At 59.9% G+C, this 57,142-nt stretch carries 50 protein-coding genes (2 of these 50 running past the window's edge); 26 read left to right on the forward strand and 24 right to left on the reverse strand.

The genetic code is table 11. The features are described from left to right. Positions 1 to 1,647, reverse strand: the 5' portion of a protein-coding gene (gene mnmG / locus B9Z50_RS15175; RefSeq protein ID WP_108365593.1) for a tRNA uridine-5-carboxymethylaminomethyl(34) synthesis enzyme MnmG. It extends 324 nt beyond the left edge of the window; 1,647 of the gene's 1,971 nt are visible here — the first part of the coding sequence; it begins with the start codon at positions 1,645 to 1,647; its stop codon lies off the left edge, out of view. Positions 1,648 to 1,890: 243 nt separating this feature from the next. Between mnmG and B9Z50_RS15180 the strand changes: the two genes are divergently transcribed. Beyond that, positions 1,891 to 3,201, forward strand: coding sequence for a Glu/Leu/Phe/Val dehydrogenase (locus B9Z50_RS15180; protein WP_108365594.1), 1,311 nt, complete (start codon positions 1,891 to 1,893; stop codon positions 3,199 to 3,201). 32 nt (positions 3,202 to 3,233) lie between these two features. Here B9Z50_RS15180 and B9Z50_RS15185 read toward each other — a convergent pair whose 3' ends face one another. Next, positions 3,234 to 4,076 carry a helix-turn-helix transcriptional regulator gene (locus B9Z50_RS15185; protein ID WP_108365595.1) on the reverse strand — a complete coding sequence of 281 codons (843 nt, stop codon included), beginning with the start codon at positions 4,074 to 4,076 and terminating at the stop codon, positions 3,234 to 3,236. A gap of 115 nt (positions 4,077 to 4,191) precedes the next feature. On the opposite strand from B9Z50_RS15185, the gene B9Z50_RS15190 reads away from it, so the two are divergent. The 5 genes from B9Z50_RS15190 to B9Z50_RS15210 are packed head-to-tail and all read left to right on the forward strand — an operon-like array spanning position 4,192 to position 10,323. Further along, entirely contained in the window at positions 4,192 to 5,781 is a 1,590-nt protein-coding gene (locus B9Z50_RS15190; RefSeq protein WP_108365596.1) for an ABC transporter substrate-binding protein, read from the forward strand. A gap of 56 nt (positions 5,782 to 5,837) precedes the next feature. Then, on the forward strand, positions 5,838 to 6,806 hold the full coding sequence (locus tag B9Z50_RS15195; RefSeq protein WP_108365597.1) for an ABC transporter permease: 969 nt from the start codon (positions 5,838 to 5,840) through the stop codon (positions 6,804 to 6,806). Between the two features lie 7 nt (positions 6,807 to 6,813). Then, on the forward strand, positions 6,814 to 7,641 hold the full coding sequence (locus B9Z50_RS15200; protein WP_108365598.1) for an ABC transporter permease: 828 nt from the start codon (positions 6,814 to 6,816) through the stop codon (positions 7,639 to 7,641). Beyond that, positions 7,638 to 9,287: an ABC transporter ATP-binding protein gene (locus tag B9Z50_RS15205; protein ID WP_233249900.1), complete on the forward strand. Its 1,650-nt coding sequence runs from the start codon at positions 7,638 to 7,640 to the stop codon at positions 9,285 to 9,287. The genes B9Z50_RS15200 and B9Z50_RS15205 overlap by 4 nt, the downstream gene beginning before the upstream one ends. Before the next feature lie 10 nt (positions 9,288 to 9,297). Then, on the forward strand, positions 9,298 to 10,323 hold the full coding sequence (locus tag B9Z50_RS15210) for an asparaginase (RefSeq protein WP_108365693.1): 1,026 nt from the start codon (positions 9,298 to 9,300) through the stop codon (positions 10,321 to 10,323). Between the two features lie 4 nt (positions 10,324 to 10,327). On the opposite strand, the gene B9Z50_RS15215 is transcribed toward B9Z50_RS15210, so the two are convergent. Continuing rightward, complete coding sequence (locus B9Z50_RS15215) at positions 10,328 to 10,804, reverse strand: Lrp/AsnC family transcriptional regulator (protein ID WP_108365599.1); 477 nt, start codon at positions 10,802 to 10,804, stop codon at positions 10,328 to 10,330. Positions 10,805 to 10,923: 119 nt separating this feature from the next. On the opposite strand from B9Z50_RS15215, the gene B9Z50_RS15220 reads away from it, so the two are divergent. Next, positions 10,924 to 14,460 (forward strand): indolepyruvate ferredoxin oxidoreductase family protein, encoded by a 3,537-nt coding sequence (locus tag B9Z50_RS15220; RefSeq protein ID WP_108365600.1) that lies wholly within the window; start codon positions 10,924 to 10,926, stop codon positions 14,458 to 14,460. A gap of 60 nt (positions 14,461 to 14,520) precedes the next feature. Here the strand turns inward: B9Z50_RS15220 and minE are convergent, their stop codons facing one another. The 8 genes from minE to B9Z50_RS15260 all read right to left on the reverse strand — a co-directional run bounded on the left by minE (position 14,521) and on the right by B9Z50_RS15260 (position 18,918). Next, complete coding sequence (minE, locus tag B9Z50_RS15225; RefSeq protein WP_108365601.1) at positions 14,521 to 14,781, reverse strand: cell division topological specificity factor MinE; 261 nt, start codon at positions 14,779 to 14,781, stop codon at positions 14,521 to 14,523. A 3-nt stretch (positions 14,782 to 14,784) separates the two neighbouring features. Further along, positions 14,785 to 15,600 (reverse strand): septum site-determining protein MinD, encoded by an 816-nt coding sequence (gene minD / locus B9Z50_RS15230; RefSeq protein ID WP_108365602.1) that lies wholly within the window; start codon positions 15,598 to 15,600, stop codon positions 14,785 to 14,787. A gap of 36 nt (positions 15,601 to 15,636) precedes the next feature. Then, positions 15,637 to 16,401, reverse strand: coding sequence for a septum site-determining protein MinC (gene minC / locus B9Z50_RS15235; RefSeq protein ID WP_108365603.1), 765 nt, complete (start codon positions 16,399 to 16,401; stop codon positions 15,637 to 15,639). A 286-nt stretch (positions 16,402 to 16,687) separates the two neighbouring features. Further along, positions 16,688 to 16,897, reverse strand: a complete 210-nt coding sequence (locus B9Z50_RS15240; protein WP_108365604.1) for a DUF2788 domain-containing protein — start codon at positions 16,895 to 16,897, stop codon at positions 16,688 to 16,690. Further along, positions 16,897 to 17,778 (reverse strand): DUF2189 domain-containing protein, encoded by an 882-nt coding sequence (locus tag B9Z50_RS15245; protein WP_108365694.1) that lies wholly within the window; start codon positions 17,776 to 17,778, stop codon positions 16,897 to 16,899. The genes B9Z50_RS15240 and B9Z50_RS15245 overlap by 1 nt, the downstream gene beginning before the upstream one ends. A 125-nt stretch (positions 17,779 to 17,903) precedes the next feature. Next, entirely contained in the window at positions 17,904 to 18,413 is a 510-nt protein-coding gene (locus tag B9Z50_RS15250; RefSeq protein ID WP_108365605.1) for a Spy/CpxP family protein refolding chaperone, read from the reverse strand. Between the two features lie 86 nt (positions 18,414 to 18,499). After that, entirely contained in the window at positions 18,500 to 18,694 is a 195-nt protein-coding gene (locus B9Z50_RS15255; RefSeq protein WP_108365606.1) for a DUF2892 domain-containing protein, read from the reverse strand. A gap of 26 nt (positions 18,695 to 18,720) precedes the next feature. Further along, entirely contained in the window at positions 18,721 to 18,918 is a 198-nt protein-coding gene (locus B9Z50_RS15260; RefSeq protein WP_108365607.1) for a heavy-metal-associated domain-containing protein, read from the reverse strand. A gap of 76 nt (positions 18,919 to 18,994) precedes the next feature. Between B9Z50_RS15260 and B9Z50_RS15265 the strand changes: the two genes are divergently transcribed. Continuing rightward, positions 18,995 to 21,202, forward strand: coding sequence for a cation-translocating P-type ATPase (locus tag B9Z50_RS15265; RefSeq protein ID WP_108365608.1), 2,208 nt, complete (start codon positions 18,995 to 18,997; stop codon positions 21,200 to 21,202). 13 nt (positions 21,203 to 21,215) lie between these two features. Here B9Z50_RS15265 and B9Z50_RS15270 read toward each other — a convergent pair whose 3' ends face one another. Both B9Z50_RS15270 and B9Z50_RS15275 read right to left on the reverse strand, forming a co-directional pair. Beyond that, positions 21,216 to 22,340: an alkene reductase gene (locus B9Z50_RS15270; RefSeq protein ID WP_108365609.1), complete on the reverse strand. Its 1,125-nt coding sequence runs from the start codon at positions 22,338 to 22,340 to the stop codon at positions 21,216 to 21,218. Positions 22,341 to 22,347: 7 nt separating this feature from the next. Further along, positions 22,348 to 23,133 (reverse strand): class II aldolase/adducin family protein, encoded by a 786-nt coding sequence (locus B9Z50_RS15275; RefSeq protein ID WP_108365610.1) that lies wholly within the window; start codon positions 23,131 to 23,133, stop codon positions 22,348 to 22,350. Positions 23,134 to 23,273: 140 nt separating this feature from the next. Here B9Z50_RS15275 and B9Z50_RS15280 point away from each other — a divergent pair, with 140 nt between their 5' ends. Together B9Z50_RS15280 and B9Z50_RS15285 are read left to right on the forward strand one after the other, a co-directional pair. Then, the gene (locus B9Z50_RS15280; RefSeq protein ID WP_108365611.1) at positions 23,274 to 23,555 is read left to right on the forward strand and encodes a BrnT family toxin; all 282 of its coding nucleotides are present in this window, start codon (positions 23,274 to 23,276) and stop codon (positions 23,553 to 23,555) included. Between the two features lie 2 nt (positions 23,556 to 23,557). Then, positions 23,558 to 23,791, forward strand: coding sequence for a BrnA antitoxin family protein (locus tag B9Z50_RS15285; protein ID WP_108365612.1), 234 nt, complete (start codon positions 23,558 to 23,560; stop codon positions 23,789 to 23,791). Positions 23,792 to 23,794: 3 nt separating this feature from the next. On the opposite strand, the gene B9Z50_RS15290 is transcribed toward B9Z50_RS15285, so the two are convergent. After that, positions 23,795 to 24,067: a YkgJ family cysteine cluster protein gene (locus B9Z50_RS15290; protein WP_108365613.1), complete on the reverse strand. Its 273-nt coding sequence runs from the start codon at positions 24,065 to 24,067 to the stop codon at positions 23,795 to 23,797. Positions 24,068 to 24,086: 19 nt separating this feature from the next. Beyond that, positions 24,087 to 25,331, reverse strand: coding sequence for a murein transglycosylase A (locus B9Z50_RS15295; protein ID WP_108365614.1), 1,245 nt, complete (start codon positions 25,329 to 25,331; stop codon positions 24,087 to 24,089). On the opposite strand from B9Z50_RS15295, the gene B9Z50_RS17505 reads away from it, so the two are divergent. Next, positions 25,264 to 25,479, forward strand: a complete 216-nt coding sequence (locus B9Z50_RS17505; RefSeq protein ID WP_146183228.1) for a hypothetical protein — start codon at positions 25,264 to 25,266, stop codon at positions 25,477 to 25,479. The genes B9Z50_RS15295 and B9Z50_RS17505 overlap by 68 nt on opposite strands. 5 nt (positions 25,480 to 25,484) lie before the next feature. Here the strand turns inward: B9Z50_RS17505 and B9Z50_RS15300 are convergent, their stop codons facing one another. The 4 genes from B9Z50_RS15300 to B9Z50_RS15315 are packed head-to-tail and all read right to left on the reverse strand — an operon-like array spanning position 25,485 to position 33,063. Continuing rightward, positions 25,485 to 26,102 carry a C40 family peptidase gene (locus tag B9Z50_RS15300; protein ID WP_108365615.1) on the reverse strand — a complete coding sequence of 206 codons (618 nt, stop codon included), beginning with the start codon at positions 26,100 to 26,102 and terminating at the stop codon, positions 25,485 to 25,487. Then, positions 26,099 to 26,752 (reverse strand): response regulator transcription factor, encoded by a 654-nt coding sequence (locus B9Z50_RS15305; protein WP_108365616.1) that lies wholly within the window; start codon positions 26,750 to 26,752, stop codon positions 26,099 to 26,101. Before B9Z50_RS15305 ends, B9Z50_RS15300 begins: the two co-directional genes overlap by 4 nt. Then, positions 26,749 to 28,839, reverse strand: a complete 2,091-nt coding sequence (locus B9Z50_RS15310) for a sensor histidine kinase (protein ID WP_108365617.1) — start codon at positions 28,837 to 28,839, stop codon at positions 26,749 to 26,751. Before B9Z50_RS15310 ends, B9Z50_RS15305 begins: the two co-directional genes overlap by 4 nt. Positions 28,840 to 28,887: 48 nt before the next feature. Next, positions 28,888 to 33,063: a YhdP family protein gene (locus tag B9Z50_RS15315; protein WP_233249901.1), complete on the reverse strand. Its 4,176-nt coding sequence runs from the start codon at positions 33,061 to 33,063 to the stop codon at positions 28,888 to 28,890. Between the two features lie 31 nt (positions 33,064 to 33,094). Between B9Z50_RS15315 and glnE the strand changes: the two genes are divergently transcribed. Then, complete coding sequence (gene glnE / locus B9Z50_RS15320) at positions 33,095 to 35,875, forward strand: bifunctional [glutamate--ammonia ligase]-adenylyl-L-tyrosine phosphorylase/[glutamate--ammonia-ligase] adenylyltransferase (protein WP_233249902.1); 2,781 nt, start codon at positions 33,095 to 33,097, stop codon at positions 35,873 to 35,875. On the opposite strand, the gene B9Z50_RS15325 is transcribed toward glnE, so the two are convergent. Further along, entirely contained in the window at positions 35,872 to 38,475 is a 2,604-nt protein-coding gene (locus tag B9Z50_RS15325) for a TonB-dependent receptor (protein ID WP_108365619.1), read from the reverse strand. The genes glnE and B9Z50_RS15325 overlap by 4 nt on opposite strands. A 208-nt stretch (positions 38,476 to 38,683) precedes the next feature. Here B9Z50_RS15325 and B9Z50_RS15330 point away from each other — a divergent pair, with 208 nt between their 5' ends. The 3 genes from B9Z50_RS15330 to B9Z50_RS15340 are packed head-to-tail and all read left to right on the forward strand — an operon-like array spanning position 38,684 to position 43,614. Then, on the forward strand, positions 38,684 to 39,799 hold the full coding sequence (locus B9Z50_RS15330) for an efflux RND transporter periplasmic adaptor subunit (protein ID WP_233249903.1): 1,116 nt from the start codon (positions 38,684 to 38,686) through the stop codon (positions 39,797 to 39,799). Positions 39,800 to 39,808: 9 nt separating this feature from the next. Beyond that, positions 39,809 to 42,916 carry an efflux RND transporter permease subunit gene (locus B9Z50_RS15335; RefSeq protein WP_370463085.1) on the forward strand — a complete coding sequence of 1,036 codons (3,108 nt, stop codon included), beginning with the start codon at positions 39,809 to 39,811 and terminating at the stop codon, positions 42,914 to 42,916. Beyond that, positions 42,913 to 43,614: an SDR family oxidoreductase gene (locus tag B9Z50_RS15340; RefSeq protein ID WP_108365621.1), complete on the forward strand. Its 702-nt coding sequence runs from the start codon at positions 42,913 to 42,915 to the stop codon at positions 43,612 to 43,614. Before B9Z50_RS15335 ends, B9Z50_RS15340 begins: the two co-directional genes overlap by 4 nt. Positions 43,615 to 43,638: 24 nt before the next feature. Here the strand turns inward: B9Z50_RS15340 and B9Z50_RS15345 are convergent, their stop codons facing one another. Continuing rightward, positions 43,639 to 44,646, reverse strand: coding sequence for a sodium-dependent bicarbonate transport family permease (locus tag B9Z50_RS15345; protein WP_108365622.1), 1,008 nt, complete (start codon positions 44,644 to 44,646; stop codon positions 43,639 to 43,641). 84 nt (positions 44,647 to 44,730) lie between these two features. On the opposite strand from B9Z50_RS15345, the gene B9Z50_RS15350 reads away from it, so the two are divergent. Further along, entirely contained in the window at positions 44,731 to 45,627 is an 897-nt protein-coding gene (locus B9Z50_RS15350) for a LysR family transcriptional regulator (protein WP_108365623.1), read from the forward strand. A 10-nt stretch (positions 45,628 to 45,637) separates the two neighbouring features. Here the strand turns inward: B9Z50_RS15350 and B9Z50_RS15355 are convergent, their stop codons facing one another. Continuing rightward, a complete protein-coding gene (locus B9Z50_RS15355) occupies positions 45,638 to 47,176 on the reverse strand; it encodes a cryptochrome/photolyase family protein (protein WP_108365624.1) in 1,539 nt (512 codons plus the stop codon). A 2-nt stretch (positions 47,177 to 47,178) separates the two neighbouring features. Then, positions 47,179 to 47,283, reverse strand: a complete 105-nt coding sequence (locus tag B9Z50_RS18180; RefSeq protein ID WP_370463086.1) for a DUF2256 domain-containing protein — start codon at positions 47,281 to 47,283, stop codon at positions 47,179 to 47,181. Positions 47,284 to 47,445: 162 nt separating this feature from the next. Between B9Z50_RS18180 and B9Z50_RS15365 the strand changes: the two genes are divergently transcribed. The 9 genes from B9Z50_RS15365 to B9Z50_RS15405 all read left to right on the forward strand — a co-directional run bounded on the left by B9Z50_RS15365 (position 47,446) and on the right by B9Z50_RS15405 (position 55,522). After that, positions 47,446 to 48,051 carry a glutathione peroxidase gene (locus B9Z50_RS15365; RefSeq protein WP_108365699.1) on the forward strand — a complete coding sequence of 202 codons (606 nt, stop codon included), beginning with the start codon at positions 47,446 to 47,448 and terminating at the stop codon, positions 48,049 to 48,051. Between the two features lie 20 nt (positions 48,052 to 48,071). Further along, on the forward strand, positions 48,072 to 49,391 hold the full coding sequence (locus tag B9Z50_RS15370; protein ID WP_108365698.1) for an NAD(P)/FAD-dependent oxidoreductase: 1,320 nt from the start codon (positions 48,072 to 48,074) through the stop codon (positions 49,389 to 49,391). Beyond that, positions 49,388 to 50,305 carry a DUF1365 domain-containing protein gene (locus B9Z50_RS15375; protein WP_108365625.1) on the forward strand — a complete coding sequence of 306 codons (918 nt, stop codon included), beginning with the start codon at positions 49,388 to 49,390 and terminating at the stop codon, positions 50,303 to 50,305. The genes B9Z50_RS15370 and B9Z50_RS15375 overlap by 4 nt, the downstream gene beginning before the upstream one ends. A 17-nt stretch (positions 50,306 to 50,322) precedes the next feature. After that, the gene (locus B9Z50_RS15380) at positions 50,323 to 51,576 is read left to right on the forward strand and encodes a cyclopropane-fatty-acyl-phospholipid synthase family protein (RefSeq protein WP_108365626.1); all 1,254 of its coding nucleotides are present in this window, start codon (positions 50,323 to 50,325) and stop codon (positions 51,574 to 51,576) included. A gap of 5 nt (positions 51,577 to 51,581) precedes the next feature. Continuing rightward, on the forward strand, positions 51,582 to 52,196 hold the full coding sequence (locus tag B9Z50_RS15385) for a chalcone isomerase family protein (protein WP_108365700.1): 615 nt from the start codon (positions 51,582 to 51,584) through the stop codon (positions 52,194 to 52,196). Then, positions 52,193 to 53,545, forward strand: coding sequence for an MFS transporter (locus tag B9Z50_RS15390; protein ID WP_108365627.1), 1,353 nt, complete (start codon positions 52,193 to 52,195; stop codon positions 53,543 to 53,545). The genes B9Z50_RS15385 and B9Z50_RS15390 overlap by 4 nt, the downstream gene beginning before the upstream one ends. Positions 53,546 to 53,577: 32 nt before the next feature. Further along, complete coding sequence (locus B9Z50_RS15395; RefSeq protein WP_108365628.1) at positions 53,578 to 54,174, forward strand: DUF3833 domain-containing protein; 597 nt, start codon at positions 53,578 to 53,580, stop codon at positions 54,172 to 54,174. Between the two features lie 122 nt (positions 54,175 to 54,296). Continuing rightward, positions 54,297 to 55,067, forward strand: coding sequence for an SDR family oxidoreductase (locus tag B9Z50_RS15400; protein WP_108365701.1), 771 nt, complete (start codon positions 54,297 to 54,299; stop codon positions 55,065 to 55,067). A gap of 20 nt (positions 55,068 to 55,087) precedes the next feature. Next, complete coding sequence (locus B9Z50_RS15405) at positions 55,088 to 55,522, forward strand: nuclear transport factor 2 family protein (protein ID WP_108365629.1); 435 nt, start codon at positions 55,088 to 55,090, stop codon at positions 55,520 to 55,522. Between the two features lie 38 nt (positions 55,523 to 55,560). Here the strand turns inward: B9Z50_RS15405 and B9Z50_RS15410 are convergent, their stop codons facing one another. After that, the gene (locus B9Z50_RS15410) at positions 55,561 to 56,175 is read right to left on the reverse strand and encodes a glutathione S-transferase N-terminal domain-containing protein (protein WP_108365630.1); all 615 of its coding nucleotides are present in this window, start codon (positions 56,173 to 56,175) and stop codon (positions 55,561 to 55,563) included. A 158-nt stretch (positions 56,176 to 56,333) separates the two neighbouring features. On the opposite strand from B9Z50_RS15410, the gene purB reads away from it, so the two are divergent. Then, positions 56,334 to 57,142 carry the 5' portion of an adenylosuccinate lyase gene (gene purB, locus B9Z50_RS15415; RefSeq protein WP_108365702.1) on the forward strand. Its footprint extends 592 nt past the window's final position, so 809 of the gene's 1,401 nt are visible here — the first part of the coding sequence; its start codon is at positions 56,334 to 56,336; its stop codon lies beyond the right edge, outside the window.

Here is a 57,142-nt window from a genome sequence, read left to right on the forward strand (position 1 = left end):
CGTTTCACGTGAAACATCTGCACTGGCCATGCGCCCGCCGTCCAACGACATCAGCGCTGGGTAGCTCACATTCGGTCTACGCAACAGGTCGAACAGGTTGTGCTCGTGCTCAATGGTCTTGCCCAGCACACGCTCAGATTCGGCCGCTGGCAAGTTGCGCGGGTTCACCCAGGTGGACTTTAGGCGCTCTGTTTCACGTGAAACAGCATCACGCTTTCGACTGAACGCGTCCCAACGGGCATCATCCACCAGGCCCATCTGTCGGCCCACTTCGGTCAGGCGCGCATCGGCATTGTCTTCGCGCAGCTGCAGGCGGAACTCCGCCCGGCTGGTGAACATGCGGTAGGGCTCGGTCACGCCCTGGGTCACCAGGTCGTCCACCAACACGCCCAGATAAGCTTGGTCGCGTGCGGGCGTCCAGGCTGCTTCACCACGGCATTGCAAAGCGGCATTGATGCCCGCAAACAAACCCTGGGCCGCAGCTTCTTCGTAACCGGTGGTGCCGTTGATCTGGCCCGCAAAGAACAAGCCGTTAATCTGCCGAGTCTCAAAACTGTTTTTCAGAGAGCGGGGGTCAAAGTAATCGTATTCAATCGCGTAACCGGGCCGCAGGATGTGACAGTTTTCCAGGCCCTTCATCGAGCGCACCAAGTCGTACTGGATGTCAAATGGCAAGCTGGTCGAGATGCCGTTGGGGTAATACTCGTTGGTCGTCAGGCCCTCAGGCTCCAGAAAAATCTGGTGACTGTCTTTGTCGGCAAAGCGATTGATCTTGTCTTCCACGCTTGGGCAATAGCGCGGGCCCACGCCTTCGATCTTGCCGGTGAACATGGGGCTGCGGTCAAAGCCCGATCGAATGATCTCGTGTGTGCGCTCATTGGTGTGGGTGATCCAGCACGGCACTTGCTGTGGGTGCATCTCGGCCTTGCCCATGAAACTGAACACTGGCACCCCGCCTTCGGGGTTCATGCCGCCGGGCACGCCGTCACCGGGCTGCTCCGAGCACTTGGAAAAATCGATGGTGCGGCCATCCAAGCGCGGCGGTGTGCCGGTCTTGAGGCGCCCCTGCGGCAGCTTCAGTTCCTTCAGGCGCGCCGACAGGCTCACCGCTGGCGGATCGCCTGCCCTGCCTGCTGCGTAGTTCTGCAAGCCCACGTGGATCTTGCCATCCAAAAAAGTGCCCGCCGTCAGCACCACGGTGCGCGAACGGAAACGGATACCCACTTGCGTCACGGCGCCGACCACCCGGTCGCCTTCAACCATCAAATCATCCACGGCCTGCTGAAACAGCCACAGGTTGGGCTGGTTCTCGAGTATGCGGCGGATAGCGGCTTTGTACAAAATGCGGTCGGCCTGGGCGCGGGTGGCGCGTACAGCCGGGCCTTTGGAACTGTTGAGAATGCGAAACTGGATGCCGCCCTCATCGGTCGCCAGCGCCATGGCACCGCCCAAAGCATCAACCTCTTTGACCAAGTGCCCCTTGCCAATGCCACCGATGCTGGGGTTGCAGCTCATCTGGCCCAGAGTCTCGATGTTGTGGCTGAGCAAAAGCGTTTTGCAGCCCATGCGAGCCGCCGCCAACGCGGCTTCGGTTCCGGCATGGCCACCACCGACCACAATCACATCGAATTCTTGAGGGTAAAGCATGAAAAGTACGCCTTGAGTGAAGGCCAAAAATGGGCACCGCCTGCGCCGGGGACCGCCCTGCCACGGGGTCGGTTGAAGCTGCTTATTTTACAGGCAGGTGCTTGATTTCGGGCACCCCCTGCATCCGATTGGTTATGCGCAAAACGCATAAGCTGACAGCCAAGCGGCCTTGGACAGCGCCACATGCCCAACCTACGATGGGCACCACTGACAACCCGTCAGTATCAAGAAAGGTCGCATCACATGTCCAAACCCTCCGCAGGCAACGCCGCCACAAGCGCCCATGCACTGCCCTCTTACTTAAACCCCGAGCACCTGGGTCCCTGGGGAATTTACTTGCAACAAATCGACCGCGTCACGCCCTATCTGGGAAGCTTGTCGCGCTGGGTCGAAACCCTCAAACGCCCCAAACGCGCCCTGATCGTGGACGTGCCGATCGAGCTGGACAACGGCACCATGGCCCACTTTGAAGGCTACCGCGTGCAACACAACACCAGCCGAGGCCCAGGCAAAGGCGGTGTGCGATTTCACCAAGACGTGACCCTGTCCGAAGTCATGGCCCTGTCGGCTTGGATGTCAGTCAAAAACGCCGCCGTCAACCTTCCATTTGGCGGCGCCAAGGGCGGCATTCGGGTCGACCCCAAAACCCTGTCTCGCGGCGAACTGGAGCGCCTGACCCGCCGTTACACCAGCGAGATCGGCATCATCATCGGACCCACCAAAGACATCCCCGCGCCAGACGTGAACACCAACGAGCAAATCATGGCCTGGATGATGGACACTTACTCCATGAACGAAGGTGCCACCGCCTCTGGCGTGGTGACCGGCAAACCCATTGCCTTAGGTGGTTCACTGGGCCGCCGCGAAGCCACTGGGCGCGGCGTTTACACCGTGGGCCAAGAGGCCGCGCAGCACATCGGAATGGACATCACCAAGGCGAAAATCGCCGTGCAAGGTTTTGGCAATGTGGGCGGCATCGCTGCCAAATTGTTTGCCCAAGCCGGGGCCACCGTGGTGGCCGTGCAAGACCATGGCGGCACGGTGTATAAAACAGCCGGTTTAGATGTACCTGCCCTATTGAGCCACGTCAGAGAGAACGGCAGTGTGCAAGGTTTTGAAAATGCCGAGGTCCTTCCCGATGCGCAGTTCTGGGGCGTCGAATGTGACATCCTGATTCCAGCCGCTTTAGAGCAACAAATCTGTGCTGCCAACGCCCACCAGATCCGGGCCCGCATGGTGATCGAAGGCGCCAACGGCCCGACCACGCCAGAAGCTGACGACATCCTGCACGAGCGCGGCATTCTGGTGGTGCCCGACGTGATCGCCAACGCCGGAGGCGTCACCGTCAGTTACTTTGAATGGGTGCAGGATTTCTCCAGCTTCTTCTGGAGCGAAGACGAGATCAACGCCCGCTTGATGCGAATCATGCGCGAAGCCTTTGCCGCCATTTGGCAAGTCGGAGACGAACACCAGGTCAGCCTGCGCACCGCCACCTTCATCGTGGCTTGCACACGCATCTTGCATGCACGCGAGTTACGGGGTTTGTACCCCTGAAATCAACCGAAAACGTGAACTCGCGCCAAGCTTTATAAGGGTGAGGCTTGAAGTTGTCCGACCACATCGGCTTCACCTGGTTGGCAAAGGTACCTGGAAATAATAGCCGGTACAGCCGGATCTTCGGGGGCAAACAAACCACAGTCAGCGATGGCTCGGCGCAGGTTGACTGTGTTACCCGCATATTCCAATGCAATACGTGAAGCAGAAGGTCGGTGTGCGTCATTGCCTGACACACCGACCGTCAATCCCGTCAAGTAGGTGATCCGGTTTCGATAACTGGGATAAAGAATGGTGTGGGTCAATTCGCTGCCTGTCAGCGTTTCTTGGTCAATCAGATGGAGCCGATCGCCCACAACGCCAACCATGCCCGAGTACTTGTACAACTCGGCCTGTCCTTTGCTACCTGGGACTTTCAAACGCTCTATTCTTTTATACAAAGTGAACTCCTGCCACTCGTAAATATGGATCAGAGACTTGAGCACTGAACCAGGCCTGGATGCAGACAGGTAGTACACATGAAAGTAACCCAGGTTTTTGCTCAGCTCTGCTCGTTGGCGCTGGACCAGTTGCAACAGGGGTGGCAACAAGGGCGGCAACTTGACCAAGCCCTCGTCGCGTTCTTTCTTCAGCCTGAGTAAATTGCGAAATTGATGGACGGGCATCAGCAATTCGAATTCATCAACACCGAACAAATCACAGAGCTTGCGCAAGTTGTGCCGGGATGGGTATGACTCGCTCGACAGATAACGCATGAATTGCTGACGGTTGATGCCCACCTTGCGTGCAACCTCCGAAACAGAGGGGTAATAGCTGCATGCCAACTTGAGGTTGTTCACAAAATTAGCTGCCGTGAACGCCGCTGCATCTGTCACTTTGTGTCTCCTTTAGTGCGACAAGTTGCGACATATGTTAAGCGGGTTGCATCGCGACATCAACAGGGTTTGTCACTAGACTGAATTTCACCTCAACACCCTGAAGGCTCTCATCATGATCCGAACCTCGTTGGTCTCGATTGCAGCGGTCGCCGCTTTGTCCGTATTCACAGTGCCTCAAGCATGGGCACAAAAACCAGGCGGCACACTCGTGCAAATTACCCAGCCAGAACCCCCCAATCTGGCCCCCTACATTTCCACCGCAGGGCCCATCAGCCAGGTGACCGCCAAGGTATTTGATGGCTTACTGGAATACGGTTTTGACCTGAAGCCACGCCCGAGCTTGGCAGAGAGCTGGACAGAGTCAGCAGATGGCAAAACCATCACCTTCAAGCTGCGCAAGGACGTTACCTTCCATGATGGCAAACCTTTTACTGCTGCCGACGTTCAATTCACCGTGATGGAAGTTTTGAAAAAGAACCACCCACGCGGCATGGCCACATTCCGTGATGTCACTGCCGTCGAAACACCCGATCCACACACTGCAGTTTTCAAACTGAGCGTAGCAGCCCCTTACATCATGAAAGCATTGGCCAGCTCGGAAAGCCCGATCTTGCCCAAGCACGTTTATGAGCGCGGTGACATCAAGACCCACGCCAACGCCAACAACCCCGTCGGCTCAGGCCCCTTCAAGTTTGTTGAATGGCGCCGTGGTGAATTTGTCCGACTGGACAAAAACGCCAACTACTGGCGCAAGGGTTTGCCACATCTGGACAGGATCGTTGTTCGCTTCATTGCTGACGCTTCCACCCGTACCGCCGCTTTGGAGCGCGGTGAAGCACACGTCGCCGGTCTGGGCGCAGTGCCTTACAACGATGTGAAGCGGCTGGCCGCCCTGCCGTCCATTGAAGTCACCACCACGGGTACCGAAATGATTTCGCCCATGGTCGAGATGATCATCAACACCAAACAGGCACCGTTTGACAATCCCAAAGTTCGTCAGGCCGTTGCCTACGCCATTGACCGCCAATTCGCCATCGACAACGTCTGGTTCGGCTTTGGCAAACCCGCCATGGGCCCCATCAGCAGCAACTTTGAAAAAGCGGGCTTGTTTGGTAAGGGAATTGACTTTACCGTCAGCGACCGCATCGCCCGTGCCAACAAATTGCTGGACGAGGCCGGTTTGACCCGCAAGGCCAACGGCATCCGTCTGGAGATCACCCACGACATCACGCCTTACGGTGAAGAGTGGCAACGCTTTGGTGAAGCTGTTCAACAACAACTGGCCCAAGTCGGCATCAAAGCCAATTTGCGCTACGAAGACCTGCCCAAGTGGCTCAAGCGTGTCTATACAGATTACGACTTCACACTCACGTCAAACTTCTTGTTCAACTTGGCGGACCCTGTTTTGGGCGTACACCGTGGCCTGCACTCGGATCGCATCCGTCCCGGCACCGTTTTTGTGAACGGCTCGCGCTGGAGTTCTCCTGAAACCGACCAGTTGATGGACCGTGCCAGCGTCAACACAGATCCTGGTATCCGTGGCCGCCAGTATGGCGATCTGGTCAAACGCGTGTCTGAAGCCAGCCCTGTGGTCTACGTTCTTGAACTGCGCTACCCCGCTGTGATCAACAAGCAATTCAAGCGTGTGATTGATTCACCACTGGGCATCTACGGCAACTTTGCGACGGCACATCGCGAGTAATCTGGCAAAAAAAAGGGGGCCCAGCCCCCTTTTTTAAAGCCGACAAAAGGCAAATCGTGAGTCAATTCATCATTCGGCGATTGTTTCAGACCATCCCAGTCGTATTGGTCGTGGTCATTTTGAACTTCTTATTGCTGCAACTGGCCCCTGGCGACCTGGCCACCGTACTGGCCGGAGAAGCGGGTGGTGCGCCCGCGGAATACATCGAAGCCATGCGTAAGCGTTTTGGCCAAGATCAACCCGTGTGGGCTCAGCTGCTGACCTATATGGGCAACATCCTTCAGTTTGACTTGGGGTATTCGTTTCGCCAAAACGCCCCGGTGGCCACCTTGGTGTTCGAGCGCTTAGGACCCACTTTGTTGTTGATGGGCACCACCTTGGTGGTTTCCCTGTCGTTGGGTACGTTGTTGGGCTTGCTGGCCGCCATGTGGGTCAAAACCTGGAAGGACCATCTGATTTCTATCGGTGCAGTTCTGGTCTACGCGATGCCACTGTTCTGGCTGGGCTTGATGCTGGTGCTCGTTTTCTCGGTGAAACTGAATTGGTTCCCCACATCGGGCATGGAAAACATCACTGCCTTCAACGAAGGATGGGCCCGAGTTGTGGACATTGCACACCATCTGGTGCTGCCCACATTGACTTTGTCCCTGTTTTACCTGGCCCTGTATGCACGCCTCATGCGAGCCTCCATGCTGGAGCAAAGAGGCCTGGACTACGTCACCACCGCACGCGCCAAAGGTCTGGATGAAAAACAAATCACATTCAGGCATGTGGTTCGCAATGCTTTGCTGCCCGTGCTGACCATGGCGGGAGTTCAATTCGGCGCCTTGCTCGGCGGCTCAGTGGTCGTCGAGGCCATCTTCGCCTGGCCAGGGCTGGGGCAATTAGCCTACCAGTCCCTTTTCGCTCGTGATTACAACTTGCTGCTCGGCATATTTTTCATGTCTGCCTGCTTGGTCGTGATCATCAACCTCGTGGTGGACCTGCTTTACGTTTGGCTGGACCCTCGCATTCGAATGACATGACAACCGTATGAAGTCCTTCAAATACCGCTTTTTGAGCAATCCCCGCGTCGCAATGGGCCTGGCGTGGCTTGGCTTGGTGCTGATCGCCGCAATCTTTGCCTCACAAATATCTCCAGGTGACCCTTTTCAGATCGTTGGCAAACCTTTCTCGGGATCAGGCCCGGAGCATTGGCTCGGCACAGACAGTCTGGGCCGTGATGTGCTGGCGGGCATGATCCATGGCGCCAGGACCACGTTGATGATCGCGGTCTTTGCCACCTTGGCTGCCGTGGCATTCGGAACGGCCATCGGCGCGATGGCGGGTTATTTTGGTGGTTGGGTGGATGACGTGCTGATGCGTGCTACCGAAATTTTCCAAACCATCCCGTCTTTCCTGTTTGCGATTGTGCTGATTGCGATCTTGTCGCCATCGGCATTCAACCTGGTGGTGGCCATCGCCACCGTGAGTTGGCCACCCATTGCACGGGTCGTGAGGGGTGAAGTGCTATCGGTGAAAGCCCGCGAATACGTGCAGGCCGCCGTGGTGGCGGGGCAATCCGACAGCGCCATCTTGCTGAAACAGGTTTTGCCCAACACCCTCTCACCCTTGATCGTCACGGGCTCTTTGATGGTCGCTACAGCCATTCTGGTGGAGAGTGCATTGTCGTTTCTGGGCTTGGGCGCTCCCAACCAGATGAGCTGGGGTTTCATGGTCGGTGCTGCACGTTCGTTTTTGCGCGATGCATGGTGGTTGGTCACCTTGCCCGGTCTGACCATCATGCTGACAGTTCTGGCCATCAATTTAGTGGGTGAAGGGTTGAACGATGCATTGAACCCCAGATTGGCGGACCTATGAACACAAGCACCTCCATGTCACCCGTACTCGACATCCAAAACCTGCGGATCAATTTGCCGCCATGGTCTGACAGGCCCCATGCCGTTAACAACGTGTCTCTCAGTGTGTCAATGGGTGAAATCCTGTGCATCGTGGGCGAGTCAGGATCTGGCAAATCCATGCTGGGCAAAGCCCTGATGGGTCTGCTACCCAAGCCCCATGTGCATGTCTCCGGTGGTCAAGTCTATTTTGAAGGCCGCGACATCACCAACCTCGATGAAACCGAGTGGCGCAGCTTGCGCGGTCATCGCATCGCCATGATCTTTCAGGAGCCCATGACGGCCTTGAGCCCTCTGATGCGCATTGGCCAACAAATTGAAGAGGTCATGTTGGTACACACCGATATGACGGCCCAACAACGTCAAGCACGGACCATGGCATTGCTCAACGATGTGCATTTGCCCGATCCCGATCGTGTATTTGCCAGTTACCCGCACCAATTGTCGGGTGGCCAACGGCAACGTGTGGTCATTGCAATGGCGCTGGCCCTTGAGCCCAAGTTGATCATTGCCGATGAACCGACCACGGCCCTCGACGTCACCACCCAAGCCCAAATTCTTCACCTGATCAAGGATCTTCAAAAAAAGCACGGCACCGCCGTTCTTTTCATCACGCACGACTTCGGCGTTGTCGCTGAAATCGCAGACCGGGTGGCGGTCATGCAAGGTGGTGAGTTGGTCGAAGTGGGTGATGCCTCACAAATTTTGAATGCGCCCGCAACCGCCTACAGTCGGCAGTTGATTGACGCCGTCCCCAGCTTGACGCCCCGTGTTGTTCAAGCACGTGCGGACTTAACACCCGCCCTGCTGAGGGTGACTTCCGTCAGCAAAACCTATGCGGGCAAACGAAGCTGGTTTTCACGCGGCACAAATGGCGTGTTGGCCGTCAACAACGTTTCATTGAGCGTGCCTACCCAAGGCAGTCTGGCCATTGTGGGTGAGTCGGGTTCCGGCAAGTCAACTTTGGCGCGTTGCATTATTGGCTTGGAGCACAACGAGTCAGGTGATGTTGAACTTGAGAATCAGACCATCAACGGCCTGTCACGCAGTGCGCTACGCCCGATTCGACAAAAGATCCAAATGATTTTTCAGGATCCTTTTTCGTCCCTCAATCCCCGACAAAAAGTTGGAGACATCATCTCCTTGGGCCCCATGATTCAGGGGGTTGACCGCGATGTGGCTTGGGAACAAGCCCGGGAATTGTTGCGCAGGGTCGGTCTTCGGGCTGAAGCAGCCGATCGCTATCCACACGAGTTTTCAGGGGGACAACGTCAGCGCATCGGCATTGCCCGAGCGCTGGCCGTCAAGCCCAAGCTGATCGTGGCGGACGAACCTGTATCTGCGCTGGATGTTTCGGTGCAAAAACAAGTGCTCGAGTTGCTGGACGAACTGCGTGAAGAAATGGGACTTTCATTGCTGTTCATCACGCATGACCTGCGTGTGGCCGCCACGGTTTGCGAAAACATCCTCATCATGAGCAAAGGAAAGGTCGTTGAGCAAGGCACCACACAAGAGGTGTTTGCAAGACCGGCTCACCCGTACACACAAAGCCTGTTGGCCGCCATTCCAGGACAAGCGTGGAGCCGATCTGTGTCGAAGAATGCCTAAGGTAAGCCCCATGAATGTGTTGCCTCTCACCCACCCCGGAAAGCGACGTCCAAGGCTGACATTGTTGGCGCTGGGCGGTACCATCGCTGGCAAAGCAAACCAAAGCACGGTCTATGCTGGATATCAAGCCGCCGTCGCCGACATTTCCGAAGTTTTGTCCAGTGTTCCGGAGCTGTCGGGCGTCGCTGACATACAGACGCGTCAACTGTTCCAGGTGGCTAGCCAGGACATGGCCAGCCAACACTTACTGGCATTGGGTAAGGAAATCAATGTTTTGTTGAGTCGACCAGACTGTGATGGTGTGGTCATCACTCAAGGAACGAACACCCTTGAAGAAACATCCTTTTTTCTCAACCTGGTTGTGCGAAGTCACAAACCTGTTGTCGTGACGGGTGCCATGCGGCCATCGACATCGCTGAGTGCGGATGGACCGATGAATCTTTATCGGGCAAGCGTTGTCGCTGCTTCACCACAGGCCAGAGGACGTGGTGTTATGGTGGTGATGAATGACCAGATTCTGGGTGCCAGAGACGTGCACAAAACGGACACGATGACCGTTGACAGCTTCAAAGCCCCCCTGTTTGGTGTGATGGGCCTGGTGGCGGACAACGTCTGTCATTTCTACCGTTCGGGCATTCGGTGCCATACCCTCGACAGTGAGTTTGATATCTCGGAAACTCAAGAGCTGCCGAAAGTGGACATCGTTTATGGTTACCAAGATGATGACCGTGCGCTGCTAGACGCTTGTGTTGAATCAGGGTCAAAAGGCGTTGTTCTGGCAGGCGCTGGGACTGCGGCGATCAGCGCACGGCTGGTGCCCGCTGTCAAAGATGCCATTGCTTCGGGTGTTGCCGTGGTCAGAGTCTCTCGTTCCTCCTTAGGTCTTGTTGGTCATAACGTGGAGTTTGATGACGATGTCTACGGAACATCATCTGGTGACACTCTAAACCCGGCCAAAGCTCGAATTTTGCTGATGCTGGCATTGACTCGATTTTCGAGCAGGGCAAGCATCCAAGCTTGTTTTGACCGTTATTGATTGATCACTTAACGACTGACAACAACGGCAAAGCCCCCGCCGCCTTGACCTCACCCAGCGAGAAGCTGGTGTGCAGGTCTTTCACATTGGGCAAGTTGATCAGCACATCGCGGGCAAACTGGCTGAAGGTGTTCAGGTCTTTGCTGACCACTTGCAGCTCAAAGGTACCGGTGCCGCTGATGTAATGGCAAGACACCACCTCGGGGATTTTGAGGATCGCCTCTTCCAGTTGGCGCGTGATGTCGCCTCGGTTGCGCTCGGCGTCCAGCCGCACAAAAGCCAGCACGTCCAGACCCACCTTCTGGCGATCGATTTCGGCGCGGTAGCCTTTGATGACGCCAGATTCTTCCAGCGCTCGCACCCGCCGCCAACACGGCGCGGCCGACAAACCCACGCGCTGCGCCAACTCCGCATTGGTCAGGCGGCCATTGGTTTGCAATTCGTTCAATATCGCCCAGTCAAATTTGTCCAGTGTTTCCAAAATAGGCCTCTTTTAGCAAGATTCTTTCAAATCATAGGGCAAATCCTGTCGCCGAAAGCAAGCACTTGTCTGCGGGGCCGCTCTACACTGTGATATCCCTTTCAGTCGCAGGACAGACCATGAACGCCCCCTTGCCCGATTCGATTCGCCAGGCCCTTGAGACCGTCACACTCGACGACAAATACAGCCTCGATGTCGGCCGCGCTTTCATGAGCGGCGTACAAGCCCTGGTCAAGTTGCCCATGCTGCAACGCCAACGCGACGCGCTGCAGGGCAAAAACACCGCGGGCTTCATCAGCGGTTACCGGGGCTCGCCCTTGGGCAGTTATGACCAGTCGCTGTGGAAGGCCAAGGATCACCTCAAGGCCCAACACATCGTGTTCCAGCCCGGCGTGAACGAAGAGCTGGCCGCTACCGCCTTGTGGGGCACACAGCAACTGGGCTTTGCACCGCCCGGCACCAACAAGTTCGATGGGGTATTCGGCATCTGGTACGGCAAAGGCCCCGGCGTGGACCGCTGCTCAGACGTGTTCAAACACGCCAACATGGCGGGCACCACCCCTTGGGGCGGCGTGCTGGCTGTGGCGGGTGATGACCATGTGGCCAAAAGCTCCACCGCGGCGCACCAGAGTGACCACATCTTCAAGGCCTGCGGCCTGCCTGTGTTTTTCCCGGCCAGCGTGCAAGATATCCTGGACCAAGGCTTGCACGCATTGGCCCTGAGCCGTTTTGCGGGCATTTGGTCAGGCATGAAGACGATTCAAGAGATTGTCGAGTCCAGTGCCACCGCCCACATTGACCCCGAGCGCGTACAAATCGTGCTGCCCGAATTTGTGATGCCGCCCGGCGGCGTGCACATCCGCTGGCCCGACACCGCGCTGGAACAAGAAGCACGTTTGTTCGACTACAAGTGGTATGCGGCCCTGGCCTACATCCGCGCCAACAAGCTCAACCACAACGTCATCCAAGGCCCCAACGATCGCTTTGGCCTGATCGCCAGCGGCAAGGCCTACAACGACACGCGCCAGGCCCTGCTTGATCTGGGTCTGGACGACGCCACCTGCCAACGCTTGGGCGTTCGGGTGCACAAGGTGGGTGTGGTCTGGCCCCTCGAATCACAAACCACCCGCGAGTTCGCCAGTGGACTGCGCGAGATTTTGGTAGTCGAAGAAAAGCGTCAAGTCATCGAATACCAACTCAAAGAAGAGCTGTACAACTGGCGCGACGATGTGCGCCCCACCATCGTGGGCAAATTTGACGAGGCCGATGGCGACACCGCGGGCGGCGAATGGTCAACGCCCAATCCCACCCAACGCACCTTGCTGCGGGCCAACGCCGATCTAACCCCCGCCTTGATCGCGCGGGCCATTGCCAAGCGCTTGAAAAAGCTGGGCCTCGATGCCGACACCACCGCCCGTATCGACGCCCACCTGGCCGTGCTGGACGCCAAGGAAAAATCTCTGCAAACCATGACCTTGGGAGCAGCCGCCGAACGCACACCCTGGTTCTGCTCAGGCTGCCCACACAACACCTCCACCAAGGTGCCTGAAGGGTCCCGTGCCATGGCCGGCATTGGCTGCCACTTCATGAGCCTCTGGATGGACCGCAGCACCACGGGCTTCACCCAAATGGGCGGCGAGGGCGTGCCGTGGACCGGCCAGCAGCCCTTCTGCACCGATCAGCACATTTTTGCCAACATCGGTGACGGCACTTATTTCCACAGTGGCATCTTGGCGGTGCGCCAAAGCGTGGCTTCGGGTGTGAACATCACCTACAAAATTTTGTACAACGACGCGGTCGCCATGACAGGCGGGCAGCCCGTGGGTGAACGGTCTGAAGGCCACAGCGTGGTGCAAATCGCCATGAGCATGAAGGCCGAAGGCGCGCAGCGCATCGTGGTGGTGACCGACGAGCCCGAAAAATACGATGGCGTGACTTTGGCCGAAGGCGTGCGTGTATTCCACCGCGACGAACTCGACCGCATTCAGCGAGAGATGCGGGTAATCTTGGGCACCACCGTCATCATTTACGACCAAACCTGCGCCACTGAAAAACGCCGCCGCCGCAAGCGCGGCACCATGGTCGACCCTGCCGTGCGCGTGATGATCAACGAAGAAGTGTGTGAAGGCTGTGGGGACTGCGGCGTGCAGTCCAATTGCCTGTCGGTGGAACCTTTAGAGACGCCTTTGGGCCGCAAGCGCACCATCAACCAAAGCACTTGCAACAAGGACACCAGCTGCCTCAAAGGCTTTTGCCCCAGCTTTGTCACCGTGGAAGGCGGCACGTTCAAAAAGAAAGCCACATCAGCCACCACGGCCATCAACCCAGCCAGTTTGGGTGCCTTGCCAGAACCTGAACTGCCCCTCATCACCCAACCTTGGGGCATGGTGGTGGCAGGCGTCGGTGGCACTGGCGTCATCACCATCGGCCAGCTGCTGGGCATGGCGGCGCACATGGAAGGCAAGGGCATCGTCACGCAAGATTCAGCGGGCCTGGCACAAAAAGGCGGCGCAACCTGGAGCCACATTCTTTTGGCCAACAGCCAAGACGAGATCCGCACCACCCGCGTGAGCATGGCCGCAGCCGATCTGATCATCGGTTGCGACCCGATTGTGAGTGCCTCCAAAGAAACCACCTTGCGCATGCGAGCAGGCCGCACCCATGTGGCCCTGAACAGCAACAGCACACCCACCGCTGCCTTTGTGAAAAACGGCAATTGGCAAAACCCAGCCGAGCAATGCGTGGCCGAAATCACCGCACAAGTGGGTGTGGAAGGTGTGGGCGCTTTTGACGCCGACGCCCTGGCCAAACAACTCATGGGTGACACGATTTATGTCAACCCCATGATCCTAGGCTACGCCTGGCAAAAGGGCTGGGTGCCTTTGCACCGCGAATCTTTGTTGCGGGCCATTGAACTCAACGATGTGCAAGTCAAAAACAACTTGGCCGCATTTGAGTGGGGACGGCATGCCGCGTACCAGCCTGATGCGTTGATGAAAAGCATCCAGCCCTCGCAAGTTATTCAATTTAAAAAGCGCGAGTCCTTGGAAGACCTGATCGCCGACCGCATGACACGACTGACCGACTACCAAGACAAGGCCTATGCCCTGCTCTACCAAGGCATCGTGGCGCGTGTGCAAGCGGCCGAGGCTCCGCTGGGCAAAACGCTTTTGAGTGACACAGTGGCCCGGCAGATGTACCGCTTGATGGCTTACAAGGACGAGTACGAAGTGGCACGCTTGCACACCCAAACCGGCTTCATGGAACGGATACAGAACAGTTTTGAAGGTGACTTCAAAGTCCACTACCACCTGGCACCACCGCTTTGGTCCAAACGCAACAGCCAAGGTGAATTGGTCAAACGCAAGTTTGGTCCCATCATGATGACAGGCTTCAAAGTGCTGGCCAAACTCAAAGGCCTGCGCGGCACCAAGCTGGATTACTTTGGCAAAACCGAAGAACGCCAGACCGAACGCGCCCTGATCCGCGAGTACATGCAGCACTTGGACCGTGTCTTGAACACTTTGAATTCAGACACCCACAGCCACGCTGTCAAAGTGGCGCAAGTGCCAGAAAACATCAAAGGTTACGGTCACGTCAAGGAACGCAACATCCAAGCAGCACGGTCCTTGTGGGCATCTTTGAGCGCCTCTTGAATACAAAAACCCATTGCCTCATCAAGAGGCAATGGGTCATAGGGTCAGATTTGGCAGTATTTAGCGCAAATCTGGCAATTCAATCTTGACTTCCAGGACTTCCAGGTTGTCTTGGCGTTCCAGATTGACTTTGATGTCATCAGGATTGATCTTGATGTATTTGCTGATCACAGCAATCAATTCACGCTGCAAATCAGGCAAATAGTCGGGCTCGGCAGCGTTACGGCCACTGCGCTCGTGTGCCAAGATGATTTGCAGGCGCTCTTTGGCCACGCTGGCCGTCTGCTTCTTTTCGCCCAAGAGGAAGGAAAGAAAGGACATGGTTTATTTGCCTCCGAACAGGCGTTTGAAGAAACCCGCCTTTTCTGCTTCGATGAAACGCATGGGTTTGTCTTCACCCAAAAAGCGTGCAATGACGTCTTTGTAAGCTTCAGACACATCGCTGCTGCCCATGTGGATAGCGGGCGTGCCTTGGTTGGAAGCTTGCAACACAGTTTCGCTTTCTGGAATAACGCCCAACAGTTTGATGCGCAAAATATCCTGAATGTCTTGCAAAGACAGCATTTGACCTTCTTCTACACGCGCGGGGTTGTAGCGGGTGATCAACAAATGCTCTTTGATGGGCTCAAGGCCTTCAATCGCACGTTTGGTTTTGCTGCCCAGCATGCCCAAAATGCGGTCTGAATCGCGCACCGAAGACACCTCAGGGTTGGTCACCACCAAAGCCTCATCTGCAAAGTGCATGGCCATCAAGGCTCCGGTTTCAATGCCGGCCGGTGAGTCACACACGATGTACTCAAAACCCATGCCGCTCAAGTCATTCAAGACCTTTTCGACGCCTTCTTGGGACAAAGCATCCTTGTCGCGGGTCTGCGAAGCAGCCAACACAAACAAGTTGTCGCATTGCTTGTCCTTGATCAGGGCTTGATTCAAGTTGGCTTCGCCCTGGATCACATTGATCAGGTCGTACACCACCCGGCGCTCGCAGCCCATGATCAGGTCCAGATTGCGCAGGCCTACATCAAAGTCAATGACGGCGGTCTTGAAGCCCTTAAGGGCCAAGCCTGTGGCGAAACTGGCGCTGGTCGTGGTTTTGCCCACACCGCCTTTGCCAGAGGTCACTACAACGATTTTTGCCATGGATGAACTTTCTTGGACAAAATAAAAAAATGAAAATTAACTTTTCAAAGGGGTAATCAGCAGTTTGTCCCCATCTGGGCCTGACTGCAAAGAAACATGTGCCGGTTTGCCCAAAACTTCATTGGACAGCGGATTTTCGCTGGTTCGGTAAACACCAGCGATGGAAATGAGCTCTGGCTCCATCACCAAGGCAAAAATTTGCGCATCACCATTGCCACGTGCACCGGCAATGGCTTTGCCACGCAAAGTGCCATAAATATGGATGTGACCGTCTGCAATCACTTCAGCACCTGCATTGACCATGCCCATCACGATCAGATCACGCCCTTTGGCATAAACCTGTTGACCTGAGCGCAAAGGCTTGTCAATGCGCATCGCGCCAACAGGCATGGGTGGAGGTGAAAGTTGTTCAACAGCGGGCGCTTGAGGCGCAGGTGCCTCAGCAAGGGGGATAGAACGCCGAATGCGCGCATCAGAGGCATCCACCAAGCCAACCCCCTTGGCCAAGCTCAAAAGCGTTGGATGAGCCCCTTTGATGGCCAAAGGAACCAGCGCATATTCACGCAAAACAGCGATCAAACGTTCAAGGTCGATGGTTTCGTCGTCCACCAAGCCCAAACCACCAACGTCAATGACCACGGGATCTTGGTCAAAAAAACCAGGGCTTTCAGCCATTTGCTGCTTCAAAGCCCTTGAAACCTCTGCGATGTCGGTGGTTTTGAGAAGCAAAGCCACCAAGGACAAATCGGCGCTTTTGATCTCGTAACAGGGGTCGGAAGGGTCTTCTGAAGCGATCGCCATATTGCCGTCAGGGTGGAAAAGACGCAAATCTTAACAGCGCACTTGTTTTCTCTTACTTCTCTATAGTTTTATATCTTTAAATAGTCGTAGTAGTAAGCAAGCCGTTGGGTTGTGGACAAGACGATTTTTGTCAATCAGGACAAGGACTTGCATGTTTTTCAAGCATGTGTGTGACTTTGCTTTTGTGGTGTCACGCCAAAATGAACAACTTTGCGAAACTGGATCAAGCTGTGGATAAGTTATGGGTTGCGCTATTTTTATCCACAGCTTTATCCCGAGTCGCTTTTCAGTTGTCAATCATCCATTGAATGACCCCTTTGGCCACGAACCCCAACATGCCAAAAGCCAGGCCCAGAAAGATGACGAAGGTGCCGAATTTGCCGGCTTTGGATTCCCAGGCCAATTGCAAGACGATGAACAGCATGTAAAGCATGAAACCTGCCACGCCAATGGTCAGGCCGAACCAAGCGAACTGCTCTTCTGTGAAATTCCACATCACACAGCCTCCAGACGGGGCATGCGCTCGGGCACATCACGGGTGTCCACCAAATCACGGTAGGCATGCCAAGACGCATGGCCCAGCATGGGCACGATCACGATCAGGCCGATGAACAAGCTCAAAACGCCCATCATGCTCAAACCCATGATCAAAAATGCCCACAACACCATGGGCATGGGGTGGGTCAGTACCACCTTCCAGCTGGTCAGTACGGCCTGCAAAGTGTTGAGTTTGCGGTCCAGCAACAAAGGCATGGCCACCACGCTGGAGGCAAAAACAGGCGCTCCCATCAGGCCACCCAATGCCAGCCACAGCTCAAACAAATAACTGTCTGGGCTCAGCACCACATGGCGAATGAAATCCATGGGGGTGTGGACAGGTACTGGGGCCAACAAAGTGATCAGGGCCGATGAGGTCAATACCCAGCCCGTGCCTGCCAGAGCCAACAACAAGCCAAAACGCACCAAACACCAGTAACTCACTGGCTCGTTGTTTTGCAGGGTTTGCCATTGCGTCCAGGTCTTGAACAAAAGCCGCAGATTGACAGCCTCGTTTCTCTCGATGGCGCGACTCATGGCGTACAGGCTGGTGGCCAAAACAGGTGCGATGGCCAGAAAGCCCGACACCGCACTGGCCAGCAACCAAAACCGGTCGTGGGCCAGCCAAGTGATCAAACCGCCACAGATGGCGATGACCAAGCCATGGCTCAGGCTCAGCCAAGGTGAATGGCAAATGTCTTTCAGACCCAGGTAGAGCCAAAACAGAGGTTGTTTGCCGTCGATGGGCAAAACACCGGGTAAGTTCAAGCGCCCGCGCCTTGCTGAAGAGTCGGGCGTTGGGTTGGGGGAATGTTGGGGGGGAGGAGAAGCGTGTGTCATGCCACCGAGCTTACCCACCGGGCGAATTGAGAATTTGACCTGCATCAAATGGCAAAAGGCTGCCAAGCAGCCTTTTGGATTCAAACCAAGCATTCGAAACTTGGTTGTGTGGTGATGGTCTTGAATCAATGCTTGCCGTGACCGCCTTGGTGCTTCGTGGCGTGCATGCCAGAGCCTTTCATCATGCGGGCCGTTTCTTGGTCAAAAACCTGTTTTTGGTCAGCGCTAAGCGTGGCGTAAAAAGCTTTCGTTGCATCGCTGCGTTGTTGCATGTGTGCATCGCGTTGGGCTTTCATGGCTTGCATCATGTCCAAGCGTTCAGGGGTGGTCATTTTTTCCATGCTGGCACGTTCGGGCCGCGCCATGCGAGTAGGGTGCTGCATGGCCTGGGTGAATGTGTTCCACGCAGGTTCTTGAGCCGCTTGCAAGTTCAGTTTGGACTTGAGTTCGGCCAAACGTTGTGTGTGGCCCTCGCCCTTGTGCTCACTTTTATGCTCACTCTTGTGCTCGCGCATTTTTTCCATGCAGCCAGCACGGGTGTTGTCAGCAGACGATGTGGTGTTTTGGGCCAAGGCCAAACCGGTCAAACCGGCAATCAGAGCTGTGGCGATCAAAGTGGTGCGAATCGATTTCATGGAAACATCCTTGGGTTGATGGGATGCCTGCAGTGTGATCCGCCCATGTATCCGGGCTGTGCCCAGATGGTGCTGATTTGTAAAGATCAGGTATTTTTATTCTTGCAGGTGTTGATGCCCAACAAGCTGTAAGGCGGGCACCAGCCCACCAAGCCTGTGGCCAAAGGCACCAGACCCAGCCAACCCCAAACGCCCACGGTGCCTGTGGCGGCCAGTGCGATCAGAACAAGACCACCCACAATGCGGATGATGCGTTCGATGTTGCCAATATTTTTGGTCATGTGAAACTTCCAGTTGGTTAAAAAACTCAATCGCTGACGCGGTAACCTTCATCGGCAATGGCTTGGGCCAATACTTCGCGGCTTTTTTCTGAATCCACTTGCACGGTGTTGTGTGTGCGGTCGATCACAACCTTGGCCTGTGCATCCAAGGACAATAAAGCTTTGGTGACTGCTTTTTCGCAGTGGCCACACGTCATGCCCTCTACTGTGAAAATTTGGTTCATGATGCATTCTCTCCAATGAACTGAAATCGACCCCTTAGGGGCTGGTCTGAGCATAGACCATCCAGGACGTCATGTCATGACAAAGATCAAGATTGAACCCCCCATCACCTACGACATCGGCATCGGCGGCATGACCTGTGCTTCGTGTGTGGCGCGGGTTGAAAAAGCCCTGAAAAAAATGCCCGGTGTGCTCAGCGCCACGATCAACCTGGCCACCGAATCGGCTCGCATCGAAGTGGCCACCCATGACATAACCGACGCACGCTTACGCCGCGCGGTGCGCGACGCCGGGTACGAGCCCCGCACACCCGAAGCACAAGCCGATGCCGGCCGTGAATCACCCTGGGCGGGCTTCATGCCGGTGGGTATGGGCCTGTTGCTCACCACGCCCTTGGTCTTGCCCATGTTGGCCGAGCTGTGGGGCCAGCACTGGATGCTGCCCGCTTGGGTTCAATTTGCGCTGGCCACGCCTGTGCAGTTCGTGTTGGGCGCACGTTTTTACAAAGCCGGTTGGCACGCTATGAAGGCGCTCACAGGCAACATGGATTTGCTGGTCTCCTTGGGTACTACCGCAGGTTGGGTTTTATCGGTTTGGTTGTGGATCACCGCGCACGAAGGGCATGCGCCGAATCTGTATTTTGAAGGCTCGGCCGTGGTCATCACCTTGGTGATGCTGGGCAAATGGCTGGAAACGCGTGCCAAGCGCCAAACCACCGAGGCGATTCGTGCATTGCACGCCTTGCGCCCAGACAAAGCCCACTGGTTGGGCGACGACGGCGAAGTGGATGTGCCTGTGGACGAAATCCTAGTGGGCGACCGGATCGTGGTGCGGCCCGGCGAGCGTTTTCCGCTGGACGGCGAATTGGTCGAAGGCCAAACCCAGGTGGACGAATCCATGCTGACGGGCGAGCCCTTGCCCGTGGCCAAGGCATTGGGTGCGGCTTTAACGGGTGGCTCCATCAATGGCGAAGGGCGAGTGCTCATGTGCGTGACGGCCGTGGGCCATGAAACCGTGCTCTCGCACATCATCCGATTGGTCGAAGACGCACAAGCGGCCAAAGCGCCGATTCAGCGGCTGGTGGACAAAGTGGCCGAAGTGTTTGTGCCCGTGGTGCTGCTGATTGCCCTGCTCACCTTGGGTGCGTGGATGGCGGTGGGCGCAGATTTTGAAACGGCGCTCATCCACGCGGTGGCTGTGCTCGTCATTGCCTGCCCTTGCGCCCTGGGCCTGGCCACGCCCGTGGCCATCATGGCGGGCACGGGTGTGGCGGCCAAACACGGCATCTTGATCAAAGACGTGCAGGCGCTGGAATTGGCGCACCGTGTGCAAACCGTGGCCTTTGACAAAACCGGCACGCTCACCGTGGGCCAACCGCGCTTGCTGGCCCAAGTGCCCGCGCCCGGGCACGATGCAACAACGGCGTTGGCCTTGGCCGCACGCGTGCAAAGCGGCAGTGAACACCCCTTGGCGCGTGCGGTGGTCAGCGCCGCACAACAGCAGGGCCTGACTGGCCCCACCGCACAAGACCTGCAGGCCGTGCCCGGCAAGGGCGTGTTGGCCAGGGTGGACGACAGGCAACTGATGCTGGGCAGCTTGCGTTGGCTGCAAGAAGAAGGTTTGGACATCGGCATGTGGCAGCCAGACATCGACGCTTTGCAGGCGCAAGGCGCGAGCTTATCGGCCTTGGCCGAGCGCACCGATGCTGGTTTGCAAGCCCTGCTACTCATGGGTTTTGGCGACGAGCCCAAACTGGGCGCTGCACAAGCATTGACCGCGCTGCGCGATCGTGGCCTGAAACTGGTGATGATTTCAGGTGACAACCAAGCCGCCGCCGAAGCCATGGCGCGCCGCTTGGGCTTGCGCCCCGAAGCAGGAGAAGTGCTGGCCAATGTGCTGCCTGGCGACAAATCAGCGCAGGTCCAGAAACTGCGCGCAGGTGGGCAGGTGGTCGCCATGGTGGGCGATGGGGTGAACGACGCACCTGCCTTGGCTGCCGCCGATGTGGGCATGGCCATGGGCAACGGCACCGATGTGGCCATGCACGCTGCGGGCATCACCCTCATGCGGGGCGAAGTCGCCTTGGTGGGCGCGGCGCTCGACATCTCCGCACGCACGGTGGCCAAGATCCGGCAAAACCTGTTTTGGGCCTTTGCCTACAACGTGGCCGGCATCCCTTTGGCCGCGCTGGGCTACCTCAACCCCATGATGGCGGGCGCGGCCATGGCGCTCAGCTCGGTCAGTGTCATGGCCAATGCCTTGTTGCTCAAGCGTTGGAAACCCTGAACGCTAGCCTGCTTCAAGCTTGCGTCAAGAAGGGGTAGTCGGTGTACCCCGCATCGCCACCGCCGTAAAAAGTGGCGCGGTCGGGCGTGTTGAAGGGGCCGCCTTGGCGCAGGCGTGCGCCCAGGTCGGGGTTGGCAATGAAGGGGCGGCCGAAGGCGATCAGGTCTGCACCGCTGGCCAGAGACTGATCGGCCAAGCTCAGGTCGTAGCCGTTGTTCAGCATCCATGCGCCGCGCCCGCCCGCTTGGGTGTAGGCCTGGCGCAAAGCGGCGTAGTCAAACGGCAACTCGCCTTGCTGGTGGTCGCGTGCCGCGCCCGTCGAGCCTTCAATCACATGCAAGAAGGCCAAGTCCATCGGTGCCAACAAACGCGCCACATGCTCAAACAGCGGCTGGGGCTGGTCGTCGCTCACCCCGTTGGCGGGTGTGACGGGCGACAGGCGGATGCCCGTGAGCGGGCCACCAATCTCGGCCACGATGCCTTGCATCACCTCTTGCAAAAAGCGGGCGCGGTTCTCGATCGAGCCGCCATACGCATCGCTGCGGTGGTTGCTGCTGCTGCGCAAAAACTGGTCGATCAGGTAGCCATTGGCCGCGTGCACCTCCACGCCGTCAAACCCGGCGGCGATGGCGTTGCCCGCTGCGCGGCGGTAATCCTGCACGATGCTTGGCAGCTCGGCAGCGTCGAGCGCACGCGGCGAAGACACAGGCACAAACTTGGCTTGGCCGTCCACCAGCAGCACGGTTTTGGTTTGGGCCGTTATGGCCGATGGCGCCACAGGCGCAGCGCCATCGGGCTGCAAGCTGGTGTGCGACACGCGACCCACGTGCCAAAGCTGCATCACGATCTTGCCGCCTTCGGCGTGCACCCCATCGGTGACCTGCTTCCATGAAGAGACTTGGCTTGCGCTCCAAATGCCGGGCACATCGGCGTAGCCCTGGCCTTGGTGGCTGATGGCCGTGGCCTCGGTGACGATCAGGCCAGCCCCCGTGACCGGGTTGGCGCGTTGGCGGTAATAGGTGGCCATGCGGGCGTTGGCCAGCGAGCCGGGTGCACGGTTGCGCGTGAGCGGGGCCATCACGATGCGTGAGGCCAAAGCGATGCTGCCGACCTGGCAGGGTTCAAACAAAGAGCGCATGGGGTCCTCAATGGGTGTAATCGGGGCTTTCGCGCTGCAGCTTGCGCAGCAGTGAAGGCCAAACAAACGCGCCGCCCAAACCACCGGTTTGCACCCGCATGGCATGCGCCACGCCGGTCAAAATTTGCGGGTCCACTGCCGTAAGGTCTTTGGGCCCAGCTTGGCCGGCCAGCGCATCCACTTGAATGCGGCAGGTGTTCTCAAAGGTGTACATCGACAAAAACGCGTCGGCAATGGTTTTGCCCACCGTGAGCAAGCCGTGGTTGCGCAGCATCAGGAAATTGGCCGAGCCCAAGTCGGCCTGCAGGCGAAGCTTTTCTTCGTCGTGAATGGCCACACCCTCGTAGCCATGGTAGGCCAGCGAAGCCAGCACAAACGTGCTTTGCTGGCTGATGGGCAGCACGCCGTGCGCCTGCGCGCTCACGGCCACCCCGGCGCGGGTGTGGGTGTGCAGCACGCAGCCGGCATCGGGCCGCGCCTCGTGCACCGCGCTGTGGATCACAAAGCCCGCCGGGTTGACCGGAAAGGGGCTGTCTTGCAGCTTGTTGCACTGCATGTCCACCTTCACCAGGCTCGACGCGGTGATTTCGTCAAACATCAGGCCGTAAGGGTTGATCAAAAACTGATGGTCCTGACCCGCCACCGACTCGGGCAGCTTGGCGCTGATGTGGGTGAACACCAGATCGCTCCAGCCGTACAGCGCCACCAACCGGTAACACGCGGCCAAGTCCAGCCGCAGCTGCCATTCATCGGGGTGAACGTTGTCTTTTAAGGAAGGAATCTCAAATGCCATGGCTGTGCTCCGCAGATCAGCAAAAGGGATTCAGCTTAGCGGCAAGCGGGGTGGGGGGATGACTTGTTGGTGACTGAATCCCCTTTGAGTCATGGACAAGACCAACTTGACGCGGAATAAACATTAAATACAATGTACGTATGATTAAGTTCGAATGGGACGAACCCAAAGCCGTTGCAAATCTTAAAAAGCATCAGGTGTCTTTTGAGGAAGCAAAAACGATTTTTTTCGATGAATTCGGCGTGCAATTTTTTGATGAAGAACACTCATCCGACGAAGAGCGTTTCTTGATGCTGGGGATGAGCACAGGCGCAAAGCTTCTCATCGTCTGTCATTGCGAACGGGCGCATGGTGCAGTCATTCGCATCATCTCAGCACGCAAGGCGACCAAGCGCGAAAGCGCGTTTTATCGAGGTGGATAAGCATGAAAAAAGAGTACGACCTTTCCAAATTAAAGTCTCGCAGGAACCCCTACGCGTCTAAGTTGAAGAAGCCTGTGACCATGCGCCTTTCGGAGGATGTGGTGGACTATTTCAAGGGCATGGCCGATGAATCCGGCGTTCCCTATCAGAGCCTGATCAATTTGTACCTGCGAGATTGCCTTGCCAACAGTCGAAAAGTACAAATCAACTGGCCAAATGCATCAACAGCGGCCTGATCTTCACCCCGGCCGCGTCATCTCCTCCAACCGCATCAGCCAAGCCCGGGCGTGCACCCCACCATCTTCTACAGCCCCACACATCTCCACCGATGCCTGCAGTTGCCCGCACACCGCAGGCCGTTCTGGTTGACCAAAAATTTTGCAGCGCAGCTGTTCGTCAAGTTGCACGCAGGGCACGCCTGCGGGTTTGCCGCTGGGCATGCCGGGGATGGGCGAGGAGATGGAGGGTGCGGTGCAGCAAGCGGCGCAGCCGGGGCGGCAGGTCAAAGTCATCCGGTTTTGGGCATCCGGTTCAGCGTGGCCACAGGGCCCACATTTGCAGGGGCTGCTTGAGGCGTCCGGCCAGTTCGCCCGCTGCCGGGCCGGAGCCTGCGTAATAGTCGGCCCGCACGGCGCCCACGATGGCGCTGCCGGTGTCTTGGGCCAGAACCAGGCGGTCCAAATTGGTTTGGGGTCCGGTGGACTTCATCCACACCGGGGTACCGTAGGGGATGCTGCGGCGGTCTACTGCGATGGATCGCTCGGCTGTGAGCGGCACACCTTGTGCGCCTTTGGGGCCGGGAGGTGTGGTACCTACAGGCAGTGCTTCTTCGCGGAAAAACACCACACGCGGGTTTTGCCACAGCAGCTCGTTCACCCGCGAGGGGTTGCGGTCAATCCAAGCTTTGATGCCAGGCCAGCTCGCGTCGGTGATGAGGCGGCGGTCCAGCAGCCAGCGGCCAATGCTTTTGTAGGGCTGGTCGTTGGTGGCGGCGTAGGCCATGCGCACCCAGCGCTGGCGGCCGTCGGGCTCGGTCACGTTCACCAGGCCCGAGCCCTGGATGTGCAGCACCATGGCGTCCACCGGGTCGGCCAAATACAGCAGTTCTTTGCCGCGCAGGGCGGCGCGGGCGGCCGAGACCGTTTCCATTTCTTGGCGGCTGAACCAGGGTTTGCGCTGGGCCAGTTGGGCGGGCGGCGCGTACAGCGGCACTTGGAACGCGCCTTGTGCCCTGCGCGAGCCGGTCAGGGCCGGTTCGTAATAACCGGTCAGCAGGCCTTCGCTGCGTTGGTCCAGCGCCTCGACGCGGTAGGGCTGGAGTTTTTCGCGCATCCAGCGGCGCTGCACTTCGGCGCTGGCGTTGGCCAGTTGGGCCACTTCGGGGCACAGCGCCCGCCAGTCGAGGGCCGGGCGTTGGCAGCTTTGCAGCCAGGCGGGCCAGGCTTCGTTGACGGCGTCGCGGTCCATGCCGGGCAGCTCGGCCCAGCGCACGGGCACCCAGCGGCTTTGTTCGCGCACCAGGGTGGGTGGCAGCGGCCGGGTGTCTTCTCTGGGCAAGATGTCTGTGATGTCGGGCCGGGGCGATGGGCTTGAGGTGGGCAGGTCTTGCACCACGGGCGCGACCGAGCAGGCGGCCAGCATGCCTACAATCGCGGCCATCAAGAAGCCGACCCGCAACGGGCGGCGGGTCAAGAAACGGGGTTTTTGCATGGGTCTGATTTTGCTGGAAGCGTTGCTGGCCTTGTTCATTTTCATCGTGATTGTCTGGTGGACCATGTTTTCCGGCCGCAGCAAAGGTGAATTGCGCCAGGCCCAGCCGCCGTCTGATCAGCCCTCGAACGAGGCCAGCGGGCAGGTGCCGGGCCATGCCGTGAGCGAAGCTGCCCCAACAACATCACCAACTTCCGACGAAACACGCCGCTGAGGGGTTCAGTCGAGCAAGGTGTGTGCGCCTTCAAAGCGTTGGGCGTAATAGCGGTTGCTGAGCGCGTCGATGCGCACCCCGGTGCGGGGGTTGCTGGCGTGCACAAAGCGGCCGTCACCCACGTACACGCCCACATGTGAGTGGCGTGCGCCCAAGGTGTTGAAGAACACCAGATCGCCCGGCAGCAAGTCGGCCGCGTCGATGGGGCGCGACATGCGGCCCAGGTCGGCGGCTGAGCCCTGCACCCGCAAGCCCCCTCCTTCGCGCAGCACATGGGTCACCAGGCCCGAGCAGTCAAAGCCCGTGGCTGGGCCGCGCCCGCCCCAAGCGTAGGGCGTGTCGAGCAAGGACAGCGCCGCCATGGCCACGTCGTTGCGCACGCTGTTGTAAGGGCCTGAAGGCCGAGGGCGTGATGCTGCAGGGTTGGTGTGCACAGAGCTTGCGGGCACACCACTTGTGGGCGCAGGGCGCCTGACCTGGGGCGATGAGCAGCCTGCCAGCAAGACGGCAGCGCCCAGTCCCAGGCCACTGAGCAGCCAGCTGCGGCGTTGCGCGCCAGTCGCCGTGGGCGCTGGCTTGGGCGTGGTCAGCGTTGGGCGCCAAGAAGTTCCTGCGTCGTTCATGCCAGTTGCCGCATCAGGTTGGCCAGCTCGACGGCTGACTTCACTTCCATCTTGTCGAACACCCGGGCGCGGTGCACCTCGACCGTGCGCACGCTGATGTCGAGTTGGTCGGCGATGAGTTTGTTGGGCAGGCCCTCCACCACCAAGCGCATCACGTCGCGTTCGCGCTCGGTCAGCTCCAGCAGGCGCGATTGCAGGCGCTGCTGGGTTTGCCGGGCCAGCAAGCGCTCTTGTGAGAGGGCCAAGGCCTGCTCCACCCGGTCGACCAGAGCGTTGTCCGAAAAAGGCTTTTCGCAAAAATCAAAGGCCCCGCGTTTAACGCTGTCCACCGCGGTGGGCACATCGGCGTGGCCGGTCAAAAAAATCACGGGCCAGGCCTGGGCCATGTCCTTGGCCAGCAGTTGCTCGAACAGGGCCAGGCCACTCATGCCAGGCATGCGCACGTCCAGCAAGATGCAGCCCGATTGCTGCAGCCGGGCTGGGTCTGGCTGCCAAGCCGCACCATTGTGGGTGCCTTGGCCTTGCAGCATGGCCAAAAAAGCTTCGGCGCTGTCAAAAGACTCGCTGAGCAAGCGCCGCGTGCGCAGCAACCAGGCCATGCCCTCGCGCACGCTGGCGTCGTCATCCACAATGAAAACGGTGGGCGTCATGCGGTGATCTTATCCAAAAGCACGGCGGGCAAGGTGAAGCGGAAAACCGTGCCCCGGGGGTCCAGGGGTTCAAAATTGAGATGCCCGCCGTGCTGCTCGACCACGGTGCGGCACAGGCTCAGGCCCAGGCCCATGCCTTCGGCCTTGGTCGTGAAAAAGGGGGTGAACAGCTGGCTGGCCACGTCTTCCCCAATGCCTACGCCCACATCGCTGACTGAAAACTCCACCCAGCCGTGTTCGGCATTCAATGTGGCGTTGTGGCCAGCGCGCCTCGCCTGCAACACCAGCACCCGCTCGGTGCTGCCGGGTTGGTCCATGGCTTGCATGCCGTTGCGCGCCAGGTTCAACAGCACTTGCTCGACCATGGTGCGGTCGCACAGGACTTGGGGCAGTTTGGGCTCGATGCGGGTGTGCACCTTGACCTGCAGCTTGCGCGCTTGCAGGTTGACCAGCGGGGCAATGGCGTCGAGCAAGGCCTGGGGTGCCACGGCTTCGCGCGCCTGGTCGCGGCGGCGCACAAAGTCGTGCACGCTGTTGATGACCTTGCCCGCCCGCCCGGCTTGCTCGGCAATGCGGCGCAGGGCCATGTGCACATCGTCCAGGGTTTGCGGCACGGCAGCCGGGTCTTTGAGCAGGTTGAGTGAGCCATTGGCATAACTGGCGATGGCGGCCAGTGGTTGGTTCAGCTCGTGGCTGAGCAAGGAGGCCATCTCGCCCACGGTGGCCAGTCGGGCTGTCGCCTGCAGGCGCTCTTGGCTGGCCCGCGAGAGTTCTTCGATGCGTCGCTGCTCGCTGATGTCGATCACCGCGCCCATCCAGCCGGTTTGTTGCCCTTGGACGCTGATCAGCGGCGCTTCGATGATGAGCACTTCAAACCGCGTGCCATCGGCGCGCATGAAGACCGATTCGAAGCCTTCGCGCGGTGGCGCGTTGCCGGCCAGCCGGATAGCCTGGCGCTGCTTGTATTCGTCCACCATTTCCGGGGGCCAATAGGGCATGGGTGCCAGCTTGCCGGTGAGCTGTTCGGCGGTCAGCCCCACCATTTCGCAAAAGGCCGGGTTCACATAGGTGATGCGCCCTTCCAGGTCGCGTGCACGCAGGCCGGTCACCAGCGAGTCTTCCATGGCCTTGCGAAAGGCCAGGGCCTCGGCCAGGTCGTTTTCAGCTTTCAGGCGACGGCGCGAGTCTTTGGCCAGCAAGACCATCACCGTGACCAGCGCGATCGACATGGCGGTGACCAGCGCCGTGAGCACGTTGGGGAACAGGTCGGGCTCGCCCCGGCGACCGTCCATGCGCAAGACCAGGGTGTTGCCCGGCAAGTCCACCAGCTGCTGGGCGGTGAACACGCGCAAGCCCCGGCTTTGGGTGCCCGCAATGGCCAGCCGCGTGCCGTCGGGTTCGGTGAATGAAATTTCGTTGCGCCGGCCGTAACCCACGCTCAAGCGTTCGCTGATGAGCTCCTGCAGCCCATAGGTCACCACCGTGAAGCCGATCAGCACACCGCCTTGGGTGTTGGGCAAGCACATGTCCATGACTTCCATGCCCAAGCCGTCGGTTTGTGGCAGAAAGTAAGAGCGCGAATAACTCGCGCCACTGCTGCGCTGTGCTCGCAGGCAGGTTTGCTGAGCTTCGCTCAGGGTTTCGGAGCGGGGCACCCGTTCAAACACCGGACTGCGCAGGGCCGAGTCAGCCGACCGCTTCAGGTTCAGTGCGGTGTCGCGCCACTCGATGCGCAGCATTTCGCGGTTTTCGCGCAACAACGCTTGCGCTTCCAGGCTCCAAAAGGCTTCGGAGGGGTGGCTCGATTGCAGGCCTTGCAGGGCTTGCACATGGCGCGTGAGTTGGGTGCGCAGGTCACTGACCGCATTGGCGGTGTCGCGCTCGAGCTCGGCCTGCAGCTGGCTGGCTTCGTAACGACCGGCCAGCCACACCAGGGTCACCAGCACCGCCATGACCAGCGCAATCAAGGCGCTCCAGAGGCTGCGGCGCCCTCGACCTCCGGGCAAGGCGTCTTCTACCGCTTGCCACCAGGCCAAGCTGCGTGCTTTGAATGTGGGGATCAGGCGCTGCAGCGCTTGGCTTGTCATGCCCGCATTGTCCTGCACCCATGGGTCCGTTGCTGGATGCCGGGGGGATCAGTTCGGGGGGGTGGGCGCAGGGAGCGTGCTTGGGCGCGTTTCCACGCGGGTGACTTGCGGATGGGCCCAGCTGCCGTCCACCAAAAACGTTTGGGCTGAGGCGCGTGACAAGGGGTTTTGGAGGAGCCATTGGGCCAAGAAAGCGGTCAAGCCCACTGCGGGGTTGACTGTCAGACCTGCGACCAAAGAGGTGGTGCCCGTGTCCACGGCGGGCAGGATCTGCACACGAAGTTGCTGAGTCTCTTGGGCGATGTCGGCCGAGCCTTCCAACTGGACCATCGCATTGACACCCTTGATTTGCAAGTTGCGGGTGGTGGCCATGCCGTGCAGGATGGTCACGTCGCCTTGTACCGAGTCAAATGCAAAGCCCTGTGCAAAGACATCCCTGAAATCGAGCAGCAGGCGCCGGGGCAAGGCCTGCAGGCTCAACACGCCCAGCAGTTTGGCCACCCCGGGGTCGGCCTTGAGAAACTGGCCGCGGCCCATGCGCACATCCAGGTGGCCGTTCATGCTGGGGTAATGCAAGCCCAGCGGCGAACCCTGCCAACTGACCATGCCTTCGAGCTGGCCTGCGCCGCCGCGCAAGGCTTCGGGCGTGCCCAGCCGGCTCAATAAGGCCCCAGCATCTCGCACGTCCAGCACAAAGCGCATCTCGCTCTTGCGCAGGGGGCTGCCTTCGCGGGCCGCGAGCCAGCGACCTGTGCTGCGCAATGTGCCTTCGGGGACTTCGATGTTGAATTTATTCAGTTGCCACTCGCGTGCCGCCGGGGTTTGGGTGAGGTTCTTGTCGGTGTTGATGGCTTCGATTTCGATGCGCCCAAGTTGTTTACCGCGCAGCTCCAGCGCCTCCACCACGATGTCCAAAGCGGGCAGGCTGACGGGGGGCGCTTCGAGCAGACTTTCAACGGCGCGTGCGCTGGCGGGCGGTAAATTCAGGCGGCTCAGACGAGCAAACAATTTGCCAGCTTGGTCGGTTTGGCCGGGCATGGCTTGCTCAAAGAGGACGTGGCCGCTGAGCTCGGCTGCGTCGATGTTGACCCGCCAGCGCCCCGCCTCATGCGTGCCACCCGCTTGCACTTGGTGCAGCTGGCGATCCATAGCGATCAGGCTGTTGGCTTTGAGGCTCAACCGCGTGGGCAGGTAGGCTTGCCAAGCTGCGGGCTGCTGCGGCGCACCGGGTGTGGACGCAGGAGTGGGCTCAGGTGCTGGTTTGGGCAGCAAGGCCAGCCAGTCGTCCACCACCAAGCGGTCCACAGCCACGCTGGCCGTGACACCGGTATCGGGCAGTGTGGGCAGGTTGTCGGGCAGCACGCCCAAACCCAGACGCCCGCGCAGCACGCGGGGTGTGTCAGCGCTCAAATCGCGCACGTACATCAGCCGCATGGAGTCGCCCAAAGCGAGCGCGATTTCGTCTTGTGGCCCCGTGGCGGTGCGTTTCGTGCGGATCTGCAGGGTCAGGGGTTTTTCGGCGGAGGTGGGTTTGCCCAAAGGGGTTGGCAGCTGCAAGCCCAGGCCAGCCAGGCGGCTGTTCACCGTGAGTTCGGGCAGGCCTTGGTACCAGGCCAAGCGAGCGGTGTACTCGGTGGTGCCGCTGGCGTGCTGGGCCAGCTGGTTCAGCGGGGCCACATCGTGTGCCGCTTGCAGGCCTGCTGCGCTCACGCGGCCTTGGGCCGTGAAGGCCATTGGGGCGGTTGTTGGAGCAGGCGTGCCGGCGACCGGGTCGGGTGTCTGCATGCCGCCGTCGATCAGGGTGGGCCCCCCCAACAACGTGGCTTGCAGTTGGCGTACGTTAAAACCGCGCTCGTGGAATTGCAGCGAGCCGTGCAGCTTGTTGAGCCAAGGCGTGCCGGGCAGCATGCGAAGGTCATTGCCATCGAATTGCACGCTGCCTTGCACACGTGTGCGGGCCAGGTCCAGCAGTGGGAGTTGCAAGGCAAAGCGGGTAAGCAGCGGGCCGCTGGCTTGGGCGGGTTGCAGCGCGCCAGAGAGCATCGCGTTCAGTGGTGACTGCCGCACCACGCCCAGCACCAGGGGGGCATCGGCCAGGCTTTGTGCCTGCACACGCAGCACCGGTTCGTGCGCCATGTCGGCGATGTCCACCGAGGCGGCTTTCAACTCGATGGCCTGTGCACCCTCGCCCACCCGGGCGCTGGCCTCGCGCAGTTGCATGCCCAATCGGTCAAAAACCAGCTGACCTTGCAGCGCGCGCAGGCGCGGCCAAGGCAATTTTCCTGGGCTCATCAGGGAGGGGGGCACCATGTCGAATTCGGCGTTTTTCAATTGCCCGGAAAACAAGAATGTGCCGTCTTCCGGCCGGGCAAAGGGCAGTTTGTCCAGTTCCCCCTGGATGTGGACCTGCACATTCTCATAACGGCCCTGCACCAACGCATCGCGCAAGTAGTGGCGCACATTGGTTGGCAAATTCAGCGGCAGGTAACGGTGTGCGGCTGCGGCTTGCGCGCGTTGAATGCGCCCTTTCAGACTCAGTATGCCGGGGCCTTGGCCATGAGGAGAGGGGCGCCAATCGCCCTGCCATTGGCCTTGCAAATCGGCGTTGGCCAGACTCAGCGACCAGTGGGGCACATGCCAGTGAGTGCCGTTGCCCGCGTCGCGTGCCCAGCGCACGCTCGCCTGCATCTGTTGCAAGGGCACTTGCGCTGGCTCTAAAACACCGGGCAGCCACAGGGCGCTGCCTGCGCCGGTTTGCACATCCAGTCGGCCGCCGCTGGCGTTCAGATCCAGCGTCAACTGGCCGCCGCGCAGGCCGGGCACGTCGGCGCCGGGCAGCGTGCCCCAGGCGGCAACGGCCTGGGATCCGGGCTGCCAGCTCAGGCCCTCCACCGTGGCCCGCGCTTGTTGGATGTCAGGTTGCGTCCAGTCGCCTTGCCAGCGCAAGTCCAAGGAGGTGACCCGGCCTGACACGTCTCTCGCCTGCAATGCGGCGTGCAGACGAGGCGTCAGCCCCGTCCCTGATGGCAATCGCAGTACCAAGGCTTGCAAGGCCTGCAAGTCCAACTGTGCCGCTTGCAGTTGGCCCTTGGCGGGGCGTGCGCCTTGGGCGTGTGTGTAATCCAGCGACAACTGCCCGCCAGGCCAGCGTACGCCTTGTTCGCTCACGACGACCAGATCTTGGGTCTGGGCCACAAAGCCTTCGGCATGTAACTGCAGCCCCAATCGGCCGGTCAGGCTTTGCAAGGCCAATGGAGGTTGCTGCGGCCTGAACCCGGCGTGCAGGTTTTTCAGGTCCACATCGGCCAGACCGCCGCGCCATTGGCCTTGCTGCAAGTCGGCCCACAGGTGCAAGCGTCCTTGACCTTGTAGCCATCCGCTTTCAGGCGGCAAGCTGCCAGGCGACAACAGACCTTGGGCCGACCAGGGGGCCATGTTCAGTTGCGGAAAATGGGCAAAAGCTTGGCCCGACCAATCGAACAGCCGTCCTGGGTGCAGGGACAGCAGGCTGCGCTTGAACTGGCCCATCAGCACAAAGCGCTCGCCCCAGTGGGGCGGCGGTGTGGCGTCCAGGCGCACAGCGTGTTGCCGAGCCGAGTTGCGTAGCACCAGGTCCACATCGCGCAGGGTCAAGGGCTCTGGGTTGGCGTTTGGTTTGCCGGGCACAGCGTTCAAGTCGTGGTTGGGCCCATGCCAGTGCACTTGTGCGCCCCGCACCACCACTTCGCGCTGGCGCAGCAGCCAGTCGGCGGCGGGCGAGTCTTCGCTGGTGCTGGCACGCCAATCGAGCCCGGCGATCTGCCAACGGCCATCGGCCAACAAGCGCAGCGTCAGCTCGGGCGCATCCAGTACCAGTTGGTCCAGCTGCCCCAGCATGGCTGAGCGCAGGCTGAGCGCCACCAGCACTTTGGGCAGCTGCAGCGCGGGGCGCCCTTGCGCGTCCTGCAGTTCGATGTCGCGCAGCTCAAAAGAAGGCACCCAGCCCGTGCTTTGGGCCGATATGCCGCCGATGCGCACCGGTACACCCAGCGATTGGCGGGCCAGGCTTTCCAGCGCAGGGCGAAATTCGCCGATTCGCGGCACAATCCAAAAATGCAAGGTTGCCCAGGCCAGACCCAACACCAGCCCGGCGACCAACATGCCCCATAAGACAAACCGAACAACCCGCGCCAGCCAAGGGCGCAGTGGGGCTTTGGATGAGGGCCAGGTGGGTGAAGACGACACAAACGTATGAATTAGAAAGTCAGCAGGAATTATGACCCGCAGCCAGTCCAAGGATGACCGTTCTGACCTTGTCTCTCCAATTGTTTTGGCCCCCGGCGCACCCGACACCTTGGATCTGCCCCATGGTTTGCCCTCGTATTCGCGCTTTGTTCAGCGCTTGCACCGTCGCTACGCCGATGAGTTGCCACTCTTGCCGCCCGGCCCCCCAACCCGCGACAGCCTGAACGCAGCCTATGCCGCCTTGCAAGCCAAGGAACTGGACACCAGCGCTGCCTTGCGCGTGCTGCGTCAGCTGACACTTGAGCGGTTGGCTCAACTCGACTGCAGCCGTCAAGCCGACTTGGTGGTGGTCACGCACGGCATGACTTGGCTGGCCGAAGTCACGCTTGACATCGCTTGGCAGCAAGTGGTGGCCGATTTGGATGGCCTGCACGGCGCGCCCACCAAGGCCAGCGGCGAGCGGGCCGAGATGTGGATCATCGGCATGGGCAAGCTGGGTGCTCGCGAGCTGAACGTGTCGAGCGACATCGACCTGATTTATGTCTACGACGAAGACGGCCAGACTCTGGGCAACAGCGAAGGCCGCAACAAGGTCTCGTGCCAGGAGTACTTCACCCGCGCCGTCAAGCGCATGTATGCCCTGATCGGCGACACCACCGAGCACGGCTTTGTGTTCCGGGTGGACTTGGCCTTGCGCCCCAACGGCAACTCCGGCCCCAGCGTGGTCTCGCTCGATGCACTTGAAGAGTATTTGTTGGTGCAAGGCCGCGAGTGGGAGCGCTTTGCGTGGATGAAAAGCCGCGTGGTCGCCCCCCGCAGTGCGGTGGTCAACGGTTCGGCCCAAGCGCTGCGGGCCGTGGTGCTGCCCTTTGTGTTTCGCCGCTACCTCGACTACAACGTGTTCGAGTCGCTGCGCACCTTGCACCAGCAAATTCGCGATCACGCGGCCAAGCGCAGCGCAGGCCACCCTGAACGCGCCAACGATGTGAAGTTGTCGCGTGGCGGCATCCGCGAGATCGAGTTCACGGTGCAGCTGTTACAGGTGGTGCGCGGCGGGCAGTTTCCCGAGTTGCGCACCCGCTCCACGCTGGACGCCTTACAGCGCGTGGCCAAGGCCGGGCTCATGCCGCAGGCCACGGCCGACGCGCTGGGCGCGGCTTATGTGTTTTTGCGCCAAGTCGAGCACCGCATCCAGTATCTGGACGACCAGCAAACCCATGTGCTGCCCACCCGAGATGACGATCTGGCCTGGATGGCTCAGACCCTGGGACACGCCAATGCCTGCGCCTTCTTGAGTGAACTGGACGCGCACCGCGAGGTGGTGGCACAAGAGTTTGACACCTTGCTCGGCGGCGACCGTGAATGCAAAACCTGCAACGGCAAGAACGGTAAAACCAACCGTGAGCATGCCGATCTGGACGCTGTGCTGAGTGACTTCAGTGGCTCGGTGCGCGAGCGACTGGCGCAGTGGGCGGACAACCCGCGGGTGCAGTCCCTGCGCGACGATGCCCGGGGCCGCTTGATGCGCCTGCTGCAGCGCACCGCCCAGTGGCTGGACGCTGGGCGCGTGAGCGAAGTCGCCGTGCTGCGCATGGTCGATTGGATTGAGCCTCTGCTGCGCCGCGAAAGCTATCTGGCCCTCATGCTTGAGCGTCCCTCGGTTCACGAACGCTTGCTGCGCTTGTTGGGTGCCGCCAAGTGGCCTGCGCGTTATTTGCTGCAACACCCGGGCGTGATTGACGAGCTGGCTGGCGGCAACCTGTTTGACAGCCGTTTTGATGCCGCCGAGTTTGAAGGCGAGTTGCAGGCACGCCTGGTGGCCCTGCAGCGCACAGGCGAAGACGATGAAGAAAGCCTGATGAACCTGCTGCGCCGCGCCCACCACGCCGAGCAGTTCCGCACGCTCGCGCGTGATGTGGAAGGCGTGCTCACGGTGGAGCAAGTGGCCGATGACCTGAGCGCCTTGGCCGATGCCGTGCTGCGTGTGACGGCCCGCTGGTGCTGGGACCGCCTGAAAAACCGCCACCGCGAAGAACCGGCCATTGCCATCGTTGGCTACGGCAAGCTCGGCGGTAAGGAGCTGGGTTATGGCAGCGATCTGGACATCGTGTTTGTCTACGAAGACGAGGACGAACGGGCACAGGAAATCTACGCCGCCTATGTGCGCAAACTCATCAACTGGATGACGGTGAAAACTGCGGAAGGCGATTTGTACGAAATCGACACGGCGCTGCGTCCCAATGGCAATTCGGGCCTGCTGGTCACCCGCTTTGAGGCCTATGCCGATTACCAGCAGCAGCGCGGCAGCAACACCGCCTGGACCTGGGAGCACCAGGCCATGACCCGTGCCCGTTTTGTCATGGGCTGGCCCAGTTTGGCGCCCCGATTTGACGCTGTGCGCCACGCCGTCATCTGCGCCCCTCGCGATGCGGCCAGCCTGAAAGCTGAAATCGTGGCCATGCGCGAACGCGTGCGACAAGGCCACCCCGTCAAGGCGGACCACTTTGATGTGAAACACAGCCCCGGCGGCATGGTGGACGCCGAGTTTGCGGTGCAGTATCTGGTGCTGCTGCACACCGCCGCGCATCCTGAACTGGCCGACAACGTGGGCAACATCGCCTTGCTCATTCGCGCCGAAGTGGTCGGCTTGCTACCCATGGGCATGGGCCAAGCAGCGGCCAATGCTTACCGCGAAATGCGCAAGGTGCAGCACCGCGCACGCTTGAACGAAGAACCCACCGATGTGCCCTTGGCCACCTTGGCGCCAGAGCGGGATGCGGTGCTCGCGCTGTGGCGCTTTGTGATGGTTTAAAACTTGTATTCGGCCTTGAGCTTGAGGGTGCGGCCGTAGTAGTTGGCGTAGCGGGTGTCCACGCCATTGAAGACGCCCGTGGAGTCCAGCCGCAGCGGTGGGGTTTTGTCGGTCAGGTTGGCCATGTGAGCGCTCAATGTCCATTGGCGTTGGGGTTGCCAGCGGGCGCCCAAATCAATTGTCCAAAACGAAGGAACATGCCGCTCAATGTCGGTGTACTCGCCCGTCACCAGATTCAGAAGACTTGCAGTTTCCTGGTTGCCAGACCGGTAATTCACGGTGCTGACGACGCTCCAATTCGATTGCTCCAGCCCCAAGGACATCATGAATTGATGCTTTGGCGTGACGGTGTAAGTGTTTGTATTGAATTGCCCCAAGTTAGATTGGTAATCGCCTTGGGGCGCAGATTGTGATTTGGACGCCAGGTTCCAAGTGCCCTTGAGGGTCAAGCGCAAGCGGCCAAAGTCGGTGGGGTGTCGCCATTGGGCGTCGTAATCAATGCCTTGATAAAAAGCGCGGCCAAGGTTTTTGTTCAGTGATTTGAGGTAGCCGTCAGGACCCTCGACCAAATATTGCGCACGGAGCACGGGGTCGCTGAGGATGGAGTCAGCTGCCATGATTCCAAAGGTGTCTTTGAGTTGCAATTGCCACAAATCAGCGCCTAAGGTCCAGGTGGGATGGGGCTCCCATCGCATGCCCACGCTGGACTGGATCGAACGCTCGGGTTTCAAATCGGGGTTGCCGTAGTAGTTCACGGGAATATAACTGCCACTGATCGGGTCAAGCGTATAGCTCAGACTTGTGGTGAGCGGCAACATTTGGGCCAAGGTCGGCGCCCTGAAACCGGTGCCGACCGATGCCCGCAGCATGAAATCCGAATCAGGTCGCCACCGCCAGCCCAGTTTCCCCGTTTGTACTTGCCCAAAATCAGAGTACCGGTCTTGACGAAGTGAGGCGGTCAGTTCACTGCGTGTGCTCACAGGGATTTGGAGCTCTCCATAAAGTGCGGTGTTGCTGCGATCCGCTTTGAAGTCTGGCCGAGCTGTCGTGTTGATCAGTGGATTGACGAAATTGTTGATGCTTTCATGGCGCCAGCTCAAGCCAAGACCCAAGGCAATGGGGCCATGGTCGGTATGGGTCAATTCTTTAGAGGCCAGCAAGTCCAGTGCGTTCAAGTGGGTGTTGGCGTCATCCAGTAACAAATTTTCTTTTTGAAGATAAGGGCTGAACTTGGCCCAGGTGGAAGCAGAAAGCTGGCGGTAATCTTGTGCCAACTCTTCAAGGGTCAAACCTGATTTTTGAATGGCTCGCCGTTGTGCTGATCGAATAATCCCACCGGTGTATTCACGAACGACACGGTGCTCACCACTGGACAGTGATGCCACGACATCCCAGTCTTCAATTTGCCCCCGCAAGCCCAAGGTGGCTTGGTATGACTTGTTGGTGTAGGCCTGAGTGATGGGGCCCAAGGGCTGAGAGGTGAACAAGGCATAGCTGCCATCATCGAGTGGGATCCCCAGGTCATACGAGTCTTTGGAGACGAAAGATTGAACATGTTCGCCCAGCAGCAGTTGGCCAAAGGCACGCCAGTTGCTGTCAAGTTGCACTTCACCACTGGCAAAAACTTGTTTTTTATCCAGGCCGGGGTAAAGCGACAACGCGGTTTGTGCATTGCGATAGCACTCCACATATTGTCCATTGGACAGTCCGTACCACTGATCGGGGCATCGGCCTGTTTGGTTCAGAACAGGGTGGGAGTTGATGCCTCCAAGCGACTGTATGCTCGCCGGCCAGCCGTGCAAAGTGAGGTTGTAACCCAGTGACCAAAGCTTTTGACCGTTCACATCCAAGGCATAAGCAGCCTCTTTGGATGCGGTGCGATCGCCTGCATAAAGTGGTTTTTGCTTTTCCAGGGAAAGGTGCACTTGCACATTGAAACCGTCAATTTCAGTTTTGCCTTTTCCCCAAGACAAGTTCATTTGCTCGCCAACGGCTTTGCCGCCTGCTGGACGGGTCAGTTGGGTGCTGATGGTCGCGCCTTGAACGGTGGATTTGGTGATGATGTTGACCACGCCAGCCATGGCGTCTGAACCGTACCGTGTCGATGCGCCATCGGTGAGCATTTCAATGCGCTCGATGGCTGACAAAGGCAGGATGTTGAGATCGACATAGGCGCGTTCTCCGCCAATGGTGTTGTTGCCGTAATACGGCAGACGCCTGCCGTTGAGCAAAACCAGGGTGCCGCTCGCATAGCCATGTATGGCGGCAGATTGTGGACCACCACTGGTCGCGAGCGTACCGTTTTCCGCGAAGTTGTTCATCACGGGCAGTTGTTGCAACAATTCGGCCAAGTTGGTGCTGCCGCTGCGTTCTATCTCGCGTCGGGTGATGACTTGAACGGGCAAGGCTTCTTTGGCTTCTTTCGCCAAAATCGCCGACCCCGTGATCTCTACTTTTTCAAATTGCCGGTATTCCAGTGGCGCGTCCTTGACTTCGACGGCGGGGTATTTTTGCTCGGGGACAGAGCTGTTGGCCATGGCTGGCACGGCTGCCAAGGCCAGGCATGTGGCTGCGAAGCTCCAGTGAATGAACTTGTTCATGGTGTTCTTCCTGACCCGTCATGCGCTTGCGCTTTCAGCGCTTTATGCATTTAAGTGGATAAATTTGTATTCACAAATTAGATCACAAATCATTGTTTATGTTTCTCAAAGTGTTCTTCTTTAATTCATGATTCGCTAAGCCCCGTGTGTGCGTCAGCCATCTAATGGTTCAGTAAACTCAGGGGCAATCTCAGGAAGCGATGACATGATGAATCTCCCGAAATGGATGCTGGCCACTTTGGCCTTGGCCTTGGCGATCCCTGTGTGGGCCGCAGACGATAAGAAGGCCCCTGCCGCCGCCAAGCCCAGCCTCACGGTCACCACGGCCCAACCGCTCAAGGTCGATTGGACGCACAAAATCAGTGCCAACGGCAACTTGGCCGCATGGCAAGAGGCCATTGTTGGAGCCGAGGCCAATGGCCTGAAGATCACCGAGGTGCGTGTGAACGTGGGCGATCGGGTGCAGCGCGGCGATGTGCTGGCCACTTTGCAGGCCGACAGCTTGCGGGCCGAGTTGGCGCATGCCGAAGCCATGCTCGCTGAAGCCACCGCCAGCGCCCAAGAAGCCAAGGCCCAGGCCGATCGCGCCCGCAGCCTGCAGCAGCAGGGGTTTTTCAGCAACGCGCAATTGAGCCAAGCGCTGGCGGCTGAGGCCTCGTCAGTGGCCCGCGTGCAGTCCGCCCGCGCGGTGGTGCAGTTGCAAAACGTGCGCTTGACCCAAACCCAGGTGCGTGCGCCCGATGCGGGCGTGATCTCGGCGCGGCAAGCCACAGTGGGTAGTGTGGTGGGTGCGGGCACCGAACTGTTCCGCCTGATTCGCCAAGGCCGCATCGAGTGGCGCGCTGAAGTCACGGCTGCCGAGATTGGCCGCATCCAGGTGGGCGCACCCGTGCAAGTCAAAGCCGCCAGTGGCCAGTTGCTGCAGGGCAAAGTGCGCATGGTTGCGCCCTCGGTCGATGCACAAACCCGCAACGCACTGGTTTATGTCGACTTGCCCGCCGCCACTGGCAGCGCCCGAGCAGGCATGTTCGCCCAAGGCGAAATCGCGCTGGGCCAAAGTCAAGCACTCACCGTGCCACAAACGGCGGTGGTGGTGCGCGACGGTTTCAGTTATGTCTACACCGTGGGGTCTGATCAGAAAGTCAGCCAGCTCAAGGTGCAAACCGGACGCCAAAGCGGCGATCGGGTCGAGGTGACCAGTGGCTTGAAAGCCGATGCCCGTGTGGTGGCCAGCGGCGGCGCGTTTTTGAACCATGGCGACACGGTGCGTGTGGTCGATGCACCCGCCGTTACGGCAGCCCCGTCAGCTTCTGCCAACCAATAAAGGGACGTCATGATCAACGTCTCTTCTTGGTCGATCCGCAACCCGATTCCGGCCGTCATGCTGTTTGTGCTGCTGACGCTGGCGGGCTTCATCGCCTTTGGGTCCATGAAAGTGCAAAACTTTCCGGACCTGGATGTGCCCACGATTTCCATCACGGCCAGCTTACCGGGCACCGCGCCTTCGCAGCTCGAAACCGATGTGGCCCGCAAGCTCGAAAACGCGCTGGCGCCGCTGCAAGGCCTCAAACACATCACCACGAAGGTGCAAGACGGATCGGTATCGATCACCGCCGAGTTCCGCATGGAAAAACCCAGCCAAGAAGCGGTGGACGATGTGCGCTCGGCCATCCAGGGTGTGCGGGCCGATTTGCCCGGCGACCTGCGCGACCCGGTGGTGCAAAAGCTCAACTTGGCCGGCTCGCCCGTGCTGGCGTATACCGTGCGCTCTTCGCGCATGGACGATGAGGCCCTGTCGTGGTTGGTGGACAAAGACATCACCCGCAAGCTCTTGTCGCTGCGCGGCGTGGGTGCCGTTAACCGCGTGGGTGGCGTGACGCGTGAGGTGCGCGTGGCGCTCGATGTGAACCGTTTGCAGGCGCTGGGCATCACGGCGGCCGAAGTGTCGCGTCAACTCAAGCAGGTGCAGCAAGAAGGCTCGGGCGGGCGCATGGATTTGGGCGTGGGCGAGCAGCCTGTGCGCACGCTGGCCACCGTCAAAACCGCGCAAGAGGTGGGCCAGATCGAGTTGGCCACCTCGCGTGGTGGCAGCGTTCGCCTGGACCAAGTGGCCACGGTGAGTGACACCCTGGCCGATGCGCGTTCAGCCGCCACCTTGGACGGTGTGCCTGTGGTCGGTTTTGAGGTGGTGCGCAGCAAAGGCGAGAGCGAGGTGGCCGTGGGCCGCTTGGTGCGTCAGGCGCTGGCCGAATACCGCTTGCAAAACCCGGACATCGAGATCACCGAATCCTTCGACTTCGTGACCCCGGTGGAAGAGGAATACGACGGCTCTTTGGTGCTCTTGTACGAAGGGGCCATTTTGGCGGTGCTGGTGGTGTGGCTTTTCTTGCGTGACTGGCGCGCCACTTTTGTCACCGCAGTGGCGCTGCCACTGTCGGTCATCCCGGCCTTCATTGGTATGGCGTATTTGGGTTTTTCCATCAACGTGGTGACTTTGCTGGCACTGTCTTTGGTGATCGGCGTGTTGGTGGACGACGCGATCGTCGAGGTGGAAAACATCGTGCGCCATCTGCGCATGGGCAAGTCGCCGTACCAGGCGGCCATGGAGGCGGCCGATGAAATTGGTCTGGCCGTGATTGCCACCACCTTCACCCTGATCGCGGTGTTTTTGCCCACGGCCTTCATGAGCGGCATCCCGGGTAAGTTCTTCAAGCAGTTTGGCTGGACGGCGTCGCTGGCGGTGTTCGCCTCGTTGGTGGTGGCGCGGGTGCTCACGCCCATGATGGCAGCGTACATCTTGAAGCCCATTGTCACGGCCGCGCACGAGCCGGGCTGGCTCAAGCGCTACATGGTCTGGGCCACTTGGTGCATGCGGCACCGCTTGGTCACCATGGTGTTGGCCACGTTGTTTTTCATCGGCTCCATCATGCTGGTGCCTTTGCTGCCCAAGGGCTTCATTCCGCCAGACGATAACTCACAAACCCAGGTTTATGTGGAGCTGCCACCGGGCTCGACCTTGGCGCAAACCCAGGCCAGCGCCGAGCACGCCCGCAAACTGCTCATGACGGTGAACGATGTGAAGAGCGTTTACACCACGATTGGCGGCGGCAGCGCGGGCTCTGACCCGTTTGCAGGCGGCGGCGCGGCCGAGGTGCGCAAGGCCACACTCACCATCCAGTTGACCGAGCGCGGTACACGTCCGCGCAAACAAGCGATTGAAAACGACATCCGAGTGGCTTTGCAGCAACTGCCTGGGGTGCGCACCAAGGTGGGCCTGGGCGGCTCGGGCGAGAAATACGTGCTGGTGCTCACGGGTGAAGACCCGCAGGCTCTGCAAACCGCGGCCATGGCGGTGGAGCGCGACCTGCGCACCATCCAAGGCTTGGGGTCGATCGCGTCCACCGCCAGCTTGGTTCGCCCCGAGATCGCAGTGCGCCCCGACTTTGCCAAGGCCGCCGATTTGGGCGTGACCAGCTCGGCCATCAGCGACACCTTGCGTGTGGCCACCTTGGGTGATTACGACGCGGCCCTGCCCAAGCTCAATTTGTCGGAGCGCCAGGTCCCCATCGTTGTGAAGTTGGGCGACGAGTCCCGGCAAGACCTGACCACGCTCGAGCGCCTCATGGTGCCCGGCAGCCGTGGCCCCGTCATGCTGGGCCAGGTGGCCAGCATCGAGGTGGCGGGCGGCCCGGCGGTCATTGACCGCTACGACCGCCAGCGCAACATCAACTTCGAGATCGAACTGTCGGGCATGCCGCTGGGTGATGTGACAGCGGCGGTGCAAAAGCTGCCTGCTCTGCAAAGCTTGCCGCCGGGCGTGAAGGTCGTCGAAGTGGGTGACGCTGAAGTCATGGGCGAACTCTTTGCCAGCTTTGGTCTGGCCATGATGATTGGCGTGCTGTGCATCTACATCGTGCTGGTGCTGTTGTTCAAGGGCTTCTTGCACCCCATCACGATTTTGGCAGCGCTGCCGTTGTCGTTGGGGGGCGCCTTTGTGGGTCTGCTGATCGCGCAAAAGAGCTTCTCCATGCCCTCGCTCATTGGCCTGATCATGCTCATGGGCATCGCCACCAAAAACTCCATCTTGTTGGTGGAGTACGCGATCGAAGCGCGGCGCGGCAAACCCGCCGAGGGCGATCATCCCGCTGTGCCGCCGATGAGCCGCTGGGATGCCTTGCTCGACGCGTGCCACAAACGTGCCCGGCCCATCGTCATGACGACGATTGCCATGGGCGCAGGCATGCTGCCCATTGCCGTGGGTTGGGGCGCGGCCGACGCGAGCTTCCGCTCGCCCATGGCCATTGCCGTGATCGGCGGCTTGCTCACCAGCACGGTGCTGAGCTTGCTGGTGGTGCCGGTGGTGTTCACGTATCTGGATGATTTGGGGCAGTGGTCAGGCCGCATGTTTCGAAAAATCACACAAACAAGGGGCAAAGCATGAGCAACAAGGTGGCCTTGGTGGTGGGCGGCGGCACGGGGATGGGTGCAGCTGCGGCTCGCAAACTGGCGCAAGATGGTTTTCAGGTGGCGGTCTTGTCCTCGTCCGGCAAGGGCGAGGTGCTGGGGCGGGAGTTGGGTGGCATTGGCCTGACCGGCTCGAACCAATCGAGTGAAGACCTGCAAAAGCTGGTCGACCAAACCATGGCGCGTTGGGGCCGCATCGATGTGCTGGTCAACAGTGCAGGCCACGGCCCCAAGGGCCCGGTGCTGGAGCTGACCGATGCGCAGTGGCATTTGGGGCTCGACATGTATTTCTTGAACGTGGTGCGTGCCGTGCGTTGTGTGGCGCCCATCATGGTCCAGCAAAAAGCGGGGGCCATTGTCAACATCTCTAGCGCCTGGGTGGTCGAGCCCAGCGCCATGTTCCCGACGTCTGCGGTGGCGCGCGCAGGTCTCGCCGCTTTCACCAAACTGTTTGCCGACGAGCACGCTGCGCACAACGTGCGCATGAACAATGTCTTGCCCGGCTGGATCGACAGTTTGCCCGCCAAAGAAGAGCGCCGCGAAAGCGTGCCCATGCAGCGTTATGGCACCAGCGAAGAAGTGGCCGCGACCATCGCTTTTTTGGCCTCAGAAGGCGCGGCCTACATTACGGGTCAGAACATCCGTGTTGACGGCGGCTTGATGCGCTCGGTCTAAGAAACGACAGACAACCCGTCACTGTCAGGCCAGAACGGCTTGGGCTACTGCTAAATAAACCGGGATGCCCAGCACGATGTTCAGCGGAAAGGTCAGTCCCAGGCTGAGCCCGAAATACAGCGCGGGTTTGGCTTCGGGCAAGGCGGTGCGCAGCACGGCGGGCACGGCGATGTAGGACGCGCTGGCGGCAAGCACCATGAGCAAGGCCCCGTCGCCTGCGTTGAGGTTCAAGACATACGCCAGACCCAAGGCCAGGCCCGCGTGCACCAAGGGGCCAATCACCGCATAAGCGATCAGCACGGGCGACTGGCCTTTGACTTGCGGCAGGTTGCGCGACGCCATCAAGCCCATGTCGAGCAGGAAGAAGGCCAGCATGCCTTTGAACAGGTCCACCGAAAAGGGCGCCATCGCTTCTTGACCTGCTTCGCCCGTGACCAGGCCGATGACCATGGCCCCCAAGAGCAGCAATTGCGCACCATCGGTGAAGGACTCGTGCAGGATCTTGCCCACCGACGCGCCATGGGGTGCGGCAGGCCCACCCAGTGCGGCCGCACCGCCCGCTTGCAGCACCAAGCCCGAGGCCTGCTTTTGCCGCAATGAATTGGCCAACACCACCGCCAAGATGATGGCGGGCGACTCCATCAAGGCCATGGCCGCCGCCATGTGTCCGCCGTAGGGCACGCCCTGGTTTTCCAGCGTCTGCACCGCCGTGACAAACGTCACCGCACTCACCGAGCCATACGTGGCGGCCACGGCGGCTGCGTCAAAACCTGAAACAAAGCGCCGCAGCACGGTGTAACCGATGAGCGGGATAACGATGGCCAGCAATACCGCAGCAGCCAAGCTGATGCCCACGCTGGCCGTCAGGCCAGATTGCGACAGCGCAAAGCCACCTTTGAGGCCCAAGGCCATCAGCAGGTAAAGGGACAAGAAGCGGGAGATGGCGGGCGGAATTTCGAGGTTGGATTTGACGGTGCCCGCCAGCACGCCGAAGATGAAAAAGAGAATGGCCGGGTCGATCAGATTTTGCATGAGGGTGTTCCTTGCGCCGATCATAGAAATCGACGGGCCACTTGTAAAATCGATTCTTCGACCTTTGAATATAGATAAAATCCTATGAATGTCAGCTTCCGCCAATTGCGCTTGTTTTTGGCTTTGGCCGAAACTGGCAGCGTGAGCGCTGCGGCCAAGGTGATGCACGTCACCCAGCCCACGGCTTCGATGCAGCTCAAGGACATCAGCGAATCCGTGGGTTTGCCGCTGTACGAGTTGGTGGGCAAAAAGCTCTACCTGACTGAGGTGGGTCAAGAGCTGGCGCAAACCGCCCGTGCCGTGGCCCAGACTTGGGACGCGTTTGAGCAAAACGTGGACGCCGCCAAGGGCTTGTCGCGTGGCAAGCTGCGGGTGGCGGTGGTGAGCACCGCGAAGTACTTCATGCCGCACCTGATTGGCAGCTTTTGCAAGCGGCATCCAGCCATCGACGTGTCGCTCGAAATCCTGAACCGCGACGGCGTGGTGCAGCGCCTGCAGGGCAACCTCGATGACCTCTACATCATGTCCATGCCGCCCAAAGACATGGACTTGGGCGACGAGGCCTTCATGCCCAACCCCATCGTGGTGATCGCGCCCACGTCCGACCCGCTGGCCAAACGCAGCGCCGTGCCTTTGCACGAGTTGGCGCAGCGCCGCTTCATCTTGCGTGAGAAGGGCTCAGGCACACGCATGGCCGCTGACCAGTTTTTCCGGTCCATGAAGTTTCGACCTGATGTGCGGCTGGAGCTGGGCAGCAACGAGGCGATCAAGGAGTCCGTGGCCGGAGGCTTGGGCGTGGGCCTGGTCTCGCGCCATGCCTTGCATGGCCACCAGAAAGAAAACGGTGTGAGCGTGATCGACGTGGCTGGCTTTCCCCTGCCCTCGGCCTGGCACATCGTCTACCCAGCGGGCAAAAAATTGTCACCGCTGGCGCTGGCCTTCAAGCAGCATGTGCTCAAGCAGATCAGTCGGCGCAAATGACGCAGGCTTCTTAGACGCTGTCCAGCCCCGCCCTGGTTGCATGGGCTTGCTGCCCGATCTGCGCCTTGTCCTCGGCGCTCATCTTGCCCACATGCTTGACCATGAGCGCGGTGCGCGGGTTGCCGGAAAAGTCGCTCTCGTGGCGGATCAAAAAATCCCAGTACAGCGTGGTCATGGGGCAAGCACTGGGGCCGGTGCGCACCTCGGGTTGGTAGCGGCAGCCTTTGCAGTAGTTGCTCATGCGGCTGATGTACTGGCCGCTGGCCACATAGGGCTTGCTGGTGAAGCGCCCGCCGTTGGCGTGCAGGGCCATGCCCAAGGTGTTGGGCGTTTCCACCCATTCCACCGCGTCGACATACATGGCGCGGTACCAGGCGCTCACTTGTTGGGGTGACAGGCCCGCCAGCACCGCAAACTGCCCGGTGACCATGAGCCGCTGGATGTGGTGCGCGTAGCTGTGTTGCAGTGTTTGGCCAATGGTGGCCTGCATGCAGGCCATGTGAGTGTCGCCCGTCCAGTACCACTTGGGCAAATCGCGGGTGTGGCCGTAGTGGTTGGCCTCGGCCATTTGTGGCATGTCTTGCCAGTACACACCACGAATGAACTCGCGCCAGCCCAGCACTTGCCGAATAAAGCCCTCGACACTCGCCAGGGGCAAGCCGCGTGCGTGGTAAGCCTGCTCGGCCGCCAGGATCACCTCGCGCGGGTTGAGCAAATGCAAATTCAGGCTGCTGCCCACCAGCGCGTGCCAGCCGAAAGGCAGCGTGGTCCACATGGCGTCTTGCCAAGCGCCAAAGTTTTCAAGCCGCTGGTCGATGAAATGCTGCAAAGCCACCAGCGCGTCTTCGCGGGTGACGGGCCAGGCAAAGTGGTCCAGCGTCCCCGGGTGATGGGCAAAGCGTGTTTGCACCAATGTGATCACGTCTTGTGTGACGCGGTCAGGTGCAAAGCGGGCGGGCGGGGGCACGGTGCCCGGACCTTTGGCGCCAAAGCCTTTGCGGTTTTCAGCGTCGTAGTTCCATTGGCCGCCGATCGGCTCTTTGCCTTCCATCAGGATGCCGTGGCGTTTGCGCATCTCGCGGTAAAAGAACTCCATGCGCAGCTCTTTTTTGTCGCCCGCCCATTTGGCAAACTCAGCTCGGCTGCACAAAAAGTGCGTATCGCCCACCCAGCGCAGCAGCACCTGGGCCTGCGCTGCAGCGTCTTCGATGAGCCGTTCCATGCGCCATGCCCCAGCTTCCATTGCCACCAGCGCTTGGGGGCGATGCTCTTGCAGTGCGCGGGCCAAGCGACCGGAAAAGTCAAAAGGCAAGGCCTGGTCGTCGACCTTCATATAGGTGAAGGGCATCTTGCGGCGGTGCGCTTCATTGGCGAAGTGCCGCATGCCCGACAGGAAAATGGCAATTCGCGCTTTGTGGTTCCAGACTTCGTCGGCTTCGCTGTCGGCCTCGATCATCAACAGACGGTCTTGGGCCGGGTCAAAGTCAGCCAAGGCCGGGTTGTCCCAGCCCAGCTGGTCGCCCAAAACCAAAATCAGGTGGCGTGTCATGTTCAACCCCGGGTGCCGATGGGGCTTTTGGCCTTGTCGGCCCGGCAGCGGTCGCTGCAATAGAGCACGTTGTCCCAGTTTTTGGCCCAGCTTTTGCGCCAGGTCATGGCTCTGCCACAAACCGTGCAAGGTTTCTGGGGCAAATCCTGTTTGTTCCCTTTAAAACCCGAGGTTTTGGGCATGTGCATCTCCAATGAAAAGGGGCTGGCGTGACAATGTGGTTAAACGAGTTTAAACTGATCAGTCACAAAATGAATTTTGAAGTGCAAATGAACCACTCATGGGTAAAACAATGGGGTCCGAGCCTGCTTTTGGCCGTGGTAGCTGCCGTGCTGGGCTTGGGGCTTGAAGCTGCGCAAGCCAGCCCGCAAAAGGCCGGCAATGTGGTGGCCTGCCCTGCCATCCTGAACCACACGGTTGAGCGGTTGCAGGACGAAAAGCCTCAGTCGCTGTGCCAATATGCAGGCAAAGTGGTGCTGGTGGTCAACACCGCCAGTTTTTGCGGTTTCACCTCCCAGTACAAGGGCCTTGAAAACCTGAACACCCAATACAAAGACCAAGGTTTGGTGGTGCTTGGCTTTCCTTCGAATGACTTTTCACAAGAAAAAGGCAGCAACAAAGAAATAGCAGCCTTTTGCGAAAGCACCTTCGGTGTGAAGTTCCCGATGTTCACCAAAACCCAAGTCACGGGCAATGGCGCGTCCCCTTTGTTCAAACAGCTGACCGCACAAACCGGCCAAAAACCCCGCTGGAATTTTCACAAATACCTGATCGGCCGCGACGGCAAAGTCATTGACCAATACAGCAGCATGACCGGACCCGAAAGCAAAACCCTGTTGTCGGCCATCGACAAAGCCCTGAAGGCCCAGCCATGAGCACCACGATGAAGCCGCGCATGAAACTGGCCATCGTCGGCTCGGGCATTTCGGGCCTGGCCGTGGCCCACACCTTGAAAGACCATGCCGACATCACTGTCTTCGAGGCGGGCGACTATTTTGGCGGTCACACCCACACGGTGGACGTGACCCTGCCCACGCCGCAAGGCATGGTCACGCACGGCGTGGACACCGGCTTTTTGGTGTTCAACGAACGCACTTACCCGAACCTGATCAACCTGTTTGCCGAGCTTCAGGTGGAGACCGCGCCGTCCGACATGTCGTTTTCAGTGAAGGTGCCGGGCGCTCTGAACGGCAAAACGCTGGAGTGGAGCGGCACCGACTTGAACAGCGTGTTCGCGCAGCGCAGCAATTTGGTCAACCCACGCTTTTGGCGCATGTTGGCCGATGTGATGCGCTTTAACGCCCTGTGCACCCGCATCGCCAAAGAGCAGCGCGAAAAAGAGCTGCAACAGCCCCTGTCAGACTTTTTGCGCACGCACAAGTTCAGCGAGCCATTTCGCGATTGGTATTTCTTGCCCATGCTGGGCTGCATCTGGAGTTGCCCGACCGATCAGATGCTGCAGTTCCCGGTGGCGACCATGATCCGGTTTTGCCACAACCATGGCTTGATCCAGGTGACGAATCGACCACAGTGGTTCAGCGTGGTCGGCGGCGCCCGAAACTATGTCGAGAAAATTCTGACGGGTGTGCACGACAAACGCCTGAACTCCCCGGTGCGCTTGATCGAGCGCGATGCACAAGGCGTGCGTGTCATCACCGACGGGCATGCCGAGCGCTTTGACCAGGTGGTCATCGCCACCCACACCGACCAAGCTCTGGGAATGCTGCGCGAGCCCAGCACTTATGAGCGCAGCTTGCTGGGGGCCATTCGCTACCAAGACAACCGCGCCGTGCTGCACACCGATGCCAGCGTTCTGCCCGCCAACCCCAAGACCTGGGCCGCGTGGAATTACGAACGCGCCGCCAGCAGCGAGCGCGAGTCCTCGCGCGTGTGCCTGCACTACCTGCTCAACCGTTTGCAACGCATCCCGTTTGCGCAGCCCGTGGTGGTCTCGCTCAACCCCTTGCACGAGATCGATCCGGCCACCATCGTGGGCGAGTACGACTATGCCCACCCGGTGTTTGATCTGGCTGCCATTGAGGCGCAAAAGCGTTTGCCTTTGCTGCAAGGCCAACAGCACACCTGGTATGCCGGCGCCTGGACGGGTTATGGCTTCCACGAAGACGGCTTGAAATCGGGCCTGCAAGTGGGCCGCGCTTTGCTCAAACTGATCCATGAACAGGCCAGCCCAGTTCAGGACAGACTGGCCGCATGACACCCACCCCGGTCCATGCCCACACCGCCCTGATCGGTTGGGGCCAGGTGCGCCACACGCGCCACCGCCCGGCGCACCATGCTTTCGCCTACCCGACCGCGTTTTTGATGCTGCCGATGCGCAGTGTGCAGGCCTTGCAAGTGAACCAGGGGGAGGGATCGCCGCGCTTCGCTCGCGATGACGAAGGGGGTGGGGTGACAGCGCCCTATTCAAATCCCGTCACTGCGCGTGCAGCGCGGCAGTCCATGCCGAAGGTGTCTGGCCCTCCGGCGTTGGCACTGGCCATCAACCGCCGCGCCTGGTTCGCATTCCACGATGCCGACCATGGCGACGGCCGCAGCGCCGAGCGGGGTGGCGCGTTGGCCTGGCTGGACGAGCTGCTGCAGCGTGAGGGCATCCAGGACGCCACGGGCGAGGTCTGGCTGCAGGCATTCCCGCGTGTGTTGGGCCATGCTTTCAAGCCCGTGAGTTTTTGGTACGCGCACCACGCCGACGGCAGCTTGGCCGCCATCGTGGCGGAGGTGAACAACACCTTTGGCGAACGCCACTGCTACCTGTTGCCCGAGCCGCAATACGGCCAAACCATGCTGGCCCACAAGGTGTTCCATGTCTCGCCCTTTTGTGATGTGCAAGGCGAGTACCGCTTTCGATTCATGCGCACACAGCACAACGGGCAAGACCGCATCGTGGCGCGAGTGGACCATGGCGACGCCGATGGCCCTTTGATCGACACCAGTTGGAGCGGCGTGCTGGAGCCCGCAACGGCAGCCGCGCTGCGCCGCGTGATGTGGCGCTTTCCGCTGCTGACCTTGGGTGTGGTGGCCCGCATCCACTGGCATGCCCTCTTGCTGTGGCTGAAAAAAGTACCGTTTTGGCGCAAGCCCGAACCGCCCCGCGATTTTGTGACCCGATGAACACTGGACCCCACCGGATGCCGACCTCGATGAAGACTGCAGACCACACCCAAGCCTTGGGTAACCGCGCCACCACCATTGCGCACGCCAGCTTGCCCAAAGCCGCTGCACGCTTGCTGAGCTTGTTGACGCGCCTGAAAATTGGAACACTGACGGTGCACGCGCCCGATGGCAACCTGCAGGTCTTTGGCACACACGAGGCCCCGTTTGCGGCTTTGCACATCCACCGCTGGGACATGTGTGCCGAGGTGCTGAAATCGGGTGACATCGGTTTTGCTGAGGGCTACATGGCCGGCGACTGGACCACGCCCGATTTGGCCGCTCTGCTGCGCTTGACCATTGCCAACCGGGACCACATTGAAAGCGCGATCTATGGCCACTGGCTGGGGCGTTTGTTTTACCGCGTCAAGCACTTGCTCAACCGCAACAACCGCAGCAACAGCCGCAAGAACATCCACGCGCACTATGACCTGGGCAATGCTTTTTACGAGCTGTGGCTGGACGGCACGATGAACTATTCGTCGGCCTGGTTTGAGGGCGACCACACCAAAGACATGGCCGAAGCCCAAAAGGCCAAGGTGCGCCGAGCCTTGCGCATGGTGAACGCCCAGCCGGGTGACCGCGTGCTGGAGATCGGCTGCGGCTGGGGTGCTTTGGCCGAGGCCGCTACCACCGAGTTTGGTGCGCGCATCACGGGCGTGACTTTGTCGACCGAGCAGCTGGCCTTTGCCAATGCCCGCATGCAATCGCACGGCGTGCAGCAAAGCGCCGACTTGCGCTTGCAAGACTACCGGGACATCGACGACGGCCCTTACGACGCGGTTTGCTCGATCGAGATGATCGAGGCGGTGGGGCAAGAATATTGGCCCATTTACTTCCAGACCATCAGCCGCATGCTCAAGCCCGGTGGCCGTGCCTGCGTGCAAAGCATCACGATCGACGACCGCTTTTTTGAGCGCTACTTGCAATCGACAGATTTCATCCAGCAGTACATCTTTCCAGGCGGCTGCTTGCCCAGCCCCAGCGAATTTCGCAAGCAAGCGCAAGCGGCCGGGCTGCAGGTGGTGGACGAGCTGAACTTCGGCCCTGATTACGCCGAGACCCTGCGCCGCTGGCGCGAGGCCTTCATGGCGCAACTCGACACCGTACGGACCCTGAAATTTGATGACCGTTTCATTCGCCTGTGGTCGTTTTATCTGGCGTACTGCGAAGCGGCTTTTGACGAGGCCAACATCGACGTGATCCAGTTCACTTTGGTTAAACCCGCTTGATGCACATGGAACGCCCGCACCCACCCACCCGCACCCACCGCCTGCACCCATGGGGCTTGCAGGTGCTGGGGTGCGCGCTGTTGTGCGGTGCGCTTGCGGGACAAACGTGGGCGCAAAGCACGACCGTGACCAGCCCGAATGCGGCTTTTTCGCGCCCTGAAATGACGGGCTTGGGCGGCGTGGTGCCGACCGCGCCTGTGCGTTTGCGGGTCTGGGGTTTTGAGGTGTACGACGCCCGTTTGTGGACCCCTGTAGGTTTTCGACATGGCGCATACACGCAGTTTTCGTTTGCGCTGGAATTGCAGTATTTGCGCAAACTCGAAGGTGCGGCCATTGCCAGCCGCTCAATCGATGAGATGCGGCGCGTGGGCGCGTTCAGCGAGGCCCAGTCGCAAAGCTGGCTGGCCGCCATGCGCGAGCTGTTTCCCGATGTGCGCCAAGGCGAGCGCATCACGGGCATCAACCTGCCGGGCGTGGGGGCTGAATTCTGGGTCAATGGCCAACGTGTGGGCGTGGTGAAAGACCCGGCTTTTGCGCGATTGTTTTTTGGCATCTGGCTTGACGAGCGCACGTCCGAACCCAAAATGCGCGCCCAGTTGCTGCAAGGCTTGCAGCCATGAACGACCAGGCCCAGTCAGCGCCTGCGAACCTGCCGCGCCAGGCCTCGGCCGCTTATGGTTTGCTGGGTTTGCCACTGGCCTTTGTGGCTTTGCCTGTGTATGTGCATTTGCCCAATTTGTATGCCCAGCAATACGGCGTGACGTTGGCCGCGTTGGGTGCGGTCCTTTTGCTCAGCCGCAGTGTGGATGCGGTGGTGGACCCGTGGCTTGGGCGTTGGGGCGACAAGCTTTACCGCCACTCATGGCAGGCTGTTTGGGTGGCTGCGGTGTTGTTGGCGTTGGCCGTGGCGCTGGGGTTTGCCGCTTTGTTTTTCCCGCCCGCAGCGGCCTTGTCGGCCACGGGTTTGCTGGTGTGGGTGGGTTGCGCGCTCACGCTCAGCCACTTGGCCTACAGCGGGCTGGGCATCTTGCACCAGGCCTGGGCGGCGCGCCAAGGCGGCGGAGGCATTGCGCAAAGTCGTTGGGTCGCTTGGCGCGAGGGCTTTGCCTTGGTGGGGGTGTTGCTGGCGTCTGCTCTGCCTGCGCTGTGGGGCTGGGGGGCCACGACGGCCTTGCTGGTGCTCATGCTGGGGCTGGGTTTGTTGTCTTGGCGGCGGGTGGCGCGCAGCGCCTCGGCATCCAAGCTGGAGGCGGTTCCCGGTCATGCCGTGGGCAGCCTTTGGCAGCCGTGGCAGCATGCGGGCTTTCGTCGCTTGTTGATGGTCTTTATGCTCAACGGACTGGCCAGCGCCGTGCCTGCTACGCTGGTGCTGTTTTTTGTGCAAGACCTGCTGCAAGCGCCCAAGGCCATGGAGCCGTTGTTTCTGGGTTTGTATTTCGCCGCCGGGGCGCTGTCGTTTCCGCTCTGGCTCAAGGTGATCGACCGCATCGGTTTGCTGCGCACTTGGGCCACAGGCATGGCTTTGTCGGTGCTGGCTTTTGTGAGTGTGGTCACGTTGGGCGCGGGCGATACGACGGGCTTTTTGATCGTGTGTGCCCTGTCGGGTATGGCGCTGGGCGCGGACCTCACGGTGCCTGGCGCCCTGCTCAACCAGCTGATTGACCGCTGTGGCGAGCGGGGCCGCACAGAAGGCGCGTTCATGGGCTGGTGGAATCTGGCCACCAAACTCAATCTGGCTTTGGCCGCCGTGCTGTCTTTGCCATTGCTCGGCCTGTGGGGTTATGCCCCAGGCCAGCAAGGTGACGATGCCGTGCTGGCGCTGGGCTTGGCTTACGGCCTGCTGCCTTGTGTGCTCAAGCTCTTGGCCGGACTGGCTTTGTATGCGGGCCTGATGCGTCGCCCCGATTTGATCGCGGGACCTGAATTGGCGCACCCTTTGGCCCATCCTTCGGCTCACCCTTCGGCATGAGCCGCTTTGAACAGACAACACGGGAGCCTTCCATGCAACAACCTCACCCCGCCATGATCCAACGCCGCACCGCCCTGAGCCGCTTGGGCGCTTTGTCCGTGGTCGCGGCCACGCCCTTTGTGGCCAGCTGCGCCGGGCCTCAGGTGCAAAACTATGCACAAGAAAAACCGCTGCTGGATTTGCGCACCTACTTCACCGGCACCATCGACGCCTGGGGCGTGTTCACCGACCGCAGCGGCCAGGTGGTCAAACGTTTCACCGTGGTGATGGACTGCAGCTGGAACGGCGACGAAGGCGTGTTGGACGAGGCCTTTGTTTACTCGGACGGCACGAAGCAGCGCCGCGTCTGGAAGCTCAAAGCCGGACCCAACGGCACTTACACAGGCCGCGCCGACGATGTGGTGGGCGAGGCCTCGGGCCAAGTCAGTGGCAACGCCTTTCGCTGGGGCTATACCTTGGCTTTGCCGGTCGATGGCCGGGTTTGGAACGTCGATTTTGACGACTGGATGTACCTGATGGACGACCGCGTCATGCTCAACAAAGCCACCATGAGCAAATGGGGCGTGAAGCTGGGCGAAGTCACCTTGTCCTTCACACGCCGCACGCCTTTGGCGGCCAAGCCGGGTTGATGCGCATGAATCCTCACTCCTCTGGCGCGGCTGCACTGGCCACCGAATCGGCCGACATGGCCATGCCCAAAGTTGGCCCACAAACGGCGGCAACCGCCCCGCAGGTGCCAGCCAGAAGCTGGCTGCAATTGAACACGCCAATGACCGACTGGCAAGGCCGTCGGGTTTGGCTGGTGGGTGCTTCCACCGGCATTGGCCTGGCCTGTGCACAAGCGCTGCGCTCAGCTGGGGCGCAGGTGGTGGTGTCGGCCCGCAACCCTCAAGGCGTGTTGGACTGGGCCGAGAAGGATTCGGGCGTGCAGTGGCGTGCACTGGATGTGAGCGATGCTTCCCAAGTGCAGGCCATGACCCGCGATCTGTTGGCCGAAGGCCCACTCGACATGGTCGTGTATGCGGCAGGCTACTACCGTGCCCAACGCGCCACGGCCATGGACATGGACGACTTGCTGCAGCATGACAAGGTCAATTACCAAGGTGCTTTGCAGGTGATTCACGCGGTGCTGCCCGGCATGCTGGCGCGAGGCAGTGGTCACATCAGCCTGCTCAGCAGCGTGGCCGGTTGGCGTGGCCTGCCCAATGGTCTGGCTTACGGCCCAACCAAGGCTGCCCTGACCCACTTGGCCGAGACGCTGTACATCGACCTGCAAGACCAAGGCATTGGCGTGAGTGTGGTCAACCCCGGTTTTGTGGCCACCCCGCTCACGGCGCAAAACGAGTTCACCATGCCCGCCCTGATCAGCCCCGAAGAGGCCGCCCGCCAAATGCTCAAAGGCTGGGCAGCAGGTCAGTTCGACATCCATTTCCCCAAGCGCTTCACGCTTTGGCTCAAACTGCTGCGCTTGCTGCCTTATCGCCTGTACTTCCCGCTGGTGCGCAAGTTCACGGGGCTCTAAGTCTGAATTGAAAGCCGAACATGGACAAGCGACAAGCCACACAAAAACTGGCCACGTTTTTTGAAACCCTGTCACCGCAAAGCGTGACCCAGCTGCACACGGTCTACGACGCACAAGCCCGCTTCAAGGACCCTTTCAACGAGGTGCAGGGCTTGCCCGAAATCGAGAAGATTTTCCGCCACATGTACGTGGCGCTGGAGCAACCGCACTTTGTGGTGACCGGTCAGGTGGTGGACGGCGCACAGGCCTTCCTGACTTGGGAGTTTCGCTTCCGCTTCAAGCGCTTTGACACCACCACGCTGCAAGCCGTTCGTGGTGCCAGCCATGTGGTGTTCAACGAGCAGGGCTTGGTGACAATGCACCGCGATTACTGGGATGCGGCCGAAGAGCTGTACGAAAAACTGCCCGTCGTGGGCGGCGTGATGCGCTGGCTCAAAAAACGCGCCAACACCTGAAGTCAAACGACGTGCCGGACATTGCGCCCGCCAAGGGTTTAGTTCGGCAGACTCTCCGCAAAGCTGGTCCGCTGCGCCAATTTGTCGTGCAGTTTGTGCAAGTTGGGGTAAGGCGTGCGCCAGTCGATTTGCGGGAAGCGGAAATCCAGATAGCCTAAGGCGCAGCCTACGGCGATATCGGACAGGCTCAGGTGGATGCCGGAACAAAATGCTTTATCGCCCAAACCGGTGCTCATGGCCCGCAGTGCGTGCTGGATCTTGTCGAGTTGGCGATCAATCCAGGCCTGACTGCGCTGGCTGTCTTCGCGTTCGGTCCAGACGGCCTCCATGCGAGCGAGCAGGGCCGCATCGAGCAGGCCGTCGGCCAAGGCTTCCCAGGTTTTGACTTCAGCACGTTCGCGCCCTGCCGATGGAATCAGCTTGCCCACAGGCGACAAGGTGTCCAGGTACTCCACGATCACGCGCGAGTCAAAAACTGCTTCACCGCCCTCCATCACCAAACAGGGCACCTTGCCCAAGGGGTTTGACACATGAATCTGGGTCTGGGCAGACCACACGTCTTCAGTGACGAATTGGTAGTCCAGCTTTTTCTCGGCCATGACAACACGCACCTTGCGAACATAGGGACTGGTGACCGAGCCGATGAGTTTCATAAATCAGAAGAAGTAACAAATAAATGGATAACGGATTCTAGGTGAAGCATAAGCATGTTTTTGGTGTCTTGCGCAATGTGTTGCAGGCATGGGGTCATGTCTGGGTGCAGACAAACCGCGCCATCGTGCTGCCGAAATGCGGCACTTACAATCCACGCATGAATTTCACCCCCATTTCCGCCTTGTCGCCGCTGGATGGCCGTTATGCCAGCAAACTCAATGCCTTGCGCCCGCTCATGAGCGAGCAGGGCTATATGCACCGCCGCGTTCAGGTCGAAATTGCCTGGTTCATCGCTTTGTCCGATGCCAGTTTCGCCGAGTTCAAGCCCCTGTCGCCCGGGGCGCGCTCTTATCTGACCGGCTTGGTCAAAAACTTCAGCGAAGCCGATGCCGTGGCCATCAAGGACTTTGAAAAGACCACCAACCACGATGTCAAAGCGGTGGAGTACTGGATCAAGTCCAAGTTCAAGGACCGCCCTGAGCTGGAAAAAGCGGCCGAGTTTGTGCACTTTGCCTGCACGAGCGAGGACATCAACAACACCAGCCATGCCTTGCAGCTCAAGGGGGCACGCGCCCAGGTGCTCTTGCCGGGTCTGGATGGCTTGATCGCCAAACTGCGCGAGATGGCGCACACCTTTGCCGAAGTGCCCATGCTCAGCCGCACCCATGGCCAGACCGCCAGCCCCACCACCGTGGGCAAGGAAATGGCCAACGTGGTCATGCGCCTGAAGGGGTGCCGCGACAAAATCGCGGCCGTTGAGCTCATGGGCAAGATGAACGGTGCAGTGGGCAACTACAACGCCCACCTGTCAGCTTGGCCCGACTTTGACTGGGAAGCCTTTGCACGGAAAGTGGTCGAGACGCCTGAGCTGGGTGAAACGCAGGCCAGCCAATGGGGCCTGGGCCTGAAGTTCCAGCCTTACAGCATCCAGATTGAGCCGCACGACTACATGGCCGAGCTCTTTGA

Origin of the sequence: Limnohabitans sp. Bal53 (assembly GCF_003063355.1) — a bacterium.
Lineage (GTDB): Bacteria > Pseudomonadota > Gammaproteobacteria > Burkholderiales > Burkholderiaceae_C > Limnohabitans_A.

Coding starts and splice junctions, on each gene's coding strand:
- B9Z50_RS15405 (WP_108365629.1), top strand. CDS start 55,088: ATGGACAAGCGACAAGCCACACAAAAACTGGCCACGTTTTTTGAAACC.
- B9Z50_RS15345 (WP_108365622.1), bottom strand. CDS start 44,646: ATGCAAAATCTGATCGACCCGGCCATTCTCTTTTTCATCTTCGGCGTG.
- B9Z50_RS15205 (WP_233249900.1), top strand. CDS start 7,638: ATGAACACAAGCACCTCCATGTCACCCGTACTCGACATCCAAAACCTG.
- B9Z50_RS15275 (WP_108365610.1), bottom strand. CDS start 23,133: ATGGCATTTGAGATTCCTTCCTTAAAAGACAACGTTCACCCCGATGAA.
- B9Z50_RS15410 (WP_108365630.1), bottom strand. CDS start 56,175: ATGAAACTCATCGGCTCGGTCACCAGTCCCTATGTTCGCAAGGTGCGT.
- minE (WP_108365601.1), bottom strand. CDS start 14,781: ATGTCCTTTCTTTCCTTCCTCTTGGGCGAAAAGAAGCAGACGGCCAGC.
- B9Z50_RS15395 (WP_108365628.1), top strand. CDS start 53,578: ATGCAACAACCTCACCCCGCCATGATCCAACGCCGCACCGCCCTGAGC.
- B9Z50_RS15190 (WP_108365596.1), top strand. CDS start 4,192: ATGATCCGAACCTCGTTGGTCTCGATTGCAGCGGTCGCCGCTTTGTCC.
- B9Z50_RS15335 (WP_370463085.1), top strand. CDS start 39,809: ATGATCAACGTCTCTTCTTGGTCGATCCGCAACCCGATTCCGGCCGTC.
- B9Z50_RS15265 (WP_108365608.1), top strand. CDS start 18,995: ATGACAAAGATCAAGATTGAACCCCCCATCACCTACGACATCGGCATC.
- B9Z50_RS15310 (WP_108365617.1), bottom strand. CDS start 28,839: ATGACAAGCCAAGCGCTGCAGCGCCTGATCCCCACATTCAAAGCACGC.
- B9Z50_RS15270 (WP_108365609.1), bottom strand. CDS start 22,340: ATGCGCTCTTTGTTTGAACCCTGCCAGGTCGGCAGCATCGCTTTGGCC.
- B9Z50_RS15285 (WP_108365612.1), top strand. CDS start 23,558: ATGAAAAAAGAGTACGACCTTTCCAAATTAAAGTCTCGCAGGAACCCC.
- B9Z50_RS15240 (WP_108365604.1), bottom strand. CDS start 16,897: ATGTGGAATTTCACAGAAGAGCAGTTCGCTTGGTTCGGCCTGACCATT.
- B9Z50_RS17505 (WP_146183228.1), top strand. CDS start 25,264: ATGGGTCTGATTTTGCTGGAAGCGTTGCTGGCCTTGTTCATTTTCATC.
- B9Z50_RS15350 (WP_108365623.1), top strand. CDS start 44,731: ATGAATGTCAGCTTCCGCCAATTGCGCTTGTTTTTGGCTTTGGCCGAA.
- B9Z50_RS15325 (WP_108365619.1), bottom strand. CDS start 38,475: ATGAACAAGTTCATTCACTGGAGCTTCGCAGCCACATGCCTGGCCTTG.
- B9Z50_RS15390 (WP_108365627.1), top strand. CDS start 52,193: ATGAACGACCAGGCCCAGTCAGCGCCTGCGAACCTGCCGCGCCAGGCC.
- B9Z50_RS15380 (WP_108365626.1), top strand. CDS start 50,323: ATGCCGACCTCGATGAAGACTGCAGACCACACCCAAGCCTTGGGTAAC.
- B9Z50_RS15245 (WP_108365694.1), bottom strand. CDS start 17,778: ATGACACACGCTTCTCCTCCCCCCCAACATTCCCCCAACCCAACGCCC.
- B9Z50_RS15375 (WP_108365625.1), top strand. CDS start 49,388: ATGACACCCACCCCGGTCCATGCCCACACCGCCCTGATCGGTTGGGGC.
- B9Z50_RS15355 (WP_108365624.1), bottom strand. CDS start 47,176: ATGACACGCCACCTGATTTTGGTTTTGGGCGACCAGCTGGGCTGGGAC.
- B9Z50_RS15250 (WP_108365605.1), bottom strand. CDS start 18,413: ATGAAATCGATTCGCACCACTTTGATCGCCACAGCTCTGATTGCCGGT.
- B9Z50_RS15260 (WP_108365607.1), bottom strand. CDS start 18,918: ATGAACCAAATTTTCACAGTAGAGGGCATGACGTGTGGCCACTGCGAA.
- B9Z50_RS15210 (WP_108365693.1), top strand. CDS start 9,298: ATGAATGTGTTGCCTCTCACCCACCCCGGAAAGCGACGTCCAAGGCTG.
- B9Z50_RS15290 (WP_108365613.1), bottom strand. CDS start 24,067: ATGACTTTGACCTGCCGCCCCGGCTGCGCCGCTTGCTGCACCGCACCC.
- B9Z50_RS15330 (WP_233249903.1), top strand. CDS start 38,684: ATGAATCTCCCGAAATGGATGCTGGCCACTTTGGCCTTGGCCTTGGCG.
- B9Z50_RS15385 (WP_108365700.1), top strand. CDS start 51,582: ATGGAACGCCCGCACCCACCCACCCGCACCCACCGCCTGCACCCATGG.
- B9Z50_RS15220 (WP_108365600.1), top strand. CDS start 10,924: ATGAACGCCCCCTTGCCCGATTCGATTCGCCAGGCCCTTGAGACCGTC.
- minC (WP_108365603.1), bottom strand. CDS start 16,401: ATGGCGATCGCTTCAGAAGACCCTTCCGACCCCTGTTACGAGATCAAA.
- B9Z50_RS15365 (WP_108365699.1), top strand. CDS start 47,446: ATGAACCACTCATGGGTAAAACAATGGGGTCCGAGCCTGCTTTTGGCC.
- B9Z50_RS15340 (WP_108365621.1), top strand. CDS start 42,913: ATGAGCAACAAGGTGGCCTTGGTGGTGGGCGGCGGCACGGGGATGGGT.
- B9Z50_RS15280 (WP_108365611.1), top strand. CDS start 23,274: ATGATTAAGTTCGAATGGGACGAACCCAAAGCCGTTGCAAATCTTAAA.
- B9Z50_RS15180 (WP_108365594.1), top strand. CDS start 1,891: ATGTCCAAACCCTCCGCAGGCAACGCCGCCACAAGCGCCCATGCACTG.
- B9Z50_RS15295 (WP_108365614.1), bottom strand. CDS start 25,331: ATGGTCCACCAGACAATCACGATGAAAATGAACAAGGCCAGCAACGCT.
- B9Z50_RS15305 (WP_108365616.1), bottom strand. CDS start 26,752: ATGACGCCCACCGTTTTCATTGTGGATGACGACGCCAGCGTGCGCGAG.
- B9Z50_RS15370 (WP_108365698.1), top strand. CDS start 48,072: ATGAAACTGGCCATCGTCGGCTCGGGCATTTCGGGCCTGGCCGTGGCC.
- B9Z50_RS18180 (WP_370463086.1), bottom strand. CDS start 47,283: ATGACCTGGCGCAAAAGCTGGGCCAAAAACTGGGACAACGTGCTCTAT.
- B9Z50_RS15255 (WP_108365606.1), bottom strand. CDS start 18,694: ATGACCAAAAATATTGGCAACATCGAACGCATCATCCGCATTGTGGGT.
- minD (WP_108365602.1), bottom strand. CDS start 15,600: ATGGCAAAAATCGTTGTAGTGACCTCTGGCAAAGGCGGTGTGGGCAAA.
- B9Z50_RS15300 (WP_108365615.1), bottom strand. CDS start 26,102: ATGAACGACGCAGGAACTTCTTGGCGCCCAACGCTGACCACGCCCAAG.
- B9Z50_RS15200 (WP_108365598.1), top strand. CDS start 6,814: ATGAAGTCCTTCAAATACCGCTTTTTGAGCAATCCCCGCGTCGCAATG.
- glnE (WP_233249902.1), top strand. CDS start 33,095: ATGACCCGCAGCCAGTCCAAGGATGACCGTTCTGACCTTGTCTCTCCA.